At 45.5% G+C, this 57,671-nt stretch carries 49 protein-coding genes (2 of these 49 cut by a window edge); 27 read left to right on the top strand and 22 right to left on the bottom strand.

Going from position 1 to position 57,671, the window contains the following annotated elements:
• Both KOD92_RS23955 and KOD92_RS23950 read right to left on the bottom strand, forming a co-directional pair.
• A protein-coding gene (locus KOD92_RS23955) for an alpha-2-macroglobulin family protein (protein WP_215236149.1) crosses the window boundary here: on the bottom strand, window positions 1–2,519 show its 5' portion. Its footprint begins 2,941 nt before the window's first position; 2,519 of the gene's 5,460 nt are visible here — the first part of the coding sequence; it begins with the start codon at window positions 2,517–2,519; the stop codon falls past the left edge of the window.
• Between the two features lie 126 nt (window positions 2,520–2,645).
• Window positions 2,646–3,869 (bottom strand): 4-hydroxy-3-methylbut-2-enyl diphosphate reductase, encoded by a 1,224-nt coding sequence (locus tag KOD92_RS23950; RefSeq protein WP_215236148.1) that lies wholly within the window; start codon window positions 3,867–3,869, stop codon window positions 2,646–2,648.
• A 179-nt stretch (window positions 3,870–4,048) separates the two neighbouring features.
• Between KOD92_RS23950 and KOD92_RS23945 the strand changes: the two genes are divergently transcribed.
• The 3 genes from KOD92_RS23945 to KOD92_RS23935 all read left to right on the top strand — a co-directional run bounded on the left by KOD92_RS23945 (window position 4,049) and on the right by KOD92_RS23935 (window position 6,481).
• Entirely contained in the window at window positions 4,049–4,612 is a 564-nt protein-coding gene (locus tag KOD92_RS23945; protein ID WP_215236147.1) for an RNA polymerase sigma factor, read from the top strand.
• A 242-nt stretch (window positions 4,613–4,854) separates the two neighbouring features.
• Window positions 4,855–5,463: a hypothetical protein gene (locus KOD92_RS23940; RefSeq protein ID WP_215236146.1), complete on the top strand. Its 609-nt coding sequence runs from the start codon at window positions 4,855–4,857 to the stop codon at window positions 5,461–5,463.
• On the top strand, window positions 5,423–6,481 hold the full coding sequence (locus tag KOD92_RS23935; RefSeq protein ID WP_229254818.1) for a hypothetical protein: 1,059 nt from the start codon (window positions 5,423–5,425) through the stop codon (window positions 6,479–6,481). Before KOD92_RS23940 ends, KOD92_RS23935 begins: the two co-directional genes overlap by 41 nt.
• Before the next feature lie 6 nt (window positions 6,482–6,487).
• On the opposite strand, the gene bshC is transcribed toward KOD92_RS23935, so the two are convergent.
• From bshC to KOD92_RS23900, 7 genes are all read right to left on the bottom strand, one after another.
• A complete protein-coding gene (gene bshC, locus KOD92_RS23930; RefSeq protein ID WP_215236145.1) occupies window positions 6,488–8,074 on the bottom strand; it encodes a bacillithiol biosynthesis cysteine-adding enzyme BshC in 1,587 nt (528 codons plus the stop codon).
• 168 nt (window positions 8,075–8,242) lie between these two features.
• The gene (locus tag KOD92_RS23925; protein WP_215236144.1) at window positions 8,243–10,069 is read right to left on the bottom strand and encodes an acyl-CoA dehydrogenase family protein; all 1,827 of its coding nucleotides are present in this window, start codon (window positions 10,067–10,069) and stop codon (window positions 8,243–8,245) included.
• 143 nt (window positions 10,070–10,212) lie between these two features.
• Entirely contained in the window at window positions 10,213–13,104 is a 2,892-nt protein-coding gene (locus KOD92_RS23920; protein WP_215236143.1) for a putative Ig domain-containing protein, read from the bottom strand.
• A 1-nt stretch (window position 13,105) separates the two neighbouring features.
• Window positions 13,106–14,221 (bottom strand): glycosyltransferase, encoded by a 1,116-nt coding sequence (locus KOD92_RS23915; RefSeq protein ID WP_215236142.1) that lies wholly within the window; start codon window positions 14,219–14,221, stop codon window positions 13,106–13,108.
• Entirely contained in the window at window positions 14,218–15,225 is a 1,008-nt protein-coding gene (locus KOD92_RS23910) for a glycosyltransferase family 2 protein (protein ID WP_215236141.1), read from the bottom strand. Before KOD92_RS23910 ends, KOD92_RS23915 begins: the two co-directional genes overlap by 4 nt.
• A 104-nt stretch (window positions 15,226–15,329) precedes the next feature.
• Complete coding sequence (locus KOD92_RS23905) at window positions 15,330–16,508, bottom strand: acetyl-CoA C-acyltransferase (protein ID WP_215236140.1); 1,179 nt, start codon at window positions 16,506–16,508, stop codon at window positions 15,330–15,332.
• 146 nt (window positions 16,509–16,654) lie between these two features.
• The gene (locus tag KOD92_RS23900) at window positions 16,655–16,888 is read right to left on the bottom strand and encodes a PspC domain-containing protein (protein WP_215236139.1); all 234 of its coding nucleotides are present in this window, start codon (window positions 16,886–16,888) and stop codon (window positions 16,655–16,657) included.
• Between the two features lie 292 nt (window positions 16,889–17,180).
• Here KOD92_RS23900 and secA point away from each other — a divergent pair, with 292 nt between their 5' ends.
• A complete protein-coding gene (gene secA / locus KOD92_RS23895; RefSeq protein ID WP_215236138.1) occupies window positions 17,181–20,519 on the top strand; it encodes a preprotein translocase subunit SecA in 3,339 nt (1,112 codons plus the stop codon).
• Between the two features lie 130 nt (window positions 20,520–20,649).
• Window positions 20,650–21,309 (top strand): phosphatidylserine decarboxylase family protein, encoded by a 660-nt coding sequence (locus KOD92_RS23890; RefSeq protein ID WP_215236137.1) that lies wholly within the window; start codon window positions 20,650–20,652, stop codon window positions 21,307–21,309.
• 1 nt (window position 21,310) lies between these two features.
• Here the strand turns inward: KOD92_RS23890 and KOD92_RS23885 are convergent, their stop codons facing one another.
• Both KOD92_RS23885 and KOD92_RS23880 read right to left on the bottom strand, forming a co-directional pair.
• On the bottom strand, window positions 21,311–21,940 hold the full coding sequence (locus KOD92_RS23885; RefSeq protein WP_215236136.1) for a rhomboid family intramembrane serine protease: 630 nt from the start codon (window positions 21,938–21,940) through the stop codon (window positions 21,311–21,313).
• A gap of 24 nt (window positions 21,941–21,964) precedes the next feature.
• Window positions 21,965–22,939 (bottom strand): polyprenyl synthetase family protein, encoded by a 975-nt coding sequence (locus KOD92_RS23880; protein ID WP_215236135.1) that lies wholly within the window; start codon window positions 22,937–22,939, stop codon window positions 21,965–21,967.
• A 202-nt stretch (window positions 22,940–23,141) separates the two neighbouring features.
• On the opposite strand from KOD92_RS23880, the gene KOD92_RS23875 reads away from it, so the two are divergent.
• A complete protein-coding gene (locus KOD92_RS23875; RefSeq protein WP_215236134.1) occupies window positions 23,142–23,972 on the top strand; it encodes an aminotransferase class IV in 831 nt (276 codons plus the stop codon).
• Window positions 23,973–24,023: 51 nt separating this feature from the next.
• Here the strand turns inward: KOD92_RS23875 and KOD92_RS23870 are convergent, their stop codons facing one another.
• From KOD92_RS23870 to KOD92_RS23860, 3 genes are all read right to left on the bottom strand, one after another.
• A complete protein-coding gene (locus tag KOD92_RS23870) occupies window positions 24,024–24,878 on the bottom strand; it encodes a hypothetical protein (protein ID WP_215236133.1) in 855 nt (284 codons plus the stop codon).
• Between the two features lie 151 nt (window positions 24,879–25,029).
• On the bottom strand, window positions 25,030–26,049 hold the full coding sequence (gene thiL / locus KOD92_RS23865) for a thiamine-phosphate kinase (RefSeq protein ID WP_215236132.1): 1,020 nt from the start codon (window positions 26,047–26,049) through the stop codon (window positions 25,030–25,032).
• Window positions 26,050–26,130: 81 nt separating this feature from the next.
• The gene (locus tag KOD92_RS23860; RefSeq protein ID WP_215236131.1) at window positions 26,131–26,586 is read right to left on the bottom strand and encodes a hypothetical protein; all 456 of its coding nucleotides are present in this window, start codon (window positions 26,584–26,586) and stop codon (window positions 26,131–26,133) included.
• Window positions 26,587–26,723: 137 nt separating this feature from the next.
• On the opposite strand from KOD92_RS23860, the gene KOD92_RS23855 reads away from it, so the two are divergent.
• The 9 genes from KOD92_RS23855 (at window position 26,724) to KOD92_RS23815 (ending at window position 35,513) form a co-directional block, all read left to right on the top strand.
• Window positions 26,724–26,957: a cytochrome b5 domain-containing protein gene (locus KOD92_RS23855; RefSeq protein ID WP_215236130.1), complete on the top strand. Its 234-nt coding sequence runs from the start codon at window positions 26,724–26,726 to the stop codon at window positions 26,955–26,957.
• A 10-nt stretch (window positions 26,958–26,967) separates the two neighbouring features.
• Window positions 26,968–27,816 (top strand): N-acetylglucosamine kinase, encoded by an 849-nt coding sequence (locus KOD92_RS23850; protein ID WP_215236129.1) that lies wholly within the window; start codon window positions 26,968–26,970, stop codon window positions 27,814–27,816.
• Between the two features lie 117 nt (window positions 27,817–27,933).
• On the top strand, window positions 27,934–29,187 hold the full coding sequence (locus tag KOD92_RS23845; RefSeq protein WP_215236128.1) for a sensor histidine kinase: 1,254 nt from the start codon (window positions 27,934–27,936) through the stop codon (window positions 29,185–29,187).
• Window positions 29,184–29,870: a response regulator transcription factor gene (locus tag KOD92_RS23840; protein ID WP_215236127.1), complete on the top strand. Its 687-nt coding sequence runs from the start codon at window positions 29,184–29,186 to the stop codon at window positions 29,868–29,870. The genes KOD92_RS23845 and KOD92_RS23840 overlap by 4 nt, the downstream gene beginning before the upstream one ends.
• Window positions 29,871–29,962: 92 nt before the next feature.
• Complete coding sequence (rpmB, locus tag KOD92_RS23835) at window positions 29,963–30,202, top strand: 50S ribosomal protein L28 (RefSeq protein WP_215236126.1); 240 nt, start codon at window positions 29,963–29,965, stop codon at window positions 30,200–30,202.
• A gap of 85 nt (window positions 30,203–30,287) precedes the next feature.
• A complete protein-coding gene (folK, locus tag KOD92_RS23830) occupies window positions 30,288–30,779 on the top strand; it encodes a 2-amino-4-hydroxy-6-hydroxymethyldihydropteridine diphosphokinase (RefSeq protein WP_215236125.1) in 492 nt (163 codons plus the stop codon).
• Between the two features lie 226 nt (window positions 30,780–31,005).
• A complete protein-coding gene (locus tag KOD92_RS23825) occupies window positions 31,006–33,372 on the top strand; it encodes a TonB-dependent receptor (RefSeq protein WP_215236124.1) in 2,367 nt (788 codons plus the stop codon).
• 6 nt (window positions 33,373–33,378) lie between these two features.
• On the top strand, window positions 33,379–34,311 hold the full coding sequence (locus tag KOD92_RS23820; protein WP_229254817.1) for a DUF4249 domain-containing protein: 933 nt from the start codon (window positions 33,379–33,381) through the stop codon (window positions 34,309–34,311).
• A gap of 83 nt (window positions 34,312–34,394) precedes the next feature.
• Window positions 34,395–35,513, top strand: a complete 1,119-nt coding sequence (locus KOD92_RS23815; RefSeq protein ID WP_215236123.1) for a DmpA family aminopeptidase — start codon at window positions 34,395–34,397, stop codon at window positions 35,511–35,513.
• Between the two features lie 15 nt (window positions 35,514–35,528).
• On the opposite strand, the gene KOD92_RS23810 is transcribed toward KOD92_RS23815, so the two are convergent.
• From KOD92_RS23810 to KOD92_RS23795, 4 genes are all read right to left on the bottom strand, one after another.
• Complete coding sequence (locus tag KOD92_RS23810) at window positions 35,529–38,435, bottom strand: PVC-type heme-binding CxxCH protein (RefSeq protein WP_215236122.1); 2,907 nt, start codon at window positions 38,433–38,435, stop codon at window positions 35,529–35,531.
• Window position 38,436: 1 nt separating this feature from the next.
• The gene (locus KOD92_RS23805) at window positions 38,437–39,306 is read right to left on the bottom strand and encodes a sugar phosphate isomerase/epimerase family protein (protein ID WP_215236121.1); all 870 of its coding nucleotides are present in this window, start codon (window positions 39,304–39,306) and stop codon (window positions 38,437–38,439) included.
• An 81-nt stretch (window positions 39,307–39,387) separates the two neighbouring features.
• On the bottom strand, window positions 39,388–39,747 hold the full coding sequence (locus KOD92_RS23800; protein WP_215236120.1) for a YraN family protein: 360 nt from the start codon (window positions 39,745–39,747) through the stop codon (window positions 39,388–39,390).
• A gap of 35 nt (window positions 39,748–39,782) precedes the next feature.
• Complete coding sequence (locus KOD92_RS23795; protein WP_215236119.1) at window positions 39,783–39,989, bottom strand: hypothetical protein; 207 nt, start codon at window positions 39,987–39,989, stop codon at window positions 39,783–39,785.
• A 172-nt stretch (window positions 39,990–40,161) separates the two neighbouring features.
• Between KOD92_RS23795 and lipB the strand changes: the two genes are divergently transcribed.
• The 10 genes from lipB (at window position 40,162) to KOD92_RS23745 (ending at window position 51,461) form a co-directional block, all read left to right on the top strand.
• Entirely contained in the window at window positions 40,162–40,884 is a 723-nt protein-coding gene (lipB, locus tag KOD92_RS23790; protein ID WP_215236118.1) for a lipoyl(octanoyl) transferase LipB, read from the top strand.
• 3 nt (window positions 40,885–40,887) lie between these two features.
• Entirely contained in the window at window positions 40,888–41,301 is a 414-nt protein-coding gene (locus KOD92_RS23785) for a hypothetical protein (protein WP_215236117.1), read from the top strand.
• 279 nt (window positions 41,302–41,580) lie between these two features.
• Window positions 41,581–42,315 carry a 3'-5' exonuclease gene (locus tag KOD92_RS23780; protein ID WP_215236116.1) on the top strand — a complete coding sequence of 245 codons (735 nt, stop codon included), beginning with the start codon at window positions 41,581–41,583 and terminating at the stop codon, window positions 42,313–42,315.
• Window positions 42,316–42,365: 50 nt separating this feature from the next.
• Window positions 42,366–44,732 carry a ribonuclease R gene (gene rnr, locus KOD92_RS23775; protein ID WP_215236115.1) on the top strand — a complete coding sequence of 789 codons (2,367 nt, stop codon included), beginning with the start codon at window positions 42,366–42,368 and terminating at the stop codon, window positions 44,730–44,732.
• Window positions 44,733–44,796: 64 nt separating this feature from the next.
• Window positions 44,797–45,168 carry a GxxExxY protein gene (locus KOD92_RS23770; RefSeq protein ID WP_215236114.1) on the top strand — a complete coding sequence of 124 codons (372 nt, stop codon included), beginning with the start codon at window positions 44,797–44,799 and terminating at the stop codon, window positions 45,166–45,168.
• 85 nt (window positions 45,169–45,253) lie between these two features.
• Complete coding sequence (locus KOD92_RS23765; protein WP_215236113.1) at window positions 45,254–46,141, top strand: 3-keto-disaccharide hydrolase; 888 nt, start codon at window positions 45,254–45,256, stop codon at window positions 46,139–46,141.
• A gap of 3 nt (window positions 46,142–46,144) precedes the next feature.
• Window positions 46,145–47,809: a gliding motility-associated ABC transporter substrate-binding protein GldG gene (gene gldG / locus KOD92_RS23760; protein ID WP_215236112.1), complete on the top strand. Its 1,665-nt coding sequence runs from the start codon at window positions 46,145–46,147 to the stop codon at window positions 47,807–47,809.
• 103 nt (window positions 47,810–47,912) lie between these two features.
• Window positions 47,913–49,037 (top strand): DNA polymerase III subunit beta, encoded by a 1,125-nt coding sequence (gene dnaN / locus KOD92_RS23755; RefSeq protein ID WP_215236111.1) that lies wholly within the window; start codon window positions 47,913–47,915, stop codon window positions 49,035–49,037.
• Between the two features lie 178 nt (window positions 49,038–49,215).
• A complete protein-coding gene (locus KOD92_RS23750; protein ID WP_215236110.1) occupies window positions 49,216–49,590 on the top strand; it encodes a BlaI/MecI/CopY family transcriptional regulator in 375 nt (124 codons plus the stop codon).
• 2 nt (window positions 49,591–49,592) lie between these two features.
• A complete protein-coding gene (locus tag KOD92_RS23745) occupies window positions 49,593–51,461 on the top strand; it encodes a M56 family metallopeptidase (RefSeq protein ID WP_215236109.1) in 1,869 nt (622 codons plus the stop codon).
• A 14-nt stretch (window positions 51,462–51,475) separates the two neighbouring features.
• Here KOD92_RS23745 and KOD92_RS23740 read toward each other — a convergent pair whose 3' ends face one another.
• Together KOD92_RS23740 and KOD92_RS23735 are read right to left on the bottom strand one after the other, a co-directional pair.
• Complete coding sequence (locus KOD92_RS23740; RefSeq protein ID WP_215236108.1) at window positions 51,476–52,543, bottom strand: ferredoxin--NADP reductase; 1,068 nt, start codon at window positions 52,541–52,543, stop codon at window positions 51,476–51,478.
• Between the two features lie 134 nt (window positions 52,544–52,677).
• Window positions 52,678–53,907 (bottom strand): pyridoxal phosphate-dependent aminotransferase, encoded by a 1,230-nt coding sequence (locus tag KOD92_RS23735; protein WP_215236107.1) that lies wholly within the window; start codon window positions 53,905–53,907, stop codon window positions 52,678–52,680.
• 186 nt (window positions 53,908–54,093) lie between these two features.
• Here KOD92_RS23735 and KOD92_RS23730 point away from each other — a divergent pair, with 186 nt between their 5' ends.
• Window positions 54,094–55,620 (top strand): RtcB family protein, encoded by a 1,527-nt coding sequence (locus tag KOD92_RS23730; protein ID WP_215236106.1) that lies wholly within the window; start codon window positions 54,094–54,096, stop codon window positions 55,618–55,620.
• Window position 55,621: 1 nt separating this feature from the next.
• Here the strand turns inward: KOD92_RS23730 and KOD92_RS23725 are convergent, their stop codons facing one another.
• Both KOD92_RS23725 and KOD92_RS23720 read right to left on the bottom strand, forming a co-directional pair.
• Window positions 55,622–55,924, bottom strand: coding sequence for a hypothetical protein (locus tag KOD92_RS23725; protein WP_229254816.1), 303 nt, complete (start codon window positions 55,922–55,924; stop codon window positions 55,622–55,624).
• Between the two features lie 18 nt (window positions 55,925–55,942).
• A complete protein-coding gene (locus KOD92_RS23720; RefSeq protein ID WP_215236105.1) occupies window positions 55,943–57,154 on the bottom strand; it encodes an NADP-dependent isocitrate dehydrogenase in 1,212 nt (403 codons plus the stop codon).
• A gap of 115 nt (window positions 57,155–57,269) precedes the next feature.
• On the opposite strand from KOD92_RS23720, the gene KOD92_RS23715 reads away from it, so the two are divergent.
• Window positions 57,270–57,671 carry the 5' portion of a 5-formyltetrahydrofolate cyclo-ligase gene (locus KOD92_RS23715; RefSeq protein ID WP_215236104.1) on the top strand. The gene runs 177 nt beyond the window's last position, so only the first 402 of its 579 coding nucleotides appear in the window; its start codon is at window positions 57,270–57,272; the stop codon falls past the right edge of the window.

Genomic DNA, 57,671 nt, shown 5'->3' with positions numbered 1-57,671 from the left:
GAAGAAGTTGCGCCGCCTTGCAGCTGACCTTTGCGGTTCAACCCCACAATTTCTATCGGTACCGGCGCATTTGTACCCACATAAGTGTCGGGCAGGCGGATACCATAAAATACAGGCTGGGTAAATACGTCAAACCGCTGCAACCGGTTGACTGGCCTCCCGTTTTCATCAAAAACCGTCACGTAAATCTTTCCTTCCAGCACTCCGATATCTTTCAATCCGCCACCCAGCACGAAGGTTTCCTTCGCCAGTCCGTTTTCATTGGTGACACCGTGCCGGGTGTCTTTTGCGAAGGGGTCTTCAGACGGAATGTCGAAAACGTACTCAGAAAATGCCCTTGTAAAAAACCTTTTTCGTGTAAGCTCATAATCCATTTCGTAAGTCCTGTTCGCTGCCGGCGGGCCGAAAAGATTGACGGCAGTCGCAGTTAATGACACAGGGTCGCCCGACATATATTCTTTTGCCGCGCCGCTGAGATCGACCTTAATCCGGTCGGGCATAAACTCCTCGACACTGATTGCATGCGAGCCAAGCAGGACGTCATTTGCATTGTATACATCCAGTACATAGGTCCCCGTTAGTGCGGCACGGTCCATTTGCACTTCCGTTTCAACTGCCCCCTGCTCATTGGTTGTCTTCCGCCAGGTCCGGTACTCCCGGCCATTTGGGGTCAACATTTTCATTTTCAGCGGGACTTTGGCGCCAGTTTGCCACGCCTGACTTCTCAGCACGGTATTAAAGTACATCGTTTCCCCCGGTCGATAAATATCCCTTTGTCCATATGTAAAAGCCTGGAAACCGGAGACATTATCACGAGCCCCCTCCACATCAAACCGGGAAGTTTCAACTTTGGTATCATTCAAAACGAGGTAATTGAAATCTTTATCGTTACTCGCAGTAATCATCGCGACTTTAAAACCAGGGCCTTTCTCTTCCAATTTATCGATGTGCGCAACTCCCTTTCCGTCGGTAGAAATGGTGTGAATTACCTGATTATTAGAGCTTATCAATGTGATTTCCAGATCGGAGATTGGCTCGTTGGTTTGGAGTGAGTTGGCAAAAACCCAGATTTCGTCTTTCCCCTGCTTGGCTATTAACCCGATATCGGAGATAGAGATCAGCTTTGTTGCGCTCAAATAAGCTTCATTTGTAGAACGAACGGTGACCAGATAAACGCCCTGCCGCTTGTTTTCATCGGGTAAGGCAATATTGAGTGCTGATAACCCTTTGCTTTTGGGCAGATTTTCCGTGTCGACGGTTTTGAAAACCAGTGCGTCACTCATATTATCTGCTCCTTCGTCGGTGTACTGAAAAGTACTCAACTGCTGCCATTCATCGCCTACATAACCGTATTCATTCCAGCGGTTTTGGCGGAGATAGTTGAGGATATTATTGGAGTATAATTTTGACACACGGATCTGAACTTCGGGTATATTGACAATTTGGACGCCCACATTCCGGGAGCCTTTTCCAGGTAGATAAACCGCTTTTTTGTTGGTAAATGAAATAGCAGGCGGCAATTTTCCGAAAAACAGATCCTTGGAAGTTTCCTCTTCCAGCGCCTGTCCGAGCATACCTCTCAGATTTTTATTGAGCAGTAAAGAATACGTTTCCGTTTCATTGAAATCGACGCGCACGATGAACCCGTTTTGCGTCGGCTCTATTTGGGAAACAGTGTCGGGGTTAATGCTGAAACCTTTGGAAATACTTTCCTTATCCAGCTCCTGCGAAGTGATAATCCGCGCGTAACCCGCATTGTTTTCAAAACCTGTTTGAATATTAACTACCTGTAAATGAAGCGGAGAAGGCAATGATGCGTTGTGCGAAATCTCGACATCGGTATTGAATTTGGTATTCGGTATTTTCAAACCGGCCGCGATGCTCAGCTTCACCGGCGTGTCATTATTATCGGCCTTTCCGGTGTTGGTTATTGCTACGATCACCTGTTTTTCATCGGGAGAAGGAAGTAATTTAAAATCTGCCGACTGATTCGCAACTGTAATTTTTAGCTTTTCAGCTACCTCCTGTGCATTGACAGGATAATTGAATACCAGTTTGAGCCGGGCTTCCTGTCTGCCGCTTTCCTGAGAAATTGTCCACCAGCTTTCAGTCCCGGCTAGTTGCAGAAATGGCGTGTGGAAGTCTAACGGATCTTTGGAAACGTCGTATTTTTTTTCCTTCTCAACTTTTTTAGTGAGCAGATTTGTGAGCTTCGCTTTGTAGGAAGTAGCGGGTTCGAACCCTGCGACGGGAGAGAAAATCAGTTCATTCGGCGCAGTCCATTTAAACTTTCCTTTCACAGCAGGCTCAAACTGAACGTATTGTGTAGAATCCCAGTCGTTCAGGTCACCAAGAGCAACCAGGTCTTTATTGAAAGTAAATACAAGATTTTGAGACAAACTGATCTCATTCTCAAAGTTGGTACCTGCAATCCTGACTTCATTTAAAGTAGAACAACTATTTAATAACCAGCTGAAAAAGAACAGATAAACGAGGGGAAACGGGAAACTTTTTTTCATAATGAGATATAAAAAACGGATGATTTTTGTAGCAAAATCATCCGTCTAATTTAACTTTTATCACCGAATCACCCGGAACATTGAATCCTAAATGATTTAAAGGTCTGAAACTTTATGTAACTGGTATCAAAACGCTTCCATCACTTCTTCTATTGGTTTGGCACCTTCAAAAAATGACAATAACCGGAGCAGAATCGCCTCTACTACCGCGTCGGGGCAGGAAGCGCCGCAAGTCAGCATAATCTTCACAGGCGCTTTTTCAGGAATATAGTTTTCCGAAACGATCTCTTCTTTTAAATGCATATCAAAATGCCTGATCAGCTGTCGATCAAGCAGCTTATTGACCGATTCAATAAAATAAGTAGGTAATTTCTGCTCGCAAAGTTCGACCAAATGTGAAGTATTGGAGCTGTTATAACCTCCCGCGACTATAACCAGATCGGCCTCGCGCGTGAGCAATGCATAAGTCGCATCCTGATTATCATTGGTAGCGTAGCAAAGTGTGTCGCGGGTATTAGCAAAATGCGCCTCTACCTGATCCGGGAGCAGGTTATAGTGCCGGATCATGACGTTTTTCAGGAAATCTGAAATGCCCTGCGTGTCCGACGCCAGCATCGTAGTCTGGTTTACAACCCCAATGCGTTGCAGGTCTCTGGCGGGATTGAAACCGTCCGAGTATTGTCCTTCAAAATCTGTATAAAACTGCTCTGCTGGTCTTGAACCTGTCATATATTCGGCCAGCCGCTCGGCCTGCGCCATATTTTCGACTATCACAGTCGGCGCGTTTTCTTTGCTGTGTGAAAATGTTGCCCTGGTTTCTTCGTGTTTCGGTTTTCCGTGCACCACAATCGTATAATCCTTCTCGCCGATCTGCGCCGCGCGGTTCCAGACTTTTTCTACAAAAGGGCAGGTTGTATCGTACACATAAGAGTTAATGCCAAGTTCAGCCAGTTTTTGCTGATTTTCAACCGTAGTCCCAAAAGCCGGAACGATCACGATATCCTCGGTCGTAAGCGTTTCCCACGCGATCAGCTGATTGCCTTTTGTGTCCATTATAAATTGAACTCCACGATCTACCAGATCCCGGTTCACATCGGGATTATGGATCATTTCGCTTAAAAGAAAAATCCGTTTTCCGGGATTTTCGGCAATCGCTTTGTAGGCAATATCAATCGCATTTTCCACCCCGTAACAAAATCCGAAATGACGGGCGATCAGGAACTGTACCGGGCCAAAATCGAGCAATGTAGGCGAATAGTCCCTTTTCAGCTTGTCATTTTTCCGGCGAAATTCCTTGATCGGGGTGATAATCTGGCTCCGGTAAAAGTCGGGGATATTAAACGTTTTCATTTATGATTTCGGTAGATTGCAGCAAACAGCCAAAGATAACAGAACTCCATCTGCATAAGAACAATCGGCTGTTTATCATTGTTCAAATCCGGATTTTAAAAAAAATTCCAATGCGCCGTGCAACATGCAAGAGGCGCTATTGTCTTTAACACAGAACGTTCAAAAATTAAACCTTCTGCTTGAAAACACAAATATACCCAGACCGGCATGTCGAACTGGTGGAACGCTGTAAACTCGGTGAACGAAAGGCACAATACGAGTTGTACAAGTCGTATTCCAAAGCCATGTTCAACATTTGCATGCGGATATTAAACCATATGGGGGAGGCAGAAGATGCTTTGCAGGAGGCGTTTGTGGATGCATTTACGAATCTGCACCAGTTCAGGCAGCAGGCGACATTCGGTGCCTGGCTGAAACAGATCGTAGTAAATAAAGCGATCAACCATTTACGCAGCCGGAAAGTGAAATGGGTGGAGATCGACGAATTTCAGGAAACCCTGGAACATAGCGACCGAAATGAAGATTCGTTCGGCCTCGACGAAAGCCAGACGACGCTGGAAGTAGAAAGGGTCAGGAATATGGTCCAGAAATTGCCGGACGGTTACCGCGTGGTATTAAGCCTCTATTTATTCGAAGGCTACGACCACGAAGAAATAGGCGAAGTACTCGGAATCAGCGAAACAACCTCGCGAACGCAATATATGCGGGCGAAACGGAAGTTGACGGAGATGTTGGGGGGGTAGTGTGAGGGGCGTTTTGGTCATTGAATGTGTCATTGGTGGTCATTTTTAGTCATTGATTGTCATTGATAGTTTTATACGGTAACAACACGCAACTTTTAATACAATAAATGACTACCAGTGACAATAAATGACTATCAGTGACAACAAATGACTACCAGTGACAACAAGTGACTACCAATGACATTCAACTTAAAAAAAACAGATTTGAAAAAATTATCTACCCATGACACGTTAATGAATCTATGAAAAATTCTTCAGATAAAAAGGATCGATTGGAGCGGTTTGTGAGAGATAACAGGGATGGATTTGATACTTTCTTACCGCAGGATTCTTTATGGAGCCAAATTGAAAGTCAGCTTCACAACGAGATTCCTATCGTTCCGGAAAAATCCAAAAAAAAAATTAGGCGGCTAACTAATCCCTATTTCGACTGGCGCATTGCCGCCGGGGTTTTTCTTGCGCTTGGAATCGGGTTTATGGTGTATTTGAATAACGAATACGGCATTACCCGCGACCCGCGTGTGGCATTGAAAGTGCCTACTTACGCCCGCGAACTCAATCAATACAATGTTGCAATAGATCAGAAGAGGGAGGAGATCATCAAGCTCGCACGGAATAATCCTGAATTGTACAAGGATTTTGCGGCTGATCTTGAAAATCTGGAAGTGAATTACAAAAACCTCAGATCCAACCTCTCCAATGCGCCCAACCAGGAAGCATTACTGGAAGCGATGATCGAGAATCTACAATGGCAGGTTGACCTTCTCAACCAACAATTAGACATTTTGCAACGTATTAATAAAGTCAAAGATGACAGCGAAAAAGAGAATAACAGCGCTCCTGTTATTTAATATAGCACTTATTCTGCCGCACTTACTCAGCGCGGCGCCCACCGATCCCGAACAGGGCGGGCTTATTGAAAAACGTAGGAATATCATCAAGGTTTTTGATGTGAAAAAAAGCGATGTGCTGGTGGTGGACAACCAGTTCGGTCAGGTCAAGATCAACCTGTGGAGCAAGGAAGAGATCAAGGTCGAGATACTGATCACAGCTAATGCAGCTTCCGACGGTCGCGCCTCGCAATATCTTAGTTCTGTGAATATCGACGAAAAGAGGAGTAAGGATCAGATCGCATTAACCACCCAAATCGACCGCGGGCAGTTTGCCAACAATGGTTGGAACAACCGGAAGGGCGAAAAGAATTATGTGCAGATCGACTATACGGTGTATATGCCGAAAGAGAATGCATTGATAGTCCGTAATAAGTTCGGCGACACGGATATTCCTTCCTTCCACGCGCCACTTACTATTGATTCCAAGCATGGAAATTTTGTGGCTAACCTGCTCGAAAACGCTGATAATGTGATCGATGTAAAATACGGCAGCGCCAAAATCGGCAAAATGGACGGTGGTAAATTGGAATTCGAATACTCCAAGCTGAGCCTGGATCACGGCAGGAAGATCCTCTTGACCAATAAGTCAGGCGAGCTGAATATCGGCGATGTATTTAATCTGGACGCTGATATCAACTATTCGGGCGCCAAGATCGGCACCATCAGGGGAACCGGGAAAATAAGACTGAACTATTCGGGTAATTTCAAGATTGACGAGCTGACTAATTCTGCGCAAAATCTTGATATTCAAGCATCTTACTCCTCGGTAGTACTGCCTGCGGAGGGCAACCAGTTCAATGTCACGGTGACTTACGGGAATTTTACCTATCCTACCAGCAACGTCAATTTTTCGGTGCAGCCCGCGAAGGACAACAAATACTATAAAATAAAGCAGTACCAGGGCAAGATAGGTACGGGCTCGGGGACAAAGATTACGATCAATTCGCGTTACGGCGATGTGAGGCTTAAAGAGTAAGCTTTTCTATTCCTCTATAATCACATTGTAACTAAAATCCAGCGGATCGAATGCGTTGAAAAGTTTCTCAATAAATGCCGGGTCGCTCGTATAAAAACTAAGGAGATTATCATACCGTTCCTGGGCGATTCCGTTCGGGAACAGTTTGTTTTTGAGCGCCAGCAACTGCTCGATTTCAGACTGATGATTGCGTTCTTCTGCTCTTACAATCCTCTTTTCCAGATGTTTAAGTGAATGCAACAATCTGGTTTGCTCCGCTTTTACAGCGCCCAGCATAGTCTGGTCCACAGCAACAGCCTTCTCCAATATAGCTTCGAATATCCTGTTAAATTCCTCTTTCTGATCGTCCAGGTCCAGGATATGCGCTGTATTTTTTTCGATAAAAGTTTTGCGTAAAGCGACTTCATCCAAAAACAACTCCTGATAACTGATGTTCAGTTTTTTAACCTTTTTACATTGATGCCCCGTAATGTACAGCGCAAAATTTCTCGGGATCAACATAGGAAAAGGAACCGAGAAATGGTAGAATACGCCTTTCAGTTGCATCCAGTAAGGTACTTCTGAAGGCCCACCAATATACGCGAGATTAGGCAGGATGATCTCTTCGTAAAGCGGCCTTAAGATCACATTTGGACTGAAAATTTCGGGCCTGGTTTCGGCCAGATGCAGAATTTCGGTTTCTGAAAAAGTTAAGTCTGTATTCAGGACTTTGTACACATCACCATCTTTTGTAATGCGCTCCCGCAGGTTTTCGTCGAGGTAAAAAAGATTGATCTCGCGTGCATTCAGCGGCGTATGGTAGCCCAGCGAATTGAGCTTCGCGGTCGTTTCATTTACCAGTTTTCCAGAAATGGAATTGGTAAGTTCTTCTTTGATAACGGGAAGAAAGGAGCGTTTGAGATCCGTGTGATCGGCGTCGAGGGTAACGAGGCCGTATTGCCCGAACAATTCGTGCATATAACATCGTACCGCGTCGGCGAGTGTATTATTTTCAAGATATGCTCTCGCAAAAAGGTCCGGCTTGCCGGGAAGCTGTTTTAATATACTTTCCAGCTCTTTTGGATTCAGCTTGCCTACCGCGCCCTTGTGATCACCGGTCCATTTATGAGTTTCTCCAAATAAATGCACGGATGCAATCTCCTCAAAATCATGATCTTCGGTTGCCATCCAATACACCGGCACAAAGTTGTATTCCGGGTAGGTTTCTTTCAAAGCGCGGGCGAGCTTGATCGTCGTTACGATCTTGTAAATAATGTAAAGCGGCCCCGTGAAGATATTAAGCTGATGCCCCGTGGTAACAGTGAAAGTTTTTTCATCGAGCAACAGCGAAAAATCAGGCAGATCAGCCAGCCCGTTGTATTGACTTTCAAGGGTTTCTACCAGAATCTTTCTCTTTTCAGTCTCAAAAGCGCTCTTGTTTAAAATAGCAGCTTTCGCATTTTCAAGCGTCGGAAAATTGCTGTAAAACTCGGAAAGTGGCGCTTTTTGATCAAGATAATCCAGCAGTAAAGCGGGAAATTGTCCGGTTGTACGCAGATCCACAGTATGCAGAGTCGTGAAAGGTGGCTTTTCAGCAGCTTGTAGAGAATCCAACGTTTTTTTCTTTTGTGTTCATTCGAAACCAAAGATCTAACGTGAAAATCGCGGATTTTGGTTTCCCAAAGTTGCGTATTTTGAAGAAGAATAAAAAACCCGGCAAGCGGTTACAAGAAAGGCCGGATCCATGTAAATCCGGCCTTTTTTTGAACCTTCTATTTTATATCAGAAAGTGTAATTATTCTTGGCAATAAGCTCATCCGCAATGCGGCGGCGGGCATTTTTAAGATTCGACGGTTCAATTTTCGTGAAGCGTTTTAATCCCATTAACATCACATTCAACTCGTCGCTCTCTGCGAAACTGGTGATTGCGGCGCGTCCGGCCGAATTGACTTTTTCTACCGAACGGTTTAGGTATACCAATGCAAGATCCTTTTGCAATGCATTTCGCTCTTCCCCGAGCAGCCCGATACGTTTTTCCACCCGCAGCAAAACAGATTCGGCTACATAAATCTCAATCACCATATCGGCCAGGCTCATGATAATTTCCTGCTCTTCCGAAAGCTTCATCATAAACTTCTGCACCGCAGCCCCGGCGACCATCAATACTGCCTTTTTTAGATTTCTGATTACCTTTTTTTCCTTTGCAAAAAGCGTTTCCTCTTCGTCCGCACCAAAATCAGGAATAGACATAATTTCCTTTCCAACTGCCGCCGCCGGGCCCATCAGGTCAAGTTGACCTTTCATGGCGCGCTTCAAAAGCATATCGACCACGAGCATTCGGTTGATCTCGTTGGTGCCTTCAAAAATCCGGTTAATCCTGCTATCGCGATAGGCTCTGTCCATCGGCGCATCGGCAGAAAAGCCCATTCCGCCGTAAATCTGGACACCTTCATCCACCACAAAATCGAGCACTTCCGAACCGTGCACCTTCATGATCGCGCATTCAATTGCCAGCTCTTCCAAAGCTTTCAACTTTGCTTCGGAATCCGACATTCCTTTTGCCTGAAAAGCTGTTATTAAATCATCAATATTCTGCCCAACCCGGTACGCCGCCGATTCGGTAGCATACATTCCCACAGCCATTTCGGCGATTTTATGTTTAATAGCTCCAAAATTGGCAATTGAAGTACCAAACTGCTTGCGCTCGTTTGCATAATTGATCGCCTGTTCGGCCACTTTTTTTGCACCGCCCAATGCAGCGGCAGCCAGTTTTATCCGACCTATATTCAGGATATTAACCGCGATCTTGAAACCATTACCTCTCTCCGAAAGCATATTCTCAACCGGCACTTCACAATCGTTGAAGAAGATCTGGCGGGTATCAGATCCTTTGATACCCATTTTGTGCTCCGGCTCGTTCATCGTAATGCCGCCCGAAGTTTTATCTATAATGAATGCAGTCAGGTTTTTATCAGTCTGTCCATTCTCTTCGACTTTGGCAAAAACGATGAATACATCCGCGAAGCCGCCATTCGTAATCCACATTTTCTGACCGTTCACAATGTAATGCAGCCCGTCACCGGAAAGTCTCGCTTTAGTTTTGGCTGAATTCGCATCTGATCCTGAATCCGGCTCAGTCAGACAGTAAGCCGCTTTCCACTCGCCGGAAGCCAGCTTTGGAAGGTATTTAGATTTCTGTTCTTCATTTCCATAATACAATATCGGCAGCGTCCCGATTCCGGTGTGTGCAGACAATGCGACCGAAAACGAGTTACCCGCGCCAGTTGCCTCAGCTACCAGCATAGAAGTATTGAAATTCATCCCAAAACCACCATATTCCTCTGGTACCGCGGTTCCCAGCAGGCCAAGTTCACCTGCCTTATCCATGAGGCTGGCGATCAGTTCGGGACTTTTAGCGTGATCAATTTCATCCAGCCGCGGCCAGATCTCTTTGGCAAGAAACTCGCGACAAGTAGCGGCAATCATCTGCTGCTCCTCGTTAAACTCTTCTGGGATAAATATTTGCGAAGCCTGGGTTTCTTTAATCAAAAACTCTCCTCCGCGGATAGAGCTTCGCTCGAATATTTTATTCGCTTCTGCAACGGCCATATCAATGATTATTATAGAACGATGTGAAATATTAGTATGCAAGCATACTATTCATAAACTCAAATATAAATCATAATTATATTACGCCTGCATCCTGTCGGCGAAAAAATAATACGGGAAAATCGCTGCTTTTCAGCTGATAGTTACTTTTTGAAGATCTTGAACTGTTTGAGCAGCTCACCGCCCGCGCTATTGACCCGAATAAAGTAAATGCCTGATGATAACCCCAGATCCGAGAGATCGATGTAAGCCAGATTATCCGCAACAGTAACCAGCCCCGGCGGAAGCGCGATCCGCTTACCTGAGACCATTACAACCTCATACAACATTTCGTCGCCGGTCTGATTTTCTGGGAGTTTAATGTTAATGATATTCTCTGTCGGGTTGGGATAAAACGCCCATTCCTCCATATTCTTGGTGATATTCACGGAATCCCCGTAAGAAATACTGAATTGAATTGAGTTGGTAACGATCGCAGAATCCTCTTCTGCGGCAGTGACCGTGAGGGTGTACCTACCCACGTAAGGCGCAAATCCGCGCGCATTTTCATACAATGCATACGGAAATACGCTTGTAGTGGAAGTCCGTTTGTAAGGCCCGTCCAGTTCGAAGGTCACCTGGTCATATTCAAAATTTCCGTAGGCGTAAATGTTCAGAAGCGGCGGAAGTGAATCGTAAGCTACCACATCGTCGCCGGCGAGTTTGCGGATCACGCGCTGGTCCACTTTACTGCCGCCTTGCACGAGCTCAAACCGTAGTTCGGGAGTTTGTACTTTCAGTATCAGCGGGATTTCCACATATGCTCCGCCGTTATCGTAAGCCCGGATTATCAGCCTGTATTCTCCTTCTTCAGTGGGGGTTCCTGAAAACACATTTAACGCAAAATTGAGCCAGGAAGGCCGGTTTTGGACAGATATAGATGAAATATAACCGTCCGGGTCTCCAAAGATATTGGTAGGTAAAATATAATTAAAAGGCATATTTACCTGCGCATATTTCACAGGCAATGTAGTAGATGCAAAAGGCGGTGCATTCAGGAACTGTGGCTCTACAACTCGGATCGTAAAATAGGTTTCTACAAATGCATTCAGATCGTCGTACGCTTTAAAAATGATCCGGTACTCACCCAGTTTGTCAGGAGTACCACTCAAAGTTCCGTTCGTAAATTTCAGCCAGCCAGGCAATTCAGCAGCTTCGATCCTGGTAATTTCCCCGTCACTGTCCTCAAATGTACCCGCAGGAATTGCAAAGCTGAAAGGCTTCCCGATCGCGACCATCTGATTGGAAAAATTAGCATCAACAGTCGGCGGCTTGTTCGCATTCTCCCTGGTATCAACCCGGATCGTGAAAAAAGCATCCGTAGAACCTCCCTCATCGTCGGTTCCCTTAACTGTAATCCGGTAGTCGCCAAGCGCAGTTGGCCGACCGATCAGTGTTCCGTTTTCAAATCTTAACCACGAAGGCAGGCCGCCTACTTCTACTTTTACAATCGTACCGTCCACATCCGAAAAGGTATCAATAGGCAGTTTATAAGTAAAATCCTTGTTGACTGCGATGATCTGCATCGGCACCGGACGGAAAACGTAAGGCGCATAGTTTGACGCATCGTTCCAGTATTCCGGCGTAAGCAGGTCTTCTTCCAGCTTCACCTGCACAGGTTTCGGGCTGGCCGGATTGGCATAAGCGCGTTTCGACCATTCAGAGAAAATCACATTGATCGCTCCCTTTTTTTCAACCGCGGCAGAAAGCCGGTAGCTGACAGATTCGCTGTAAGTGATAGGCTGCAAAGGTTGGCCGAGCCAGTTCGATGCAGCAGGACGGAGAAATCCCTCCGATCGCGTCATTTGGTCTTTTGTAGAGATTACGACCGCGACCACATTTGCACCGTGGGCGAAATTCTCTGTGATCTGTTTTAAATGCGTGTTATTGTCGAGATATGAGCTGACAAACAGTTCATTAGCCGTGATAAAATCAGCCGGCATATTACTTTTTACAATATCCACCGACCACCTGTGATCGTAATTCGGGCTGTCGTTAATCTTAATCCCATCTGATTTTTCATTCAGATCCTTGAAACCCAGCGTCCCGCGCATGACGGAAGCCGCATCAAATACTGAACCATAATCGGAAACGAACTTAACGCCCGGATCAACGGATTTTACAGCCCCGATCATTTGTTCGAAATACTTTTTCATCGCCTCGTGCCGGTAGATATACCAGTCCTTTCCAGCCCGCTGCCTGAAAGATTCTTCCGGGTCCCAGGCTGTAAATGGCGGATAAGGGTCATTAAAAGTCTTGTAATTCATACCCCAGAGAAAATTGAGGCGCTCGATTTTTTTGTAGTGGTCTTTCAGCCAGGTTCGAAAGCCAGCTACCATCATTTTCGAATAATCATAAACCGCCGTGCTTTCCTTGCCGCCGGTGATCAGGCCGCCGGGATATTCGCCTTCCTGAGTGGGAGTATTGGTGACGGAAACGTAAAGCAGTTTGTTGGTAGTCTGTAAATGTTTGTAGCGGGTCACCGTTTCCTTCACAAACGCAATTCCTTTATTTACAATAGCTTGATTATCAAACCCGAAGAAAGTATCCTGATATCCCCCTAGCAGCGGCTGGTCGGAGTGGCTAAACTGGCTGTCGGAAGGTTCCCAAAAACCTTTGATACGTGTGCTGTGTCTCCCTAGGTGAATGCGGAGCGCCACTTTCATGCCAAGATCAGTGGCTATTTTGATCTGTTCATCGTACTTGGCCCACTTCGGGGTTTCAGTAGGAGAGCTGTAATATACTTTGTCCCAGGGAATTGTAATATAAACTGCATTGAGGCCATACTGACTGGCGGCTGTGATCAGTTCTGGCTCGGGACCGCGGTTATCAGCGTCGGTCAGGTTCAGTAGCATCAGTGCCAAGTACCTCTGCGGATCGGCTTCCGCTGTTTTTTTATCAATTTGGGCTGATAGCGGTTGGTGCGCAAGAAACAGGCCGAATACCAGAAAAAATAGCTTATTGAGATGATGAAATGCGTTCGTAGAATTGAACATGCTAAAACTTTTTGTCAATTAATTTGATCCACTCGTTGTATCCGTTTTCCACATTGAATTGACCTGCGCGCTCAATGCTTTTTGCACTATTAACCGTCACTTTTCCTTCCATTACTGACCGCATTCCCGCTACCATCTGCCTCACACTCAAATCCTTGGTCACCAGGCCCATTCCATCCTGGATAAACTCAGAAACGCCTCCCGAAGGAAACGAAACGATAGGTTTTCCCAACAGCGCAGCTTCAATCATTACCAGTGGAAATGGGTCTTGCCGGGAAGTGAGCAGAAAACCGTTACCCACGTTAAGGTAGTTATAATAATCTTCTTTCTGCTTTCCCACCAAATGAATTTTGGTCGCCGATTTGGAGTGAATGCACCTTTGTTCAGTATAGTAAACGAGCCCGTCATCGATCTTAGCGCCCACCCAGATCAGGTGAACGTTGGGGTCATTGACCTCAGCCGCAATATCCGGGAGCATATCGAAACCTTTTCGCTCGGAAGTCATTCCTGACAATACCCAAACGAATGCTTTTTCAGGTATGCCGAGATCCTTTCTCAACTGGCTGCTGCGCTCGTTATCTTGCTTGACCAGTTTATGGTCGATAAATGAATGGAGTAAGCCAATATTTTTGCCGCCTGCATTACTAAGTGCGTCACAGGTAGCCTGCGAGCAGCCGATCAGCAAATGCGAGTAATCGACGATACCCTTGAAATCAGGGCCACTCAGATAAGCGTACGTGAGAGGCATTTCGTGAAAATGGGTCACCACTTTAATCGAAAACTCCTTCGCTATCACAATGGATTCCGGTATCATAGTGGTATTTACGTACCAGAAATCCGCATTGAAATCCTTCGCAAGTTTTCGTAAATACTTGTGAATAGGGTTAATACCAAGATGATAGGATACTTTTTGCAATATATTGAAGTGACGCGGCGCAATAAATCTTGGAATGTCCTCGGGAAAATCTTTTAATAATTCTCCATTGGCAAAACTTACTATACCTACGTCGAAACGGGAACGGTCGATCTTTTTAAGAATATACAACAGCATCATTTCCGATCCTGTCCTTGTCGCATAGGGCGTGAAAAACAGTATTTTTTTCTTAGTACTATTCATGCAGAGGCGGTTAAAAGGTCGATGTTCTCCTGTGGTTTTATCTTATAAGACCCATTTTTTAAGAGTAACGTTTGCCAGAAATATTTTAAAATCACCTTTGTTTTTCTGACATAGATCCGCTGCGTCCTGAGCTCAGCAAATGGATTTCTGCCACTTTTGATATTCAATGCGATTTTCCACCCAAAAATGACGGGCACCATACATATATAATGCGCGATCAGCAAAAGGTATTGAAAAATACCATATTGCTTCCTGATCCATAGGAAATTGGACACCTGCATTTGGGTACTGAACCGGTTGATCCAGGATATGTTCGTGCGCCGGAAAGGGTTGTTATTTTCAAGATGAATAAATGTACAGTCTTTGAAATAGCACAGTTTTCCCAGCTTTCCAAGCCTGCCCGACCATTCCACATCTTCTCCATACATAAAAAAATCAGGGCTGAAACCGCCTGTTTTTTTAAATCCTTCACGACGCAGGAAGATGAATGCGCCGACCAGCCAATCGTATTGATCGGGATCTTTATAATCAGGTTCCGGATAAAAACGGTTTAGTATATTCTCTGTCAGGCGGCCCGGCGGAAGTATGAAAAACGTCTTGCGAAACTCGTTGAAACTCTGGTAAAAAGGCATTGGCGTACCGTCTGCATAATATTGTAAAGCGCCGCAGGCGATCATATCCTGTTTGGCTTCCATGCGCGCGAAACAGCGGCCTATCACATTGTCTGTCAGTAAAGTATCTGCATTAAGTAACAGAAAATACTTCCCTTTTGCGATCGCCATACCCTCGTTATTAGCAATACCAAAACCCGGGTTGGAAGGAAGGTCAATCCAGCGTACTTCGGGATAAGAGGCGCGGATCAGGTCGCCGCCGCCATTTTCAGGATCATTGTCAACAATTATTACCTCAAATGTCACTCCGGAAGTGAACTGATGAATCGACTTTAAACAATTAATGATAAGTTGTGAAGTGCGGTAATTAATGATGATGATGGATACATCCATGAAAAAGCGTGCAAGTTAGACGCGTAAAAATAGAAAATCTCCGTGGAACAAGGGCAAACCTTCCACGGAGATCGTCGATTAGAATTTAATTAGTTAGTTGCCGGTTAATTGAGCCTTTCAAAGATTCCGGCCACTCCCTGCCCGCCGCCAACGCAGGCAGTTACCATACCATATTTCTGATTTTGCCGCTTCATTTCATTGAACAACTGCACCGATAAACGTGCGCCTGTGGATCCCAGCGCGTGGCCCAGCGCGATTGCTCCGCCATTCGGGTTCACTATTTCAGGGTTGATATCCAGCTCCTGAATCACGGCCAGGGACTGTGCTGCAAAAGCTTCATTTAATTCGATCTGCTCAATATCCTGTAATTTCAAACCCGCCTGTCTCAACGCAGTAGGGATAGCCGCAACCGGCCCGATGCCCATAATGCGTGGATCTACACCGGCAGTTGCGTAGGATAGCATTCTTGCGATTGGTTTGAGGTTCAGCTTGTTGACCATATTCTCCGACATGACCATCACAAATGCGGCCCCGTCGGAAGTTTGCGACGAGTTACCCGCCGTGACCGAGCCGCCGGCTGCAAATACAGGTTTCAGCTTGTTCAAAGCTTCCAGCGTCGTATCCGCGCGCGGACCTTCATCCTGACTCACCACCAATTCTCTCGTTTTCTTCTTACCAGAAGCCGCGTCAAAATAGGTTTCTTTCACAGTTACAGGCACAATTCCGTCTGCGAACCAGCCTTCTTTCTGGGCCCGCAATGCTTTTTGGTGAGAATGAAATGAAAATTCATCCTGCTTTTCACGGCTTATATTAAAGTCTTTCGCAACCTGCTCTGCTGTAAGTCCCATACTCAGGTAGTATTGCGGATTGGTATGTGCGATTTCGTAGTTCAATGCCGTTTTCCATCCCATTGTCGGTACCATCGACATTGATTCGGTACCTCCTGCAATAATGCATTCAGCCATTCCGGCGTGTATTTTCGCAGAGGCCATCGCAATCGCTTCCACGCCCGAGCCGCAATATCTGTTGATCGTAATTCCTGACACGTTTTGCGGCAATGCGAGCAAAGCCACGTAACGGCCCATTTGCATTCCCTGCTCAGCTTCTGGTACCGCATTGCCCACGATCACATCGTCAACCTGGGTAGGGTCGAGCTGAGGGAGCTGTTCGAGTAAATGTTTGATTACAGTCGCTCCAAGGTCATCGGGGCGTGTAAACCGGAAGCCGCCTCTCGAAGCTTTTCCAACCGCGGTCCGGTAGCCCGCTACAATATATGCGTTCATATAGCTATTTTAAGTCGATGAAAATAGGATAGTATGCAGACATACTATCAGGTAAAAATAGAAATTTAACATAAAACAACAAACCGCCGGAAATTGTTTTCCGGCGGTTTGCAACTACGAAGTCTTTACTGATGGATTGTTAAAATCTAGGAGTGAAAGTTCTCCTCAATGATTGATTTTGGTCTTTTTGCAATATCCGGCATTACGATCCAGAGGATGATATAAAGGAAGACGATGGGGAAAGTGACAGGGATAAAAACTGCCAGCACGAATAATACCCGGACGATCGTTACATCGATCTGAAAGTAATCTGCCAGGCCGGAAGCAACTCCACCAATCATTTTGTTAGCTGTATTGCGATATAATCTGTTATGGTTCATGGCTGTTTGTGTTTATTTCATTTTGATGATTCAAAGCTACTATGCATTACATAGTAGTTGTTAATTTTCTTTATAAGCGGCTTTTTGCTGGGAACATGGGTTGTATTGTGTGGTATGTGGATGAATTGTAACTGCATTAGATCTGTATCAGGAAAATCAAAGATGTTGCGCAACAGAATTGGCAATGAATTACCTTTGGAATTGGAATAAGCTTGTGTGCTGACAATCTGGCATCTATTTGCGACAGGCTTAATTTTTTGTTTGAGAATGAACGATATAAAATATATAAACCATGTTTAAAATATTCTCTAAGCTATTTGGCACCAAATCAGAACGGGATTTGAAAGAACTGACCCCGTATGTGGGTAAAGTGAATGCCGAATATGCTCTGTTAGCTTCTTTAACAAATGACGAACTCAGGGCCCAGTCCGAAAACCTGAAACAGCATATATCAGATCAGCTTAAATCCATTGACGACCAGATCGCGTCGTTGAGACAAGAGGCCGCCGACGAGCCGAATGTGGATAGTAAAGAAGTAATCTTCAAAAGAATCGACGCCCTTGAACTGGACAGGAACAAGGAATTGGAAAGAGTACTTCTTGAAATTCTTCCAAAAGCATTTGCGATCGTAAAAGACACAGCCCGCCGTTTTAAAGAAAACGAACAGCTGGAAGTGACTGCCAATTTCTTCGACCGCGAAGTTGCTGCACGTAAGTCACATATCCGGATCGAAGGCGATAAGGCATATTGGAATACAACCTGGGACGTAATCGGCCAGCCTATTAAATGGAATATGCTGCATTATGATGTGCAGCTGATCGGTGGGGTTGTGCTTCACCAGGGTAAGATCTCCGAAATGGCGACAGGTGAAGGTAAAACGCTTGTTGCGACGTTACCCGCGTTTTTGAATGCATTGGCAGGTCAGGGAGTGCATATTGTAACCGTCAATGATTACCTCGCAAAACGTGATGCCGAGTGGAATGCGCCTCTTTTTGAATTCCATGGTTTAAGTGTCGACTGTATCGACCGCCACCAGCCTAATACCAACGCGAGAAGGAATGCTTACAAAGCGGACCTTACTTACGGAACAAACAACGAATTTGGTTTTGACTACCTGCGTGACAATATGTCACGGACTACGGAAGAGCTTGTTCAGCGCAAGCACCACTTCGCTATGGTCGATGAGGTTGACTCCGTTTTGATCGATGATGCACGTACGCCATTGATCATCAGCGGGCCAGTACCACGCGGCGATGAGCAGGAATATATAGAATTGAAACCCCGCGTTTCACGCATTGTTGAAGCTCAGAAAAAGCTTGCAATGGACTTTTTAAATGATGCCAAGAAAAAAATTGCGGCGGGAGATAAAAAAGAGGGTGGCCTGGCATTGTTCCGTGCACACCGCGGTATGCCGAAATACAAGCCTTTGATCAAATACCTCAGTGAATCGGGTATCAAGGCAATCATGCAGGAATCGGAATCGATCCACCTCGCTGAGAACCAGAAGCTGATGCCGGTAGCCGATGCGCCATTGTATTTTACGATCGATGAGCGCCACAACAGCATTGAGCTGACCGAAAAAGGAATTGACTTTCTAACAGGCGAATCGGAAGAAACTAATTTCTTTATTCTCCCCGATATCGCAGTTGATCTCGATGCGATCGAAAAAGATAATTCACTGAGCGAGCAGGAACGGATCATCAAGAAGGAATCCCTAATCCGTGATTACTCTGTCAAAACTGCCCGCATTCACACCGTGAACCAGTTACTGAAAGCATTTACACTCTTTGAAAAAGATGTGGAATATGTGATCATGGACGGAAAGGTTAAGATCGTAGATGAGCAGACCGGCCGTATCATGGAAGGTCGCCGCTATTCTGACGGTTTGCACCAGGCTATTGAAGCGAAAGAAAGTGTAAGAGTTGAAGACGCTACCCAGACTTACGCGACGGTTACTCTCCAAAATTACTTCCGGATGTACCACAAATTGGCTGGTATGACGGGTACTGCGGAAACAGAAGCAGGTGAATTCTGGGAAATCTACAAGTTGGACGTTGTTTCTATCCCGACCAATGTAACTGCTGTTCGTAAAGATCAGGAAGATAAAGTATACCGTTCGGTGCGTGAAAAATACAATGCGGTTACCGACGAGATCGTGGAGCTGGTTGAAGCAGGCCGGCCGGTTCTGGTGGGTACGACTTCGGTTGAAAACTCCGAGATCATCAGCCGCATGCTTACCCTGCGTAAGATCGCCCACCAGGTACTGAATGCAAAACAGCACCAGCGTGAAGCAGAAGTAGTTGCCGAAGCTGGTAAGCCAGGAACCGTGACTATTGCTACCAACATGGCGGGTCGGGGTACGGATATTAAATTAACCCCGGAAGCGAAAAAAGCGGGCGGTTTGGCCATTATTGGTACGGAAAGACACGAAAGTCGCCGCGTCGACAGACAGTTGCGTGGTCGTTCCGGTCGTCAGGGTGACCCGGGTTCTTCTCAATTCTTTGTTTCTCTGGAAGATAACCTGATGCGTTTGTTCGGTTCTGACCGGATGGCGAAGGTAATGGACAGAATGGGGCTGGAAGAAGGCGAGGTGATCCAGAGCGGCATGATCACAAAATCGATCGAACGTGCGCAGAAAAAAGTGGAAGAAAACAACTTTGGAATGCGTAAGCGTTTACTGGAATATGACGATGTCATGAACTACCAGCGTGACGCGATTTACACCCGCCGCCGGAATGCACTGTTTGGAGATCGTTTGGCTGTGGATATTGCCAATACCCTTTTCGATGTGTGTGATGAACTGACAAATACTGCCGGAACTTACGCAGAGCTCGAATTGGCGGCCATTACTACGCTGGGTATGGAACTTCCATTCAGTGAATCAGAATACAATTCGTTCAAACCGGGAGATCGGTCGCAGCGTCTTTATGAAGCTGCTGAAAGGCAATACCAGGAAAAGAACAATGCGATCTCGCAAAAAGCATTGCCGATACTTCGTTCGATCCACGCGGAAAGAGGCGCTACTGTTACGGAGATCATGATCCCGTTCAGTGACGGACTTCGCCAGACTGGTGTGGTAGTAGGATTGAAAAAAGCCATCGATAATGAAGGCAGGGAGATTACCCACGAAATGGAGAAAGCGATCGTGCTTTCGCTGATCGACCAGGAATGGAAAGAGCATTTGCGTGAAATGGACGATTTGAAACAGTCGGTTCAGAATGCGGTATTTGAACAAAAAGATCCTTTATTGATCTATAAATTCGAATCGGTAGAACTTTTCAAACGCTTCCTGAGCAAGGTAAACTTTGATATGATATCCTTCCTGATGAAGGCGGATATTCCTCAGGAAGAGGCTGTTCCGGCTACTGCTGTGCAGCAAACGGTACGCCGACCTGCACCAGCACCAGAGCTGCATACCAACAAGGAAGAAGATATTGATCTGGATATTGAAGATAGCAGATATGCTCGTACAGAGTCTTCTACGAAAGCACAGCCTGTTCGCATTGAGCGTATTGCAGACCGCAACCAGAAGGTATCAGTTCAATATCGCGACGGTCGGATCCTGCGCGATGTGAAGTTTAAAAAAGTAGAACAAGAAGTGAAAAACGGCGAATGCGTAGTAATTGAATAGTCGTTTTTCTGAAAAATAATACAAGCCCTGCCTTCTCAGAACAGAAAGGCAGGGCTTTTTGCTGCCGTAAAATCAAGATTTATACGATATTTGCAGTTATTGTAGCGCATTAACACAATATTCCATCAACATGAAGCTTCACAAGGAAGGATATACCATTATCTTAATCACAATTATCGTTCTGGTACTGATCAACTTAGGGATTAATTACCTCCTTCCGGACGGTTACTGGATCCCGATGTTGGCAATTATCGGCAGCATCTTTGTGCTTCTGCTGGTTGTCCAGTTTTTCCGCGTCCCGACCCGCGTAGTGCACAAAAGCGACCGACAAATCGTAGCGCCTTGTGACGGAAAAGTGGTTGTGATTGAAGAAGTCGTTGAAACGGAATACTTTAATGGGCCAAGAAGACAGATCAGCATATTCATGTCGCCGCTGAATGTGCACATCAACTGGAACCCGGTAAGTGGCGTTGTGCAGTATTTCAAATACCACGCCGGACTTTATCTGGTAGCGTGGCATCCAAAATCCAGCACGGATAATGAACGTACCACGGTAGTAATCAGGACATTAGAAGGGATCGATATTCTGTTCAGACAAATTGCAGGAGCTGCCGCGCGCCGCATTCGCTGGTACGTAAAAGAAGGCGACCAGGTAGAGCAGAGCACCGAAATGGGTTTTATCAAGTTCGGCTCCCGCGTCGATATCTTCGTTCCGCTCGATGCGGAGATCAAAGTTAACCTGCAAGACAAAACCGTAGGCAGCGTGACGGTACTGGCTGAATTGAAATAATTTACGGCGTTAATGTGCCGAGCCAATCGCCAATTTGCTGAAAAAATCCCGGCACCGCCGCTGGATAAACAATCGCCATAAACATCATTCCGAAGATCGCTCCGTACATGTGCGCGCTGTGATTGACATAACTCGTGCCCTTTTTTGCTTCATAAAGCGAATATCCCAGGAATAAGATTCCGAAAATGAAAGCCTTCATTTTGATGAAGAAATACAGGGAAATTGTCATGGTCGGAGCGAAGAGAATTGCCGCAAACAAAACAGCGGAAACACCTCCGGAAGCGCCCAGGGAGTTGTAATTTGAATTGTTGCGGTGCTTCATAAAGGTTGGAATATCAGAAACGATAATCCCAACTATATAAAGAAACAGGAAATACAGCGACCCGCTGGGCCCGAACAGCATTCCGAAAAGCCGCTCAATTCCTTCCCCTACAAACCACAAACTAAGCATATTGAAAATCAAATGCCCAAAGTCAGCGTGTATAAAGCCGGATGTTACGAACCGGTAATATTCATTGCGCCTCGTGACTTTGTATGGGTTCATGATCAGCTTATCCATCAAACTGTAATTGTTGAAGGCATAATAACTGATACCAGATGTAATAATGACAAGCAGAAGGGTAAGTGACATAAAATCAAAAATTAAATAATAACATTATTTTTCCCGCTCAACCAGTTGCTGTGCAAATTGCAGCAGCGGCTCTTTCCGGGAATTTTCAATATTGAGATTTCGAAGGTTTTCCAGCCCCTTTCCGAAATAATCACTGATCTTTTGTTCAGTCAGGCTCCGGATACTCAGTGACTCATAGATCGCTTTCACCGCATTGATCTTTTCCTCGGCATCAAAAACCGGCTCTGAAATCCACTTTTCAAGTTCACTTTTGGTCGCCTCGTCGGCCTTCGAAAGCGCCTCGATCAATAGGAACGTTTTCTTGTTCGCAATAATATCTCCGCCTACCTGCTTTCCGAATTTCGAAGGGTCACCGTAAACGTCCAGTAGGTCGTCTTTTAGTTGAAAACCGATCCCCATATTTTCTCCGGCAGCATAAAGCAGCTTGACGGATTCTTCATCCGCGCCGCCTATTATTCCACCCAATTCCAATGCAAAACCAAGCAGAACCGACGTTTTCAGGCGGATCATCTCCAAATATTCTCCCTCCGTCACATTCCAGCGCGTTTCGAAATTCATATCGAGTTGCTGACCTTCACACACTTCCGCGGCAGTTTGATTAAACCGCTCCAGTACGAGCCTGAGCTTTTCTTTCGGAATATCCAAAAGAAGATCATAGGCGCGGATCAGCATCACATCCCCCGACAATATCGCCGTATTTGCATTCCATTTTTCGTGCACGGTCGGTTTTCCTCTTCGCAGCGGCGCACGGTCCATAATGTCGTCGTGCATCAATGTAAAATTGTGAAAAACCTCCACCGCCATAGCCGGTTTCAAGGCCGCACTGATATTTTCCGAATAGATCGACGCCGACAATAATGTCAGCAAAGGGCGGAAACGTTTCCCGTGAAGGGACATTATATAACTGATCGGCTCGTAAAGTTCAGCCGGATTTTCGCCGTAGGAATGTTTCTCAAATTCGGCTTGAAGCGTTTGCAGTAATTGCTCGGGGTTAACCATTCGAAGTGCAGAAATCGCCTGATCAGATCAGGACGCAATATTTAGATTTTAACTTATCAGCCGGTTGAGGCGACTTATGCAAAGTAGCGGAATTTCCTTGTCTTGCGGATAACATTTCATGTATTAATTCGATTTTGCATTGTTTTGGAGCTATTCTCCCACAATATGATAACTTTGAAAATCCACCAGATTTCAGATCAATATGCCATTTTATCAGTACTTCAACGGCGATATTATACCGATAGACCAGCCTGCATTCGCGACAAACGACCTGGGTTTACTGCGCGGATACGGTTTGTTTGACTATTTCAGGACCTATAACGGTGTTCCTTTCCGCTGGGACGATTACTGGCAGCGATTTGAAAACTCTGCGCGGCTGCTCAAACTGCAAGTTCCGATCTCACAAAACGAAACCGAAAAGGTACTCGCCGATCTGCACGCATTGTCCGGCGAACAGGAAGTTGCATTCCGCTTTGTACTCACGGGAGGTTATGCACCGGATAGCGTAAATGTGGTCCAGCCCAACTTCCTGATAAAAACGGAGGCACTGCCGCAGGATAACCCAGCCGGCCGTTTGAAAGGTATTAAGGTACTTCCTTATCAATATGTGCGCGACCTGCCTGAGATCAAAACGACCAATTACGTGCACATGGTTTTGATGGCGGATGAAATGAAAAGACAGCGGGCGGCCGATCTTTTATTTTATAAAGACGGAGAAGTAAGCGAGCTGACGAGAAGTAACATATTCATTTTCAGGGATGGAAAACTGATCACTTCCAATCGGAATATATTAAACGGTATCACGCGAAAAGTAGTACTGGAACTCGCAGAGGCACATTTTGAAGTGGAAGTAAGACCGGTCTTTTATCAGGAAGTAATAACAGCCGACGAGGTTTTCACCACCAGCACCACCAAATGGGTAATGCCCGTCGTGCAGATCGGCGACGAGCTTATAAGCGACGGACTGGCTGGAAAGCGTACGTTATTTTTACAGGAGCTTTTCGAAAAGCTGGTTTCAGGTTGGGGTAAATAAAAAAGTGACTTCCTTTCGAAAGCCACTTTCTCACTTTTGTAATAAATCAATTTATTTAGGTGCAATAGGTGATTCTTTGTTGACGATTGGCCAAACGCCAGGCCGCGGAAAACTTATTCCTTTCGTTGGTCCTTTGGCCATCGCATCCAATCCGAAATAGTAAAGCGGCCAGCCTTTGTAGGTAAGCTGTTTTTTACCAAAAACGGTGATCGTACCGAATAAGGTTTTATCCAGAGCCGAAGGAATATCCTCAATCGTATTCACCTCATAAATCGGCCAGGTGGCGTCGTGGGTGGCGTCGTTTGTTGTCCAATTGTTGTTCATTGAAGAATCGCGGGCAAATGCATACAATGTTCTGCCGAGGCTATCGACGATAAATTGCGTTTCTGCGGTACCTTCTGTGTAGTCTGCCTTGTAGGATTTACCGTCGTTTCCAACCAGTTGCGCATTGGAAAGCATTACCGTGTACTTCGTTTTAGCCACATACCACAAATTCCCCACGCCCTCGCCTTTCACATCACCCGCAGCCGCATCATCCTGAAAATAATACAGCGGCCAGCCTTTGTAAGTGGTTTGAGTGACACCGTCGGTCCGCGTGATATTGGCGAAATCAGAAGCTTTCAGACCTGCGTCCAGCTTGATAGAAGACGGATTCGCTATTGAAAATACCGGCCAGCGCGTTACGCATTGACCTGTGCAAACCGAAGTTGTGCCTGCATCTTTTGTAAAAAAGTAAAGCGTTCTCCCTTCCTTATCTGTCAAAACCTTCCCCAGCGAGCCGGCATCTTTTAGCATCACATCATTAGGAACCGGCTGTTGATTATTATCATCGTCAGAGCAGGAAATCGTCACTGCCAGTAATAGCCCCAGCGCTAGCAGACTGCGGGTAATGGAAAAGATTTTCATCGGATTCATTTTTATTGTTAGAGATGAATTGGTTGTCGCGATTACGGCGAAAAACCTCCGATGGTTGCGTGGCTGCTCTTTTGCTTTTGCAGTAAATAAAAAAGGCACGACCTGCGCGATCGTGCCTTTTCATTATTTTTCTATTTAAATATCAGGTCCAGCCCTGCGCGGTCATCGGCACGCGGCTGTCACCTTTGGTATGCAGAGAAACTCCTTCACTTTTATCTGCTATATAACCTACAAATGTGATTTTGGGGTTGTTTTTGATCTTTTCGTAGTCTGCCTGAGAAACTGTAAATAACAGCTCATAATCTTCTCCTCCATTCAATGCAGCGGTTATCGGGCTCAGATTGAGTTCCGTAGCTGCCAGATAAGTTTGCTCATCAATAGGCAATCTTTCTTCAAAAACCACCGCTCCAACGCCCGATTGGGCACAAATATGCAGCAGATCGGAAGCCAGCCCGTCGGAAACGTCGATCATGGAAGTTGGCGTTACACCCGCTTCTTCGAGTTCATAAATCACGTCCATTCTTGCCTCGGGGCGCAACTGACGTTGTATCACATAATCCTTACCTTCCAGCTCCGGCTGCATATCCGGGTTAGTCAGAAAAACCTGTTTTTCCCTTTCCAGTAGCTGCAAACCAAGATAAGCCCCGCCCAGATCTCCCGTTACGCACAGCAAATCGTTTGGCTTTGCTGTATTTCTGTAAACAACCTTGTCTTTTTTAACTTTCCCAAATACACTTACCGAGATCAATAATCCGGATCTCGAAGAAGAAGTATCGCCGCCCACCAGATCCACGCTGAAATCCTTGCAGGCCGTTCTCACGCCCGCATAAAATTCATCGATCGCCTCAACCGAAAACCGGTTGCTGATCGCAATATTTACAGTAACCTGCCGGGGATATCCGTTCATTGCAGCAATGTCCGAAACGCTGGCTGCTATTGATTTGTATCCCAGATGTTTAAGTGGAAAAAAGGTAAGGTCGAAATGCACGCCTTCCAGCAGCAGATCGGTGGTTAACAGCCCATATTCTTCACCAATATCCATTACCGCCGCATCGTCGCCGATACCCGTAACAGTATCCGGCTGCGTATTTGTCACTCCTTTATTTATTCTCTGTATCAGCCCGAATTCACCCAGGCTGCTGATTTCTGTTCTGCTTTCCATGCTGCAAAATTAGACAAAAAAAGCGAAGCCACTTCCGGTCGGAAATGGCTTCACAATTCAAAATATTAAGTATATGTATTCCTATGGATTTGTCAAAGTGTATTCGTTGATCGAGCCGCCCGTTTTTGAGCTGCCTTTCAACCGGGTCAATACCAGTTTGGCATCGTCGATTGAATTGATCGTAAATTCAATGGTACCGCCTGTTCCGGTCGGCTGCGGAGTCAATCCACTCAATATCAACTTGCTATCTCCTTCTAATGCCCAGGTTCCGTTGAAAGTGCTTCCTTCAAAGTCTGTAAATGAAACGGTCATTGCGCCTGCTGCATTGGTAAGTACCAGCCTGAATGCCGAGTATCCCGGAAACTGGTTGCTGGATCCGCCTCTTGAATAAGCCGCCACAGTTCCGTGTTTTACAGATTCCGCTGTCCACGCCTTGGCAATTCGCTCAGAAACGGGCTTTACTTTTTCTTTACATCCCGCGGTTATCAATGTGAAAACCAGAGCAATACACCATATCAGAGAGTAACTTTTTTTCATAGATCTTTTTTCAAAAATTTCTTAACACAACGCCAAGTTCCCACTTTTTAGTCTGAATATCAAAATATTCGATCAAGATCATTTTAATTTTATAGCCGCCGGTTGATATCATTAAATTGCAGGCAAAATTTACCTTCATGAAAGAATATACGCGTGCGCAGCTGGCGCTCCGGAATGGTCAGGATAAAGAGGAGATCTGGTGTGCCTACAAAGGGATCATTTACGACGTCACTTCGTCGAGATTATGGCGAAACGGGCACCATTACGAGCATTGGGCTGGTCAGGATCTGACAAAAGAACTAGGCGACGCGACGCACACAGATCAGGTTTTCAAGCGCTTTCAGGTGATCGGCAGATTACAAAAACTCTAAACCCGGTCAAATGGAATCTACATTTTTAATAGCCGACAGCGGCTCCACGAAGACCGATTGGGTTGTCACAAAAAGCGGCTCGCGACTAGCCACATTCCAGTCGGCAGGTATTAATCCATTTTATCAGTCGGCGGAAGAGATTATTCCTGTAATTGAAAAGCAGGTACTCCCTCAAATTCAGGTTGTTATTGATAAGATATTCTTTTACGGAGCCGGCTGTGCGGACGAGAAATCGAGCCGGCCGGTTTATGATGCTTTACAAAATTGCATTCCCTCCGCTACGGAAATTCAGGTCGCTTCCGATATGCTGGGTGCCGCACGCGGCCTGTGCGGGCATAGTGCCGGACTGGCGTGCATTCTCGGAACCGGGGCTAATAATGCATTTTACGATGGCGAAAATATAGTCCGCCAGATCGGTTCGCTGGGATTCTGGCTGGGCGACGAAGGAAGTGGGTCTTATCTCGGTAAGACGCTCGTCGTGAGTTATTTACAAAATGAACTTCCGGCTGATCTGCACGAAAAATTTGCCAAAAAATATCCCGAAATAGATCGGCTCTACATATTGGACCACGCTTATAAGAAACCCTATCCAAACCGCTTTTTTGCTACGTTTTCCGGATTTATTTCAGAGCATACTGATCATAGCTACATCCGGGATGTGCTCGAAGAAGCATTTTCGCTTTTTACCCAAAAATACATTCTCAAACACAAAAACGCAGATCAATATCCTGTCCATTTCACCGGATCGATCGCATTTTACTACCAGGATATTCTCAAATCCGTACTCGCCTCAAAAGGTTTACAAGCCGGCCGCATTCTAAAAACGCCGCTGGGCGGACTGGTACAGTATTATTCATAAATCAATCGGGAACGAAGCGTTAATGAATGTTAAAGCGCGCCAGTTTGGTGCGCAGGCAAGCTGCATTCCCGTTGTATTCGTGTAAATGGTCTTAAATTTGACTATTATACTATTGTAATGTCGAGACGAACAATTCAAGCGCTTACTGTTTTTTCTGCACTGCTGATTATAGGCGTGGTGATCACGCAGATTTTCTGGGTGAAACAGGCGCTCGACCTCCGGCACCGGCAGTTTAACCAGAATGCCCACGTTGCTTTACAGGATGTAGCAGCAAAACTGGCGCAGGTAAATGGCGTAATGCAAACCAGTAACCCCGTCGAGCAGCTTTCCCCCGAGTATTTTCTGGTCAATACCAACTCCACTACGCAGCCTGAGCTGCTGGAAGTTTTTATCAAGGAAAGCTTTCAGAAATACAAACTGATTGCCGATTTCGACGTCGGAATTTACGATTGTACGACCAACAGAATGCGCTACGGAATGTCGCTGAGCACGAAAAACAATGCAAAAATCCCAACGCCGACTTCCAACTGGATCAAAACAGATAAATACCCCTATTACTTCGGCGTGCGCTTTCCAGAACAGGAAACCTATTTTGCAGGTAGTATCAACCGCGCAATTTGGTCGTCGGTGCTGGTACTTGTCGCCGTGTCGCTTTTCGCTTATGCGCTTTTTGTTATTTTGAGACAAAAGCAGCTTTCGGAGGTACAGCGTGATTTTGTCAATAACATGACCCACGAGCTGCAAACGCCGATTTCTACGATAAGAATTGCAGCAGATGTTTTGAATTCTGACAATATTGTAACCCAGCCGGCACGCCACAAGCGTTATGTTCAGATCGTGCAGGATGAGATATTAAGGTTGCAGGGTCAGGTCGAAATGGTGCTTTCGATGGCCAAAGCTGAGCGGAATGTACTTACTTTACAAAAGGAGCAGATCAATGTGGGCGAAATGATAAAGTCTGTGCTGCTTCCGTTTGAAAATAAGGTGAAATTTAAAGACCAGGCCGAAAACCAGATCATCGAAGCAGATCCATTTCATTTGAGGTGTGTAATTAATAATCTGGTAGACAATGCATTAAAGTATTCCGATGATGCGCCCGAAGTTGAAATTGATATTTACAACAAAGGAAAATGTCTCGTAATCGCAGTGCGCGACCACGGGATCGGAATTGCGCCTGAATACCAAAAGAAGATATTTAACCAGTTCTTCCGCATTCCTTACGGCGATGTGCATAATGTCAAAGGATTCGGGATCGGATTAAGTTATGTGAAACAGATCGTCCGGGCTCACCGCTGGAAACTCGAACTGGAAAGTACATTAGGAAAAGGAAGTACTTTCAGGATCAATATTCCCCAGAAACAACACGCATGAAAAAAAGAATACTATATGTAGAGGACGATCCTAATCTGGCGTTCGCTACCAAAGACAATCTGGAACAATATGACTTTGAGGTAATTCACGCCGCAGACGGAAAAGAGGCGCTGGATTTTTTCGAAAAGGAGCATTTCGATATTTGTGTGCTGGATATTATGCTTCCTAAAATGGACGGATTTACATTGGCCGAAAAGATCCGCAGCTCCGATAGTCAGGTTCCTATCCTTTTCCTCTCTGCAAGATCTTTGCAGGAAGACAAGATCAAAGGGCTGAAAATTGGCGCCGATGATTATGTGACCAAGCCTTTCAGCATTGAAGAACTGAAACTGCGGATCGATGTATTTCTGAGAAGAAGCAAATCCGAGCAGCCTGCTCCGGTGAAGAACAATACTAGCAATGTGGGTAAATATACATTTGATTTTCAGAAACTTACCTTAAATCTGAACGGTACAAGCCAGAACCTTACTTTCCGGGAAGCGGAGGTTTTGAAGTATCTTTCGGAGCGCCCTGACGCGGTAATCCGCCGCGACGAATTGTTGAAAGCAATCTGGGGGGACGATGATTATTTTATGGGCAGGAGCCTGGATGTTTTTATTTCAAGGTTGCGTAAATACCTCGCCGGAGACCCCGAGATCCGCATTGACAATATTCACGGAGTAGGATTCAGAATGCGCTGGTAATGTGTTTTTTGTAAAATATTTTGGGCCAGGAGTTGTTCAAAAAAAAATATTTACACATCTTTGCACCCTCATTTGGAAAAAAAGGTAAGGTTATGGCTAAGGTTTGTCAAATTTCAGGTAAAAGAACTCGCGTTGGAAATAACGTTTCTCACGCTAACAATAAAACAAAGCGTAAATTCTTCCCGAATTTGCAAAAGAAACGTTTCTTCCTTCCTTCGACAGGAGAGTGGGTTACGTTGAAAGTAGCTACATCAGCTCTTCGTACCATCAATAAAAACGGTATCGAAGCAACTATACAGAAAGCATACGATAAAGGAACACTTACGTTCTAAGGATATTACGAATTTATTTTAAAGGGCTTCCTTTCATCAGGAAGTCCTTTTTTTCGTGTCCTGCTCAATACATTAACTCGCCTGCATGAACGATCGCGGAAATATCTATCTCCTTTTAGGCTCTAACCTCGGCGATCGCACCGCGATTTTGCAGCACGCCCGGGAAATGGTCGCTGAAAAAGCAGGTACTATTTTAGCAGAATCTTCGATCTACGAAACCGAACCCTGGGGATTAACCGACCAGCCTGCGTTTTTGAATCAGGTTATCGAAATAGAATCAGCATCAAAACCGGAAGATCTTCTGAACATATTGTTGCAGATAGAGCAGGAACTGGGCCGAATTCGCAAAATACGCTGGGGCGCCCGGCTGATTGACATTGATATGCTCTACTACGCCAACCTCATTCTTGACAATTCCACCCTCACTTTGCCACATCCCCGCCTCCACGAACGTAGGTTTACATTAATACCTCTTTCCGAAATCGCCCCGGAATTTATCGACCCGAAACAAAAGAAGACAATTACTCAATTATTGGACGAATGCCCTGATCATAGTACAGTTTCAAAGGTCTCTTGAAATATTTATAAAAGCATTTTCACTACCGGTTCACCACCGATGACCATTGACTCCCTTTTTAAGGTAGTTCATCACTTTTCTCTATCATTATAATGCCGTTAGACCTTGTTTTGCGGAGATAAGCCAATCAATTTTACCTTTTGTCCGTAAAAACAGAGGGGATGTAGCCACTGAGTTGTCAATCTTTTGAATAGAAAAAATTCAAATTGCGAACCAAATTAAGCCAATGAAAAACAGGAAAATCTACCTACTGCTGCTATTACTCGGCGTTTGTTTTCAGGTCAATGCGCAAAACCGGCAGACGGTAAGCGGTTATGTTAAAGACAAAGCCAACGGAGAAGGGCTCATCGGCGTTTCGGTTTATGTGCGCGAAGCCGCTACCGGCGTGGTTACGAATCCTTACGGATTTTACTCCATTACATTGCCCAGCGGCAATTACACGCTCGTTTTCAGTTACATAGGCTATCAGAAAGTCACCAAAGAAGTGACACTCGATGCTGACAAAACGCTGAGCATTGAAATGGAAGACGAAAGCAATCAGTTGCAGGAAGTAACGGTTTCGACGCAGCGGGAGGATGAAAATGTAAGGAGTATTGAAATGTCGGTGAATAAGGTGGAGATGAAAACGATCCGGAAAATGCCCGCATTACTCGGTGAAGTGGATTTGATCCGCAGTATTCAGCTGCTTCCGGGCGTGACTACTGTTGGTGAAGGCGCTTCGGGTTTCAATGTAAGGGGCGGGGATGTTTCTCAAAACCTGGTTTTGCTGGATGAAGCGCCGGTTTACAATTCTTCTCACCTTTTTGGCTTTTTCTCGGTATTTAATCCTGATGCTGTAAAAGATGTGAAATTGATCAAAGGAGGTATTCCTGCGCAATATGGCGGGAGGATTTCTTCTATTCTCGACGTGAGAATGAAGGAGGGTAACTCCAAAAAACGGGAGGTGAATGGTGGGATCGGGACTATATTTTCCCGCCTCAATTACGAGCAGCCTTTTGCTAAAGGAAAAGGGTCTTTCATCGTCGCTGGTCGTCGTTCGTACATTGATGTGCTCGCAAAGCCCTTTTTGAACTCAGACCTGAAAGATTCTAAATTTTATTTTTACGACCTTACAGCCAAAGTCAATTACCAGCTGGGCGATAAGGATACATTCTACGCCTCGGGTTATTTTGGTAAAGACGTTTTCGGCGGAGGAGATTTTGGATTCGGCTGGGGAAATGCAACTGCCACGGCGCGCTGGAACCACATTTTTTCCAATAAGCTGTTCATGAACCTGACGGGCTATTACAGCAATTATGATTATTCGCTCGGACAAAACGCAAACGATCCAAATGCAAAAGATAAGTTTGACTGGAAATCGAAGATCATTAGTACGAGCATTAAGCCCGATTTTACATTTTACATTACACCTAACAACCAGCTGACTTTCGGAGGCCAGTACATTTACTACGATACCCGTCCGGGTCGCGCACTAGCTGTGTCGGAAGGTCAGTCAACCGATATCAGTCTGGATCCAAAGTATGCGGATGAATCGGCACTTTATATTGGTAACGAACAGAAATTCTCGGACCGGGTTTCCCTGCAATATGGTATTCGCTACTCTTATTTCCGCAGTTTGGGACCAGGCACTGAATATCAATACCTTACTGATGAAATAGGTCAGCGGAAAGAACCTGTTTTTCCTGGTACCGAATACAAAAGGGGCCAAAAGATTAAGAGTTACGGCAACTGGGAGCCGCGGGCGTCGCTGAATATCGGGGTAACTTCCAATGCTTCTATTAAAGCCAGCTACAACCGGACAGCGCAATATCTGCATTTACTGTCCAACACAGCAGCTGCCTCGCCGCTTGATGTGTGGACTCTGAGTTCACCTATTATTCAGCCCGAAAAAGCCGATCAGGTTGCATTAGGCTGGTTTCAGAACCTGAAAGACAATACTTACGAAGCTTCCGTGGAGGTTTATTATAAAAAACTATATAACCAGATTGACTACGTACCTGCATCCGATCTGCTTTTGAACCAGTTCGTTGCGGGCGATTTGCTTTTTGGAAAGGGAAGAGCTTACGGTGCTGAGTTTTATCTCAAAAAGAATAAAGGAAAACTAACCGGCTGGATCAGTTACACCTTATCAAAAACTGAGCGGCAGGTTGAGAGTATCAATAATAACGACTGGTTTCCGGCAAGATTCGATAAGCCGCACAACTTCACTTCCGTCGCGATCTATGAAATGAGTAAACGACTTTCACTGTCGGCCAACTTCACGATCACTTCGGGTACACCCGCGACTTTCCCAACTAATCGCTGGGAATTTCAAGGCTGGCCGGTGGGTAACAATTTTGAAAACAGAAGAAACAATAACCGCATTCCAGCGTATCACCGCCTGGATCTAGCGGCTACTTTGAAATCGAAAAAGAAGCTTTTCAAGAAAGGCGAAGGTGAGTGGGTATTGTCGTGCTACAATGTGTACAACCGCCGCAATCCGTTTTCGATCTATACGCGGGTGAATGAAGACAATGCATTGAAAACAGAGGCTGTACGGTACGCGGTGATTGGAAGTTTTATTCCTGCGATCACTTACAATTTCAAATTTTAACCGGCCATGAATCAGATGAAATATTTTAATAAATCAGCAATAAAAATGGGCTTTGCTGCATTGCTGGCAGGTTTTTTCCTGACGGGCTGCGAAGATGTAATCGACCTCGAAACCCAAACCGGGCCTCGACAACTGGTGGTCGACGGGTGGATTACGAACCAGGCAGGGCCGCAGACGATCAAACTTACGTGGTCGGCGAGTTATTTTGATAATACGCCTGCCAAACCTGTTCTGAATGCAGAAGTAGTTATAAGAGACGACAGAGGCACTATTTACGAATTTGAGGATTCTTTGGGAAATGGTCAGTATATCTGGCAAAAAGCGGGGGACACGCTGGGTCACGTTGGTCGCAAATACACTTTGACGATCAAACAAGGCGCGGAAACTTTTACGTCAAGTACCGAGATCAGGCGCGTTCCGGCGGTGGATTCCATTGTTTATACCAAGGAAAAACTACCTTTTGAGCCGGATAAAGGTCCACGGGAAGGTTATGTAGCCGAATTTTACGCGCGTGATTTTGTGGGAGAAGGCGATACTTACTGGATCAAGCCGGTAATCAGAGGGAAAGCCGAAGTTCAGAGGGCAACCAGCATTTCCATTGCTTACGACGCAGCATTCGGCGCCGGCGCCCCTTCCGACGGGCTGATTTTTATCCTTCCCCTTCGCCAGTCAATCACTACCGATTCCCTCTATTCAGCTGGAAATCAAATCGGTGTGGAGCTTCATAGCATTACCAATGAAGCTTTCGAGTTTTTGAAACAAATCCGTGAGCAGGCCGGAAACGGCGGGCTGTTTGCTACTCCGATCGCCAATATCCGATCGAATGTAGTGAATGCAAATCCGGCCGGCCCCAAAGCATTGGGCTTTTTCGGCGCCTCGGCGATCAGCAGAATGGAAACGACGATCGACCCTGCAAAGGCACGTCCGGAAGAAGATTAATCTCCCAGTACCAAAATATTGAAACCGCTGGCCAGCTACTTTGCCAGCGGTTTTTTAGTATATTTCATTTAAATAAAAAGACCATGAAAAAGCCACTCCTGCTATCACTGCTGGCACTTATGCCAATCATTTCATTTTCTCAGAACCGACCGCGCGACCTGGGAATTAAAATCGGCGTACTGCCTGTCGGCGCGCTTAATGCGATCACGGACGTTCCCGGCGTGAAAGTAGGACAGGTAACCCTCACTGAGGGAGCCGACGTGCGCACGGGCGTCACTGCGATCGTTCCGCATGACGGAAACCTCTTTCAGCAAAAAGTACAGGCTGCGATGTATATAGGAAACGGGTTTGGTAAAATGACCGGCTATTCACAGGTGGAGGAGCTGGGTACGATTGAATCTCCCATTGTTTTGACCAATACACTCAGCGTCCCCACTGCTGCCGACGCGATCATTGACTGGACTTTGGGCCAGAAGGGAAATGAAAGCGTGCGGTCTGTTAATCCCGTTGTAGGAGAAACCAACGATGGTTTCTTAAATGATATCCGCGGCCGCCACGTTCGTAAAGAACACATTCTGAATGCATTGGCACAGGCTGAAAATGGTGCTGTCGCGGAAGGGAATGTGGGCGCAGGCACCGGAACGGTGTGTTTTGGCTGGAAAGGTGGGATAGGAACTGCGTCGCGGAAACTGCCTCAGAAGCTGGGCGGCTACACGGTGGGCGTTTTGGTACAGACCAATTTTGGAGGAGTTTTGAAAGTAAATGGCGTGCCTGTGGGGCAGGAGCTGGGGCAATATGCATTCAAAGAGCAACTTGATAAATCGTCCGACGGTTCCTGCATGATGGTACTCGCGACAGACGCGCCGCTCGACGCGAGAAATCTAAAAAGGCTTGCGAAAAGGGTATTCCTGGGAATGGCGCAAACGGGTGGCATTGCGGCAAACGGAAGCGGGGATTATGTCATCGCATTCTCAACTGCAAACCGGGTATTGCACGACGCCCCTGAGCCTACCGCAACCGCTACTTTCCTGACCAACGATGTGGTATCTCCGCTTTTTATGGCCGCGATGGAATCCACCGAAGAAGCGATTATTAACTCTCTTTTTATGGCAAAAACAATGGAAGGAACGCAGGGTCACAAGGTAGAGGAACTTCCCGAAGAGAAAGTGCTGGAAATAATGCGTAAATACGGCAGGCTGTAAGTATGCTGGTTTTTGTTATTTAAAATTCAAAAGATAACCCGTCAGATCAGCGAGATCCTGCTCATTTAATCCCAGCGTTACTGGCTCGGGCATCAGGGAATTCGGCATTTTTTCCCTGGTTTTAATGTCAGCTGATTTAATCGAATGCTGTTTTCCAGCTGCGTCTTTCAGTACTACATTCGCTCCGTCGCTAAGTAAGAATCCGAAAAATGTATCTCCGGTTTTAGTCACGATCGTGTAGCTTTCATAACCGAAAACCATGCTCGCCGACGGGTTAACGATCGCGTCGAGTAAGCCGCCTTTGTCAAACTTCTTGTGTACCAAAGTTAAGTCCGGACCAATATCGGCGCCTGTTTCGCCGTGTTTGTGGCAGGCTACGCAATAGGTCGTGAAGACTTTTTCGCCGTGGGTATTGTTCGCTTTCATTCGGGAGATAAAATCTGTTTTTAAAACCTTTCCGTTTCTTGGAAAGAACTGGCTCGCAACAACTCTCACATTCTGATCCGGATTTTTGAAAATAATCTCACTTACGGATTTCGCAACCGTATCCTGCAACTGTCCCTGCACCCGCATATCAACCAAAATATTGCCTCCGTCCACATCAGCGGCCATTAATTTGGCTGCTTCAATTCTATTCAACACACTTTGCGATTTGTCAAGTACTATCTTTTTCTTTTCCAGCATCTGACGGTAACCCGGCGTCATTTGCTGCGCAGTCGCTTCTTCCCAGTTCATAAGATCGGCCCAGTCATTACTTTTCCGGAAGTTCAGCCACCACGAAGCCTGCGACGAAACGTCTTTTAATGGCGACTTACTCAATGCAACCATCGCCTCAGCCGCATTTTTAGTTTTTATAAAACCGATCGCAGCCACCGCTTTTCTTCGGTCTTTCTCCGAGACTTTTGATGAATTTGCCCTGATTTTCAAATCGTTAACTGCGTTTCCAGGATGTAGTCGCCAGGTTAGATTTGCCCGCTGCGCGTTCCAGTATTCGGGATCGGCTTTGAACGATTCTCTTACCATTGCATATACCTTTTGCTCTTTTCCGTCAGCTGCAGTACCTATCGCTTCCAGCATCCAGGGATCTTTTCCGTCATAGTGTCTGATCAGGCTGTGAATAGGTTTTGATACTTTTTCATAAGGCATATCGCGCAGCGCAATCGCTACTTCACGCCGTACAGCCGCGTCGGGATCATTCGCCATTTGTTCCAAAAATCCGTCAGACTTACCAATCGACCGCAATGCACGGAATGCGGTGAGCCTGTGCGCGGCGTCCGCTGATCTTGTCAGTTTATCAACTTCTGCCGCACCTTTTTCGCCCAATTGAGACATCAGCCATATTGCCCGCGCCTGGTGAAATGGGTTCTCGGCAGTTAATAACTGTTTTACGTCGCCGACCACGTCCTCGCCTTTTGCTTTCAATCCTTCAAAACCCAGCAAACGAACATTTACGGCTGGATTTTTCAATGCATTGACCAGGCCGGCAATAGTTGTCAGGTCGATTTTTGGGGTGGTTAATTTTTTATTTTTCGGAGTAATCCGGTAAATGCGGCCGTAACCGATTTTGTCCTTCATCGCGTGGCCTCCTACTACCGGATCGTACCAATCGGCAATATACAATGCACCATCCGGGCCGACTGTCGCATCCGACGGGCGGAACCATTTCCGGGTATCTCCGTCCGTTTCGTACCATTCATACCTTTCACTGGTTTGCGGAAATGAGCTGATCAGGTCGCGGCGATTGAGCTTGAAACCTGCGCCGGTTTGCTCGGGTTTGTACGCAAAAATCACATTCCGGCCCGCTTCGCAGCTCAGTAATGTGCCGCGGTAATCTTTTCCCAGCTCGTCGCCTTCGTAGAAAACGATTCCGGTGGGCGAGCCGGCGCCGGTGTTGTCACCGGCTGGCATTACGCCCGGATCTTCCTGATGCCAGTGGGTTGTGAAAATATCCTGTCCCGGCCGCCGATCGGCTTGCCAGTAACGTGTCCCGTCTGCCGAAAAATAACCCGCATTACCATTTTCCTGTAAGAAACTTACCCGGCAGGTAATTACCTGGTCATCATTATCATTTTGCCACATATTACCGTAACTGTCCAGGCAAACTTCAAAGCTATTCCTGAAATTATGCCCCAAAACCTTCAAACCGGTTCCGTCGGGATTGATGCGCAATGCTAACCCTCCTACCCAGATCCGATCGTCGTCCGACTTCTGATTTCCCTGGTTTGACTTATTATAAGGTGTTCCGCCGGTGTACAAACTGCCGCTCCGCAATTCCCAGCCACTTTTATCCTTCACTTTATGCGGCCCCGCATTGCCGGTGTTGAAATAATACTTCCCGTCAGGGCCGGCTACCAGCGAATGCAGAGAATGATCGTGGTCAAAGCCGCCGAAACCGGACAGGAAAATTTCACGGCTATCGGGCTTATCGTCTCCGTCTTTATCGGTGTAAATGATCAGGTTAGGTGCGCAGGAAACGATGGTTTTGTTGCCAATTACTGCAATACCCAGCGGCGAAGTCAGCAAGGTATCTTCTACATATATTTTGGAGGATTCTGCCTTACCGTCGCCGTCCTTATCTTCCAAGATCATCACGCGGTCACCCTTCTGTTTATGGCTCAGCCGATCAGCAGGTTTGGTATTGAAATCCCGGTAATTCACTGCCTCCGTGATCCAAACCCTGCCTTTCGCATCAATATCCATATTCGTAGGATTATGGAACATGGGCGCCTCCGCCCAAAGTGTCGCTTCCAGATCATCGGGAACGTATAGCTTGGAAGTATCGGCCAATACTATGGGTGCGCCTGTCGATTGTTTTGGAGTTTCAGGCTGTTTTTGTATTTGATAAAAACCAAAGAACGAAAGCAGGCCAATGCCGACAAACGCATAAATGCTACGCTGAGGAATCAGGGATATTGAATTCATATCATTTGAAGGAGAAAAGGCTTTCGAGATAAGTACGGTTTTGCTGATAAGATTCGACGAGATCAGCACCGGGCGGGGTAGCACCTTCGATTTGCATCCAGCCGGAATAATCTATTTTTTTGACCGCCTCTGCTATTCTTGGCCAGTCTAACGTGCCTTGGCCAAGCCGCTGGCCGTTTTCCTTCATATGAATCTCACAGATCATTTCCTTTCCGAGCATCGGAATTTCCTTGAAAATGTCGTGACCGGCGTCGACCGAATTTCTGAAATCGTAATAAACTTTGACAGCTTTTGAACCTACTGCATGGATAATATCCAAATGCTCCTGCCCGCTGAGGTAAGATTCAATTCCAAGTGTAATACCTTGCTTTTCAGCATGCGATGCTACTTTTTTTAGTCTTTCAATAACTGCTTTTTTACCTTTTTCATCATTTCTCAAATCTCCATCCGAGAAAAAAGCCAGCAATATCACTTTCACGCCGAGCTCCTTTGCGGCATTGACGCTATTCCAGACCCATTCTTCGGTCCGCGGGTCGGATTTGTAGGGTACCCGATTTAACTCTCCGATAGCAAGACTTGAAACTTTAACGCCTGTTCGCTTGGAAGCTTCTTTAATCAACTGTAATGTAGCCGGGACAGAAAGTCCGGCCTGGTCTTTGGAAGTATTATAACTGATCTGAATTCCTTGCAACCCGATTTGTGTCGCCCTGTCAAAAGCTTCCGGGTTCAATGCTTTGCCGACAGACCAATCACAGGCCCCCAACTGAAACCGGGGCGCAGCAGGTAAAACCCAGTCCTGCGAGGCTGCAAGGCACATTAGCGCAGACTTCCGGAGCAACTCTCTTCGACTTAACAACAGATCTTGAAACATCACAGGCGGATTTAGGAATGCAATGCATTTACCTTTTAAATCTGCCTGTAAACGGATTCTACTTGTCAGATACTCAGGTTACTATTTGTAAAAAGCGTCCTCGATATGCCGGATCTCGGTTTCACCGTTTGGTAAAATAAGGACAGAAACAATGTCAAAACGCACATCGAAATGCCAGTCTTTGTCGAAAATATAATTCTCTGCGGCGCGCATTACGAGTTTAGCTTTTGCCGGATTGACGAACTCTTCGGGCATTCCATAACCGGTACCGCTCCGCGTTTTCACTTCGACAAAAATTAGCATTTTGTCTTTTTGTAAAATCAAATCAATCTCCTTGTGCCTATTGCGGTAATTCTTCTCGACTATCTCAAAACCTTTTGCCAACAAAAAAGCAGCAGCCTGCGCCTCGCCCCAATGCCCCGTATCATTATGTGCGGCCATATTACGGTAAATATTCGGTTGTAATGGCGAGAACCTTATAATTCACGGAAAAGATCTTCCGCGTCCTTTGCAGCAAGCCTACCCTTTTTTATCAGATGCATTTCATTGACTGCGTCACCAACGTCTTCTAGAACCTTAGCCTGAAACTTAGAAAGGGGCTTAGCCTTAACGAAAGGAAGTCTTTGTAAAAGACCCATCACGAAACCTGCCTTGCTGTCTTTGATGTCTAGCATTACTTTCATTTCAAAATAGGTTTAACTGTAAACTTGCTCCAAACGAACATTTTAACTGGAAATGAGTGTTAGTATTTCAGATACTTCTGTCCGCGGTATAGGTTTAGACGTTGCCTTTTTATAAAAGTCACGCGATTTCAGAAGTAAAACAAAAAAATAATTGGCAAGTTTCAATATTTCAATGAATACCCTCATCAATAAACAGGTAACCTTCCGGGATCTCGGACTGATTGACTATCAGGAAGCGTGGGATTATCAGGAACGGATTTTTGCTGAAACGCTCGCTTTAAAGACTCAAAACCGCATATTAAGCGACGCAGAGAAAGTATTGACCCCCAACATCCTGCTTTTTTGCCAGCACCCTCACGTTTATACGTTGGGCAAAAGCGGCAAACCAGAACACCTGCTTTTGTCGACAGAAGATTTGACTGCGAAACAGGCGAAATACTACAAAATCAATCGCGGCGGAGATATTACCTACCACGGGCCGGGCCAGATAGTAGGCTACCCGATCCTTGACCTGGACAATTTTTTTACCGATATTCATCTATATATGCGGATGCTCGAAGAGGCGATTATCCGCACGTTAGCAGATTATCAAATCGATGCCGGAAGAATCAAAGGCTTGACGGGCGTGTGGCTTGATCACGAGGCGCAGGTGAATCCAAGAAAAATTTGTGCATTGGGCGTAAAAGCCAGTCGCTGGGTTACCATGCATGGATTTGCGCTAAATGTGAATACCGACTTGTCCTATTTCGGAAATATCGTCCCCTGCGGCATTGAGGATAAGGCAGTGACATCGATGCAGAAAGAGTTGGGAAGAGAAGTCAGCATCGGCGAAGTTTCCAATATTTTAAAAACCCATTTGGCAGATTTGTTTCAGATGGATTTAACAGACGAATAAAGAATGAAGAAAGATATCATATTTCACCCCGTAAAGGGAATACAGGTTGCGATTGTCAGAAGTATTAATGCGGAGGAAGGTGAAGAATGGAATGTAATTGTGATCAACAAGAATGACGAGCCGGTCACGAATGTATTCGTCACTTCAAAAGGATACGGGAACAGCGAGCTGGGTAATGATTTTAATCAGAAAACATCGACGCTCAGGCACTTTTTCGCAGAGATCGGGCCGGGCGCACATGTAGTGGTGGAACCGATCATGCCGGACGTTTTTCACCTTAATAACGAATTCTGGGTCAGCTACTTCATCGGAAATCAGATCTACGATAAAAAGTTTATATTCGTCCCCGACAGCATTATAGAAGCCAACCTGATCCCGATCGAACCACTTGGTTTGCAGGGAGTTTTGCATCATTGATTTGGGGGGGTATTGGGGGTCATTGGTTTGTCATTGGTAGTCACTGGTTGTCATTGGTGGTCATTAGTAGTCACTGGTTGTCATTGGTGGTCATTGGTTGTTCGGGGTTGTTCGGGGTGGTTCGGGATTGTTCTTGGGTAGTCAGGTTTTACATTTATTTAGTATTCACTATAAATGACAATAAGTGGCTATAAATGACGACAAATGACAACCAATGACAATAAATGACTAACACTGACGACATTTCACCCAAACCGTCTAACCATAACCCAACACACTATGACAGAAGATTTTAAAAGACGCATTAAGAATTTCCTTCTCCTTGACATTGAGACAGTTTGTTCGCACGCTTCCTATGAACAGCTGCCCGATCGGATGCAGAAACTTTGGGACAAAAAGGCGGTAAGTCTTAAACGGGGCGACGATTCTCTCACTAATGCAGAACATTTCTACGACCGTGGCGCTATCTACGCGGAATTTGGAAAGATTATTTGCATTGCATTCGGCGCTTTTTACTGGAATGAAAATGAGGAACTTGCATTTAAAGTAAGCAGCTTTTCGGGCGACGACGAGGCTGATTTGTTGCGGCAGTTTAAAGCATTGATTGAAAAATATCCCGCAGACCAACTTATACTTTGCGCGCATAATGGCAAGGAATTTGACTTCCCGTTTCTCTGCCGCCGCATGCTGATCCATTGCATTGAAATACCGAAAGCACTTCAAATGACTGGCAAAAAACCGTGGGAAATCCTGCACCAGGATACGATGGATCTATGGAAATTCGGGGATTACAAGAGCTATACTTCGCTCGATCTGCTGGCTGCTGTTTTCGATATTCCCGGCAGTAAAAACGAAATGAGCGGCGACCAGGTCACCAAGGTATATTATGAAGAAAATGATCTGGCAAAAATTTCCCGATATTGCAGGGAGGATGTAGTCGTGCTGGCACAGCTTTATTTGCGTTTGCATTGCTTCCAGGCTGTTCAGGAAGAGAACATTACCAGGGTCGGCTGACTCTGCACCCGGCGGTCTTGACAGGTTGCCAGGTATTAATTTAAAGAATAATGAAAGATAAAAAAGTAAAAAATAAGCCCGAAAGGGAAAAGAAGGAGCAAAAAGCTCCTCATCATATTGTTTCCTATATTGATAATTTGAAGGCAGATATAGCCGCATTCTTCGATCTGAACGGTGGTCAGGAGTTTCGTCCGTTCGACGTTCACGATCATTTTGGGGTACAGGATAAAAAAGTGAGAGTGCTTTTTAATGAGATATTGCACGAACTCGAACAGGCGGGCCGGATTACGTATCATAAGAATGGTACCTATTCCGCAGGCGCAAATAAACCTGTAAACAAAGACCTGACAGGCCGCGTAGACCGTGTGAACAAATCGTTTGCATTTGTGATCGTGGAAGGGCGCGATGACGATATTTACATTGAATCCGAGCTGCTGAATGGTGCGTGGGATGGGGATATTGTTTCTGTTCAGACATTAAGTAAAAACAGTCGCAACTCAGGCAGGAGTGATTCCGGTAAAAGTCGGGTTGAAGGCCGGGTAACGGATATTATAGAGCGGAAAAATGCGGATATAGTCGGTATCATCGAGATCAATCAGCGCTATGCCGTTGTGCAGCCCGATAACAAGAAACTTTTCGACCCTATTTTCATTGAACCGGAAGAAACCAAGGATGCCAATACCGGAGATAAGGTCATTGTAAAAGTGAAGGAATGGCCGACGAGAAGGAGCCAGGCGGCGGGTGAAATTGTGACGGTACTGGGCAAGGCGGGAGATAATGATGTAGAAATGCATGCGATCCTGGCGGAGTTTGGCTTGCCTTACCATTTCCCCGAACACGTTGAAGCAGAAGCGAATAAGATTTCTGATAAGATATCGAAAAAGGAGATTTCAAATCGCCGGGATATCCGCGACTGGCTCACATTCACGATTGACCCGGTAGATGCCAAAGATTTTGACGATGCATTGTCTGTGAGATATTTGGATGATGAAGTGGTGGAAGTAGGCGTACATATTGCCGACGTTTCGCATTATGTGCTACCAAATACCGAACTGGAAAAAGAAGCTTATCGACGGGCAACTTCCGTATATCTGGTCGACAGAACGGTTCCTATGCTTCCGGAAAAGCTCTCTAATAACCTTTGCTCGCTAAGACCAAATGAAGATAAGCTCGCGTTTTCGGCCATATTTGAGATCAGCCCGAAAGGTAAGTTGCTGAAAGAATGGTTTGGCAGGACGGTAATCCACTCGGACAGACGTTTCAGTTACGAAGAGGCGCAGGCTGTGCTGGACTCTGGTGAAGGAGACTTTCCAAACGAATTGGCTACACTTAACAAACTCGCTAAAATCCTTCGTGCAGAGCGTTTCAAAAAAGGAGCGATCAACTTTGAGACTCCGGAGGTACGCTTCAAACTGGACGAAAACGGAAAACCGCTGGGGATATACCAGAAAGAGCGCCACGATTCCAACAAGCTGATCGAGGAGTTTATGCTGCTCGCCAACAAGCGGGTTGCCGAATATGTGTATTCTTTGTCAAAGGATGAGAATAAAAACACGATGGTGTACCGTATTCACGAAGCGCCGGATATTGAAAGGCTGAAAACGTTTGCCACTTTCGTCGGCAAGCTGGGCCACAAGCTGGAAGTGGAGGAAGAGAATAAGATCGCCAAATCCATGAATGCGATGCTGGCCCGCGTTGAAGGAAAACCGGAACAAAATCTGATCGAATCACTTGCAGTCCGAACGATGGCGAAGGCGCGGTATTCAACTCAGGATGATGGGCACTTTGGTCTGGCATTCGAGCGATATTCGCATTTCACATCCCCGATCCGTCGATATCCTGACGTAATGGCACATCGCCTTTTACAGCACTATCTTGATGGCGGCGCCAATGTAAATCCGGAAGAGTACGAAAGTGCAGCAAAGCATTCCTCTGAACGCGAGCGGCTTGCGGCAGAGGCTGAGCGCGCTTCAATTAAGTATAAGCAGGTTGAATTCATGAGCTCCATGGATCCTGACGCAGAATTCGACGGGATTATTACGGGCGTGACTGAGTTTGGGATTTTTGTAGAGATCACGGAAACCGCTTCGGAAGGATTAATTCGTATGACTGACCTTGGCGATGACTATTATGAGCTGGATAAAGAAAATTACAGGATCATTGGTCAGCGCACAAAGAAGATTTACACTTTTGGAGATCAGGTAAAGGTAAAAGTGAAAGATACCAACCTCGCCCGCCGCAGTATGGACCTTTATCTCGCAGGAACTATACCTTCCCCAAGCCGTGAAAACAGAGGAGGCCGCTCGAATGTCCGTAAACCAGCGGTGCACGAATCGCGCGCACCAAGGTCTTCACGCGGAAATAAAAAATCCAGTAGTTCATCGTCAGCAGAGAAGCCCAAGCGGAAACGGAGGTAGTGATCCATTTCCAATGTGACTTAATCCCAACTCTTTCGTCTAAGTATATAAAGTCTTAGACAAGATGGAATTATTTCACAAAGAAGAAGCGTATCAGGTGATCGGACAGTGTATGGAAGTGCACAATGAACTCGGCCATGGTTTCGCAGAGATCGTTTACAAGGATGCGCTAGAACTCTGTTTTTCTCAAACGCGGATATATTACGAGCGCGAGAAAGAGTATCTCGTTTATTTTCGCGGTATTCTACTCCGGCATAGATTCTATGCTGATTTTGTGGTATTTGATAAAATTATTTTGGAAGTGAAATGTGTGTCCTGCCTGACAAATGAACATATCTCACAAACTATTAATTATTTGAAGGTTTCAGGTAACAAACTTGGATTGCTTGTGAACTTCGGGCGTGGTAGGTTAGAATATAAGCGATTGGTTCTTTAATTTTCGCCACGAATACACGAATTCCACACGAATGCATTAGTGTATATTAGTGCATTCGTGGCAAATAAATATCAACCATTCGCTCATGCCCACAAAATTCATTCTTTTCCTCCTACTTACGTCCCTCACTTCCTTCGCACAAAAAGCTGCTGATAAGGAAGACTGGAAATCGATTTTTAATGGTAAAGACCTGACTGGCTGGGATATTAAGATCGCGGGGCACAAAGTCAACGACAATTACAAGAATACGTTTATCGTTGAGGACAATATGATACGCGTGAATTACAAGGAGTATGATCGATTTACCACAGAATATGGACACATGTATTATAACAAGCCGTATTCTCACTATAAAATCAGATTACAATATCGTTTTACCGGAAACCAGGTGCCGGGCGGCGCTTCGTGGAATGTAAGAAACAGCGGAATTATGCTACATTCACAGCCGGCCGCAAGCCTGGGACTTGACCAGGATTTCCCTATTTCGCTGGAAATGCAATATTTGGGAGGACTGAATGCTGGCGAACGAAATACAGGAAACATTTGCACCCCGGGCACAATCGTAGACATTAACGGCAAGCTCGATGAGGCGCATTGCATCAACTCCACTTCCAAAACATACAATGGCGATCAGTGGGTGAATGCAGAAGCGATCGTGCTGGGCGATTCCATTGTGTATCACCTGATTGAAAAAGATACGGTACTTGTATTTACCAAACCCAGAATCGGCGGCGGTTATGTCGGGAAAAATCACACCTTCAAAGATGGCAAAGTGGGTAGTGAAGACGAATGGGTAAAAAAGGACGGCACGCCTCTGGGCAGCGGATATATTGCGCTGCAGGCTGAAAGTCACCCGATTGATTTCCGGAATATTGAAGTGCTCGAATTGAAGGGATGCATGAACCCCAAAGCTATTAATTACAAATCATACTACGTAGAGCCTGATAATCAAGCTTGTAAGTTCAAGAAATAGCATATGCTCGTAAAAAGTACAATTCTTCGGATTGTCCTGCTAATAACCTTTCTGGCTGGTCTTAACTGGCTGGCTTCCCTGTTTTTTTTCAGACTGGATCTCACCGAAGACAAGCGTTACAGTATTTCCGAAGCCACAAAAGAACTTCTGGGTAGCCTTGAAAAAGATATTATTGTCAATGTATACCTGTCAGGTGAATTTCCGGCAGGTTTCGAAAGACTAGAAAGTGCAACCAGGGAGACGCTTGAAGAATTTAAGACATTCTCCAATGGACATTTAACTGTCAATTATTCTGACCCTTCAAGCGCGACGAGCGAAGATCAGCGGCAAAAGCAATATATGAACCTGGTGGATCGCGGATTGACTCCAACCAATGTTTTTGCAAATGAAGATGGAAAGCGAACTGAAAAGATCATTTTCCCCGGTGCTATCGTTCAGGCCGATACCCTCGCCGTGCCCGTGCAGCTATTAAAAGGAAACAAAACGAGCTCTTCCGAAGATCAACTGAACCAGTCTTACGAAGGCGTTGAGTTTGAACTGGCTTCGGCGATCCGGCTGCTGGCAAATCCTGACAGGAAGAAAATAGGCTTGATTGTAAGCCATACCAAAATTTCTCCTGCCCGACTGAGCGATCTGATCGCGACGATCCAGCAGCATTATGATGTATTCCTGGATATGAACAATCCCGAGTCCTATGACGGACTTGACGCACTGCTGGTTATGAAACCGGACAGCGCATTTTCAGACGATGACAAGTACAAGCTCGACCAATATGTGGTTTCGGGCGGAAAGGCGATGTTTTTTATCGACGGGGCAAAAGTGGATAGTGTGAGTCTGGACGGAAATTATGCACAGCCAAATGACCTTAATTTAAATGATCTGTTTTTCAAATGGGGAGTGCGCGTCAATACCAATTTGATCAAAGACCTCAATTGTGCTGATATTTTACTGAACGTAGGAACCCGCGGCGACGCCCCCGAAATCAAGCCACTACCCTGGCGATTCTATCCGTTGTTAAACAACTTTGGTCCGCACACGATCACCAGAAATTTGAACGCAGTTTACACCAGATTTTTGAGCAGCATTGATACGGTTGGCGGCGCGGCTAACATTCAGAAAATGCCGCTGATGTTCACTTCTCCGTACACGCAGGTAGTAAATGCGCCTGCATTGGTAGGCTATAACGAAGCCCGGAAAGATCCGGAGGCTTCCGAATACAGAGGCGGAGCAAAACTGGCGGCTGTGCTTCTGGAAGGATCATTTAATTCTCTATTTCAAAACCGCATTCTGCCAAACGACCCGCGATCAGCTAAGTTTAAAGGGGAAGGGAATGGGGGAAAAGTGATCATCTGCTCAGATGGAGACGTGATCGTCAACGATTTTGACTACAAAAGAAATGCTCCTCTGCCACTGGGTTACGATCGCGTTTCCCAGCAAACTTTCGGCAATAAGGACTTTGTAATGAATGCGTTGGACTACCTTACTGACGCAAATGGGCTGATCAGTGCGAGAAATAAGGAGATCAATATCCGCGCACTCGACAAGATCAAATTACAGGAAAACAGGAAATTCTGGCAGGGGCTCAACCTGCTTCTCCCGATTGCGCTCATCGGGATCTTCGGCGCCCTGAGATACTATCTTCGGCTACGAAAATTCACCAGAATTTAGGGTACTTCGTCCGGTAATTTTTCTATTTTTGTTCCCTACAAAACGATTTTCGGGCTGTGGCCAACCCTATATATTTCACATTTAAACACTTACGTCACGAATTATGAAGTTTGTCGTTTCGTCATCAGTTCTACTCAAACAGCTATCTGCTATCAACGGTGTCGTTTCAACGAACCCAATAGTACCGATTCTTGAAAATTTTCTGTTAACGTTGGATGGTAACTCGCTGACGGTAACCGCCTCGGACCTTCAAACGGTTATGATCACCGAAATTGAAGTGGAATCTTCTGAAAAAGGCGCTATCGCGATTCCTGCAAAATTGTTGCTGGATACGCTGCGCGGACTTCCTGAGCAGCCGATTACATTACAGGTAAATGGCGAAACCTTTGGAACCGAGATCATTTCGGACAATGGCCGCTACAAACTGTCTGGTGAAAATCCGATTGATTTTCCTAAAACACCGGCTGTCAATCGCGGTCAGTCTGTGGAATTCTCTTCTTCTGCCTTAGGATCTGCGATTGCCAATACACTTTTTGCAACCAGTACTGACGATCTTCGTCCGGCCATGACAGGTGTTTTCGTTCAAATGGGAACAGAGAATGCGACGTTTGTAGCAACTGACGGTCACCGCCTGGTTCGTTACCGCCGCACAGATATTAAGTCGGATGTGGACACTTCGATGATCATTCAGCGGAAAGCGCTGAATCTGCTTAAATCTTGCTTGCCTTCTGAGGATTTGCTGGTTAAAGCAGAATTTACCTCATCAAATGCATTTTTCAGTTTTGGAAATATCCGCATGATATGCCGTTTAATAGACGAGCGTTTCCCGGACTATGAAAATGCGATTCCTACTAACAATCAGAATACACTTACGATCAGCAGAATGGAAATTCTGAGTTCGTTAAGACGTATTTCTATTTATTCAAACCGCACTACACATCAGGTTCGTCTGAAAATGTCACTGAATGACCTCGTGATTTCTGCAGAGGATCTCGACTATTCAAATGAAGCCAATGAAAGGTTAATGTGTGAGTACAATGGTGAGGATCTGGAAATTGGTTTTAATGCTAAATTCCTGATCGAGGTACTAGGTAACCTTTCAAGCAAAACAATCACATTTGAACTTTCCGCTCCAAACCGTGCTGGCTTAATTATCCCCGTCGATCAGGAAGAAAATGAAGATATTCTGATGCTGGTGATGCCCGTAATGCTGAATACCTACGTATAGAATTAACTTCAAAACATATTTGGTCCGACACTTCTGTGCCGGACTTTTTTGTTTGTGCCTTACATTCAGACAGTTACAATTCGAAATAGCTAACTACGAAAAAAATCGTACTTAACGCTTGCATCTACGATTTTTTTCGTAGACATTTGGTACGAAGAATCGTAACCATTTTTCTATTATGTATATTAAGCCCACTGATTCTGAATTAGAGATCTTGAATTTCTTATGGCAAGCTGGCCCCAGCACCGTCAGAGCAGTTCATGATGCCCTCGCCGCAACGAAGGATGTTGGTTATACGACCACTTTGAAACTTATGCAGATCATGCACGACAAAGGCTTGCTCTACCGGACAGAGCAAGGAAGGTCGCATATTTACGTCGCACTATTAGGAAAAGAGGAAACGCAACAAAATTTGCTGGGCAAATTAGTAGACACCGTATTCCAGGGATCTGCTGCGCAAATGGTCATGCAGGCGCTGGGGAATCATACTACATCTCCGGAAGAATTAAATGAGATTCGTGAATTGTTAAATAACCTTGAAAACAATCGGTAGCTATGAAATCGATCTCAACTTTTGTGTCAGATTCTGTTATCTCAGCTTTCGGCTGGACTTTGGTACACTCCCTGTGGCAGGCAACTGCATTGCTGATAATTAGTCTGGTTGCATTCTACGTTCTCCGGAAGAAATCAGCTAGTATCAAGTATCTCGCTGGGGTGAGTCTGCTCTTCGGTCAGGTTGTCGCTTCTATTATTACATTTTTCTATTATCACTCCAAATACTCCTCCCCCCTACCCGGCCTAAGCAATACAGTCTCGCTGAACAAATCGAATCTGAACAGTCTCGCTCAATCAGGGTACGAGTTTCCGATCAGTTTAAAAATACAGTTCTGGCTCACTTCTCATTTGCATGAGTTGGTCGTTTGCTGGGTAATTGGCGCTGCAATGCTATTGATCCGTTTTCTCGGAGGCTGGCTTTTTACTGAAAAGCTACGCGCTCAGGCTCGCGTAGTGATGGACAAAGAGTGGCGGGCAAGGCTAGGCGTGATTGTCGCGAAGATGAATATTGCCAAATCAGTAGATTTCAAGGAAACATCTAAAATATTGACACCGATCGTGATCGGTACTTTAAGCCCGGTCATCCTGGTTCCAATAGGCTTTCTGTCAGGATTTTCAACAGCACAGGTTGAAGCGATTCTTGCACACGAACTTGCCCACATTAAGCGAAATGATTATCTGATTAATCTGTTTCAGTCATTTGTCGAAGTGATCTTTTTCTTTCACCCTGCTATCTGGTGGCTTTCTGACAGGATCCGTGCCGAGCGCGAGCATTGCTGTGATGATATTGCGCTGGCAGTTTGTGGAGATAAAATGTCGCTGGCGCATGCACTGGTAAAAGTTGCGGAATGGCAAACCGCCCCTCGGGTTGCAATGGCTTTTGCTTCAAAAAAACCATTATTGCTCAGCAGAGTGCAGCGCGTACTCGGTATTTCTCCAAAAACTTCCAGAACAAACGGAAGCTTGCCGGTCCTGTTCTTTCTTATCACATTGGCTGTCAGCATTTCGGTGTATGCAGTAGCTCAGAAATCCGAAAAACCACAAGAAAAGAAAGTAGTCAAACAAACTGCCAAGAAAAAAGCAAAGCAACCTTTATTGGTGGAAGTATCCGGTGAAATTATCCAGATTCCTGATGAGGAAATCCCGGAGGATATTGCGCTCCATATTGAAGGATTGCTCGAAGAGTCGGCTGTACTGCATTTGAACAGTGATTCACTCGAAAGAAAAATGTCCGAAATCAGTCGCAGGATGCACGCCATAAATTCAGAAATGGAGCCTTTTCTACGCAGAACTGAGGAAATTCACCTGGAAATGGAGAAGCAGAATTTCGAGGTAGAGCGGGTTGAAAGAGAATTGGAGAAGATCGAATGGAAAAAAGAGCGTGCGCTTGAATCCAGATCGGAGCTAATGGAAAAGCGGTCTTCGCTTCTTGACAGAGGAAATAAAACGAACCAATCCAAACTAACGGATACGGATCTTGATAAACAACTGGCTGATTATGAACAACAGATCAAAGTTGTGGAACAAACTATCTCAGAACTGAACACGCAAATTTCAGCGGCCAGAAAGTCGCAGTTTGAAGCAGAGATGCCAAACCGAAAACTGGAAGCGGAAGCGGAGGAAGTGAATGCGAAAATTGAAGAACTGAGCCAGAAACTGGGAGCGGAAGCAATTAATATGGAGAAACTGGAAGTAGCCGCCCGCCCGAGATCAGCGGGAATGTCACACGGTACTGGCAAAATACACAATCGCCGCGGGCTGGCTCCACCGCCTCCGCCACCGCCGGTACCAGCAAAAGTAGCGAAACCTGCAAAATCACCAATCGCGCCGCCACCTCCACCAGCACCTCCCAAGAAAAGAGGGAATTGACAGCAATTAAAAAATTACTCGACTTCAATAATTACATCGTCCGTCAATGGGCGGGTGACGCAGGTGAGAATAAATCCGGCATCTCTTTCTCCCTGCGTCAACCCCTCATCCTCATCCATTTGTACAGTTCCGGAAACGCACCTGCCCATACAGGCCGTGCACATACCCGCCTGACAAGAATAAGGTAAGTCAATATCCATATTCAAAGCAGCTTCCAGCACAGTTTCGTGCGCTTTTACAGAAACCTTGTATTCAGTACCTTCATAAAAAACGGTTACTTCTCTGGTTTTATAGGTATCGTCTTCTGCCACGATCACCTCGCCCGGCTGGCTTGAAGAAGTAGTCACAAAACTTTCTCTCCGCACTTTTTGATCAGGAACTGCTAAAATTGACAATGCACGTTTGGCTTCATCGATCATATCGTCTGGCCCGCAAAGAAAATATTCCGCCTCACTTGCCTTTAAATCAGATAGTTGACCTAATATTTTCAGAATATGCGTTTTGTTCAGCCTACCTATTTCTCCTGTCCAGCTGTCGCCTGGCTGGCTGAGGGTATGTACAACCTGGAAACGGTCACCGTATTTCTCTTTTAAAGCCTCAATTTTTGTTTTGAAAATAATAGAATCTTCATTGCGACTGCCGTAAATCAGGAATACCTGGCTTTCCGGCTCCACAATTAGAACTGATTTTAGTATTGAAAATAAAGGAGTTATCCCGCTTCCCGCACCAACAAAAACAACCTGCCTAATCTGATCATCTTCTTGTTTCGGGAAAAAAGAGCCCATCGGTTCTACTGCTTCCAGGATATCACCTTCCTTGATCGTATCCAGCAACATATTGGAAGCAAATCCGCCCGGAATGCGCTTGATCGTAACAGCCAGCGAAACGTCGGTATAAGGCGAGCTCGACATTGAATAGGATCTTCTCACCTTTGTTCCGTCTTCCATTGGTAACAATAATGTGAGAAACTGGCCTGGCCTGTAAGCAATTACCTCATTCAGCGGATGCCAGAAGTGGATTGTTGATGCCTCTTCCGTTTCCTTTTCTACCTCCTTAACTTTCAAAAAATAGTGCTTGCTCATGGTCTTTTGGCTATTAGCTTTTAGCTATTGGCTTTTAGCGGGTAGCTTTTAGCGGGTAGCTTTTAGTATTGTTGAATATAAATGCAAAAGCCTCACAGGATAACACCTATGAGGCTTTTTTCATTTCCTGATTTCTATTTTAAAGTTGCAACTGCATCTTTAATGCGTTGCACAGCTTCTATAAGAGATTCGTCTGATGCGGCAGTTGAAATGCGAATGCAATTCGGCGCACCAAATCCTGAACCTGCTACGGTTGATACGTAAGAATTATTAAGCAGCCAGTTACAGAAATCGTCGGAGTCTTTAATGGTAGTTTCTCCGTCTGATTTTCCGAAATAATAGCTCACATCCGGGAATGCGTAGAATGCGCCTTGCGGTACATTTACTTTAAATCCTTCAATGTCCTTCAACAAACCAACAACCAGGTCACGACGGCGGTGATAAGCTTTTGCCATTTCTATCGAAGGTTCCATTGGCCCGTTAAAAGCAGCGGTAGCCGCTTTTTGAGCAATTGAGTTGGTACCGGAAGTAACCTGTCCCTGTAATTTCTCAACACCTTCGGCGATCCATTTGGCGGCTGCAATAAAACCGATCCGCCATCCTGTCATCGCATAACCTTTTGCAACACCATTAACAGTAATCACGCGTTCCTTCAAAGCCGGAATAGAACCAATACTGAAATGGCCTTCGTCGGTGAAGTTGATATATTCGTAGATTTCGTCAGCCAGCACGTAAACACCTTCGTGTTTTTCAAGTACCGCAGCGATTTCTCTAAGTTCTGTTTCTGAATACACTGCTCCTGTCGGATTGTTGGGAGAAGCGTACATTACAATTTTCGTTTTTGGTGTGATGGCAGCTTCCAGTTGTGCAGCGGTAACTTTGAAATCATTTTCAAAAGCACCGTCCACAATTACCGACTTACCTTCTGCCAGCTTCACCATTTCGGAGTAACTTACCCAGTAAGGTGCAAAAATCACAACCTCGTCGCCTGGGTTGACCAGAACCTGGATCACATTCGCCAAAGAATGTTTGGCGCCTGTGGATACCACGATGTTTTCTGGCTTCCAATCTATATTATTATCACGTGCCAACTTATCAGCAATTGCTTTGCGCAGATCAGGATAGCCTGCAACCGGAGAATAGCCGTGGAAACCATCATCGATAGCTTTCTTGGCTGCCTCGCAAATGTGCTCAGGCGTCTTAAAGTCTGGCTCACCTACACTCAGACTGATTACTCTGTGACCTTTGGAGGCTAGCTCCCGGGCCATTTTGGTCATCGCCAGCGTCGAAGATTCTTCGAGGGCGTTGATGCGGTCGGCCAACATACGTGTTTCCAACCGGGTTTGCTCTGCTACTGCGGACATTGCAACAAAAATTGAGTTAAAGAAGGTACTGCGATCTGTATCAACAAATTGCCCGCAAAGGTACGGGTTTTTTACAGTTGTGCGGTTTAAAGCAAATAAAGATTTTTCAAATATTTCCGTTACCAATTCAATGAATGTTCGTATTCATTAATAATCATGTAACAGTTCACACTAAAAAATGAATTTATGGAAACTGAGATCATAATCGAAGAGCTGAGATTTTTGGCAAATATTCCACAAAAACTGGATAATGATTTTCTGAGAATAGCGAACGGACTTCACCAGCGGGGAAAATATACGAAGGAGAAAATTTTTGTGATGCTGGTAAAAATGATCCACAGTCCGAAGAAGTATGCTCTTTCCAGAAATAAACTGACCAATCTCGCCAAAACTGTGTATGAACTTAAAAAGGGTGGCAACGAAATCACTTTGACAGATGACGGAAAAGAGCTGCTGGTAAATGAAGAAGCTGTTTTGACATTAGCACAAAAGGATTCGCAGCAGGGAAAACAGTTTGATTTGCGGGAAGAAAAGCTGCATTATGCTGTTTTTGGCAAAGAACAGATAGAAGAAGGCGCGTTATTGCAAATGGAAACTGCGGTTAGTTTGCCCATTTCTATTGCCGGCGCATTAATGCCCGACGCACATCAGGGCTATGGTTTGCCAATAGGTGGAGTGCTTGCTACTGAGGCAGATAAGGTGATTCCTTATGCTATCGGTGTTGATATTGCCTGCCGGATGTGCATGTCCGTTTTTGACATCTCGCCCGACTATCTGAAACGCGAGCCGCATCTACTGAAAAAGATATTGCTGGAAAACACAAAGTTCGGAATGGGTGGAGAGACCGGGCGCAAGTTTGACGACAGCGTAATGGACCGGCCGGAATGGGGAGCAACGAAGATTATTCGGAACCTGAAAGACAAAGCTTACCGGCAACTGGGCAGCTCGGGCACTGGGAATCATTTTGTGGAATGGGGTATTACCGAAGTTTTTGAAGACGATCCGCTGCTGGATTTACAGAAAGGGATCTATTTATCCCTACTGTCTCATTCCGGTTCAAGAGGTTTTGGCGGAAATATAGCCAATCATTATTCCAAATTGGCTATGCAGAAAACCGTATTGCCCAAGCAGGCTGCCCACCTGGCGTGGCTGGATTTGAATACCGAAGAAGGCCAGGCATACTGGATTTCGATGAACCTGGCGGGGAACTATGCGTCGGCCAATCACCACGAAATTCATAATAAGATAGCAAAGCAACTCGGTGAAAAGCCTATTAAAATGATTGAAAACCACCACAATTTCGCCTGGAAGGAGCAACTGGCAGATGGAAGGGAAGTTATTGTCCACAGAAAAGGTGCGACGCCGGCTGGAAAAGATGAGTTGGGTATTATACCCGGCTCGATGAGTCAGCCGGGATATGTAATTCGCGGGAAAGCGAATGCAGCTTCCATTAACTCTGCCTCACATGGAGCCGGGCGCCTTATGTCGCGAAACAAAGCATTTACAAATACTACCAGAAGCGAAATGGACAGGATTCTGAGAGACGCTGGTATTGAGCTTATAGGGGGAGATTTGGACGAGTCGCCAATGGTCTACAAAAACATCGATCAGGTAATTGCCGCGCAAAATGACCTCGTTTCAGTACTCGCGAAGTTCTCACCAAAAATTGTAAGGATGGCAGACGCAAATAGGAAAGAGGGGCGGGAGGATTAAACTATCGGATTCCGAGTTCCGATTTCACATCTTCCAAACTGTGCCAAACTTTCGTTTCACCTTTTGTTCTCAAAGCTGATAAATAGTCCGCTAAATCTTCAATGCTATCAAAGTCTGACAATTCGTTTATCAGACTTTCGTATTCTTTAATAGGCAAAAGAGCAAACTTCGGGGTTCCAGCCTCTTCTACTATTTGTGCATGTAAGTTCATTTGTAATGGTATCTTTCTTAGCTTCTTACAAGTTGCATACAATATCCATCTAAACAAAAAGGCTACTAATCCATAGATCAGTAGCCTTTTCATATTTTAAACTACTCAGAATTACGCCAGAGCAGCTTTCAGATTCTGATCGATCGCTTCGAGGAATTCTTCTGTGTACAGGTAGTGGTCACCGTGTTTCACGTCGTTTCCGAAAACGTTGATCGCCAAATCTTTGGTCATTTTGCCGCTTTCTACCGTTTCGATACATACTCTTTCCAAAGCATTTGCGAAGTCGATTAATGGCTGATTGTCGTCCAGTTTACCGCGGAATGCCAAACCACGTGTCCAGGCAAAGATTGATGCGATTGGGTTGGTAGAAGTTGGTCTTCCTTTCTGATGCTCGCGGTAGTGGCGGGTTACAGTTCCGTGCGCAGCTTCTGCTTCCATTGTTTTGCCGTCTGGCGTAACCAATGTTGAAGTCATCAGACCCAATGAACCAAAACCTTGCGCAACTGTATCTGACTGAACGTCACCATCATAGTTTTTGCAAGCCCACACAAAGTTACCTTCCCATTTCAATGCAGAAGCAACCATATCGTCGATCAGACGGTGCTCATAATTCACTTTTCCAGCATACTCAGCATCATACACTTCCTGGAAAATATCCTTGAAGCGGCCGTCGTATTTTTTAAGGATCGTGTTTTTTGTAGAAAGGTACAAAGGCCAGCCTTTGTCCAAAGCCACATTAAAGCAAGAACGTGCAAAACCACGGATCGATTCGTCAACGTTGTACATCGCCATCGCTACACCAGGTCCCTGGAATTGGTACACCTCGTGCTCGATCACCTGTCCGTCTTCGCCTTCAAACTTCACTGTCAATTTTCCTTTGCCAGGAACAATGAAATCTGTCGCGCGATATTGATCACCAAACGCGTGACGGCCAACGATGATCGGCGCAGTCCAGTTTGTTACTAAACGTGGTACGTTTTTCATCACGATCGGCTCGCGGAAAACGGTTCCATCCAAAATGTTACGGATAGTACCATTCGGCGATTTCCACATTTGTTTCAGATTGAATTCTTTAACGCGGTCTTCGTCAGGAGTGATTGTTGCGCATTTGATACCAACACCAAATTCTTTAATCGCATTGGCTGCATCAATTGTAACCTGGTCATTTGTCTCGTCGCGGTACTCAACGCCCAGATCGTAATACTTGATATCTACATCCAGATAAGGTAAGATCAATTTTTCTTTGATAAACTTCCAGATGATGCGGGTCATTTCATCGCCATCGAGTTCTACAACAGGATTGTCAACTTTAATTTTGCTCATGTCTTAAATTCTATACAATAGTTAAAGATTTGAAATCAAACCGTGAAAGTACAAACAAATGAATAAAAAGGCGGGAATTTCATCAACTTGCGTGGGAAAAAGACGGTTATTTCTAATGAAAAAGGCTGAATTAAGAAAGGAGTTTTTACAAAAAAGAGAAGATGCCGACGGGCTTTGGTTGGTTGAAAAAAACGCATTGATCACCCAAAATCTTGAAAAATATCTTCTGAAAAATACATTTGAGACCCTGCACACATTTCTGCCTCAGCTAAACTCCCGCGAGGTGCATACGTTTTATATTATTGAATTGTTACGCATTACTTTTCCGGAGATGCGCATTGTAGCTCCTTATATTATTCCCGGCACGAAGGAGATGAAGCATTTTTTGTTAACTCCTGAGGGTGAGTTCGTTGTTAACCGGTGGCAAATTCCTGAACCCGATCCCGGTACTTCCGAGTCAGTTTTACCAAAAGAAATAGATATCGTCCTCGTTCCGCTGCTTGCATTCGACCGAAAA

It is taken from the genome of Dyadobacter linearis, from assembly GCF_907165045.1.
In the GTDB taxonomy this organism is placed as follows: domain Bacteria; phylum Bacteroidota; class Bacteroidia; order Cytophagales; family Spirosomataceae; genus Dyadobacter; species Dyadobacter linearis.
This window is presented reverse-complemented; position numbering and strand designations above follow the sequence as displayed.

Coding starts and splice junctions, on each gene's coding strand:
- KOD92_RS23950 (WP_215236148.1), bottom strand. CDS start 3,869: ATGAAAACGTTTAATATCCCCGACTTTTACCGGAGCCAGATTATCACC.
- KOD92_RS23940 (WP_215236146.1), top strand. CDS start 4,855: ATGAAAAATTCTTCAGATAAAAAGGATCGATTGGAGCGGTTTGTGAGA.
- KOD92_RS23935 (WP_229254818.1), top strand. CDS start 5,423: ATGACAGCGAAAAAGAGAATAACAGCGCTCCTGTTATTTAATATAGCA.
- KOD92_RS23925 (WP_215236144.1), bottom strand. CDS start 10,069: ATGGCCGTTGCAGAAGCGAATAAAATATTCGAGCGAAGCTCTATCCGC.
- KOD92_RS23920 (WP_215236143.1), bottom strand. CDS start 13,104: ATGTTCAATTCTACGAACGCATTTCATCATCTCAATAAGCTATTTTTT.
- KOD92_RS23915 (WP_215236142.1), bottom strand. CDS start 14,221: ATGAATAGTACTAAGAAAAAAATACTGTTTTTCACGCCCTATGCGACA.
- KOD92_RS23910 (WP_215236141.1), bottom strand. CDS start 15,225: ATGGATGTATCCATCATCATCATTAATTACCGCACTTCACAACTTATC.
- KOD92_RS23905 (WP_215236140.1), bottom strand. CDS start 16,508: ATGAACGCATATATTGTAGCGGGCTACCGGACCGCGGTTGGAAAAGCT.
- KOD92_RS23900 (WP_215236139.1), bottom strand. CDS start 16,888: ATGAACCATAACAGATTATATCGCAATACAGCTAACAAAATGATTGGT.
- secA (WP_215236138.1), top strand. CDS start 17,181: ATGTTTAAAATATTCTCTAAGCTATTTGGCACCAAATCAGAACGGGAT.
- KOD92_RS23890 (WP_215236137.1), top strand. CDS start 20,650: ATGAAGCTTCACAAGGAAGGATATACCATTATCTTAATCACAATTATC.
- KOD92_RS23885 (WP_215236136.1), bottom strand. CDS start 21,940: ATGTCACTTACCCTTCTGCTTGTCATTATTACATCTGGTATCAGTTAT.
- KOD92_RS23880 (WP_215236135.1), bottom strand. CDS start 22,939: ATGGTTAACCCCGAGCAATTACTGCAAACGCTTCAAGCCGAATTTGAG.
- KOD92_RS23875 (WP_215236134.1), top strand. CDS start 23,142: ATGCCATTTTATCAGTACTTCAACGGCGATATTATACCGATAGACCAG.
- KOD92_RS23870 (WP_215236133.1), bottom strand. CDS start 24,878: ATGAAAATCTTTTCCATTACCCGCAGTCTGCTAGCGCTGGGGCTATTA.
- thiL (WP_215236132.1), bottom strand. CDS start 26,049: ATGGAAAGCAGAACAGAAATCAGCAGCCTGGGTGAATTCGGGCTGATA.
- KOD92_RS23860 (WP_215236131.1), bottom strand. CDS start 26,586: ATGAAAAAAAGTTACTCTCTGATATGGTGTATTGCTCTGGTTTTCACA.
- KOD92_RS23855 (WP_215236130.1), top strand. CDS start 26,724: ATGAAAGAATATACGCGTGCGCAGCTGGCGCTCCGGAATGGTCAGGAT.
- KOD92_RS23850 (WP_215236129.1), top strand. CDS start 26,968: ATGGAATCTACATTTTTAATAGCCGACAGCGGCTCCACGAAGACCGAT.
- KOD92_RS23845 (WP_215236128.1), top strand. CDS start 27,934: ATGTCGAGACGAACAATTCAAGCGCTTACTGTTTTTTCTGCACTGCTG.
- KOD92_RS23840 (WP_215236127.1), top strand. CDS start 29,184: ATGAAAAAAAGAATACTATATGTAGAGGACGATCCTAATCTGGCGTTC.
- rpmB (WP_215236126.1), top strand. CDS start 29,963: ATGGCTAAGGTTTGTCAAATTTCAGGTAAAAGAACTCGCGTTGGAAAT.
- folK (WP_215236125.1), top strand. CDS start 30,288: ATGAACGATCGCGGAAATATCTATCTCCTTTTAGGCTCTAACCTCGGC.
- KOD92_RS23825 (WP_215236124.1), top strand. CDS start 31,006: ATGAAAAACAGGAAAATCTACCTACTGCTGCTATTACTCGGCGTTTGT.
- KOD92_RS23820 (WP_229254817.1), top strand. CDS start 33,379: ATGAATCAGATGAAATATTTTAATAAATCAGCAATAAAAATGGGCTTT.
- KOD92_RS23815 (WP_215236123.1), top strand. CDS start 34,395: ATGAAAAAGCCACTCCTGCTATCACTGCTGGCACTTATGCCAATCATT.
- KOD92_RS23810 (WP_215236122.1), bottom strand. CDS start 38,435: ATGAATTCAATATCCCTGATTCCTCAGCGTAGCATTTATGCGTTTGTC.
- KOD92_RS23805 (WP_215236121.1), bottom strand. CDS start 39,306: ATGTTTCAAGATCTGTTGTTAAGTCGAAGAGAGTTGCTCCGGAAGTCT.
- KOD92_RS23800 (WP_215236120.1), bottom strand. CDS start 39,747: ATGGCCGCACATAATGATACGGGGCATTGGGGCGAGGCGCAGGCTGCT.
- KOD92_RS23795 (WP_215236119.1), bottom strand. CDS start 39,989: ATGAAAGTAATGCTAGACATCAAAGACAGCAAGGCAGGTTTCGTGATG.
- lipB (WP_215236118.1), top strand. CDS start 40,162: ATGAATACCCTCATCAATAAACAGGTAACCTTCCGGGATCTCGGACTG.
- KOD92_RS23785 (WP_215236117.1), top strand. CDS start 40,888: ATGAAGAAAGATATCATATTTCACCCCGTAAAGGGAATACAGGTTGCG.
- KOD92_RS23780 (WP_215236116.1), top strand. CDS start 41,581: ATGACAGAAGATTTTAAAAGACGCATTAAGAATTTCCTTCTCCTTGAC.
- rnr (WP_215236115.1), top strand. CDS start 42,366: ATGAAAGATAAAAAAGTAAAAAATAAGCCCGAAAGGGAAAAGAAGGAG.
- KOD92_RS23770 (WP_215236114.1), top strand. CDS start 44,797: ATGGAATTATTTCACAAAGAAGAAGCGTATCAGGTGATCGGACAGTGT.
- KOD92_RS23765 (WP_215236113.1), top strand. CDS start 45,254: ATGCCCACAAAATTCATTCTTTTCCTCCTACTTACGTCCCTCACTTCC.
- gldG (WP_215236112.1), top strand. CDS start 46,145: ATGCTCGTAAAAAGTACAATTCTTCGGATTGTCCTGCTAATAACCTTT.
- dnaN (WP_215236111.1), top strand. CDS start 47,913: ATGAAGTTTGTCGTTTCGTCATCAGTTCTACTCAAACAGCTATCTGCT.
- KOD92_RS23750 (WP_215236110.1), top strand. CDS start 49,216: ATGTATATTAAGCCCACTGATTCTGAATTAGAGATCTTGAATTTCTTA.
- KOD92_RS23745 (WP_215236109.1), top strand. CDS start 49,593: ATGAAATCGATCTCAACTTTTGTGTCAGATTCTGTTATCTCAGCTTTC.
- KOD92_RS23740 (WP_215236108.1), bottom strand. CDS start 52,543: ATGAGCAAGCACTATTTTTTGAAAGTTAAGGAGGTAGAAAAGGAAACG.
- KOD92_RS23735 (WP_215236107.1), bottom strand. CDS start 53,907: ATGTCCGCAGTAGCAGAGCAAACCCGGTTGGAAACACGTATGTTGGCC.
- KOD92_RS23730 (WP_215236106.1), top strand. CDS start 54,094: ATGGAAACTGAGATCATAATCGAAGAGCTGAGATTTTTGGCAAATATT.
- KOD92_RS23725 (WP_229254816.1), bottom strand. CDS start 55,924: ATGAAAAGGCTACTGATCTATGGATTAGTAGCCTTTTTGTTTAGATGG.
- KOD92_RS23720 (WP_215236105.1), bottom strand. CDS start 57,154: ATGAGCAAAATTAAAGTTGACAATCCTGTTGTAGAACTCGATGGCGAT.